Raw genomic sequence first — 55,645 nt, 5'->3', positions numbered from 1 at the left:
CCTTCTTCGTTGGGTGGAAGGGCCCGCCGCAAGGGCACCCCGCGTACACCCCCTGTGCACCCCCTGTACAGACATTCTATGACATAGGGTGCTTCGTTAACCGCTCCGGCGTTTCCTGCCCGCCGACGCATCCGACCCCGAGAGGACCCCCTCCATGCCCCTCCGCATCACAGACGGGATCGAGATCCAGGACTGGGAGATGATCGAGACGTTCACCCGCGCCTCGGGACCCGGCGGGCAGAACGTCAACAAGGTCTCCTCGGCGGTCGAGCTGCGCTTCGAGGCCGAACGCTCCCCCTCCCTGCCCGGCCCGGTCAAGGCGCGGCTTCGGCGGCTGGCGGGGCGGCGGTGGACGAAGGAGGGGGCGGTGGTGATCCAGGTCTCGGAGGAACGGTCGCAGGCCCGCAACCGGGCGGTCGCGCGGGACCGGCTGGCGGAGCTGGTGCGGGCGGCCTGCGTGAAGTCGAAACCTCGGGTGAAGACGCGGGTGAGCGCGAACCAAAAGCGGAAGCGGGTGGAAGCGAAGAAGCGGCGGGGGGAGGTCAAAGCGTTGCGGGGCGGGGTGGAGGAGTAGGTTTGAGTGTAGTGGGACCAGTCATGGGAGGGACATTGGATGCGTTGGGCATGTGATGTCCACCCTACTGCTTCTGTGATTTACGGATTGGCAAAGATGATATCTTTCAGCTATCGGTATAGCGAAACACCTCTTATCTAAGGAAATTTTCTCTTGGAGATTATCGGATTTGATCCCGACAGACGGCCAATCATCGCTGTTCCTATCTACTACGACGTTCCCTCAAATCGACTTCGCTTAAGCACATTTATAGGTGCGGCCCGTAAGTATGAGGCTTTAGTAGCAGAATTGTTCGATGAAGTTTTTCAAATCGATGCTGCATTTCAGATATATGTATTCCCCCCAGAACCAGGGTCCTTTCGTCAAAAGCTGGGCGTAGTTGTAATTGCAGGCCTCGGAGGAATACTGGGGACAGGCGGGTGGGATATGATGGACGGCTTTTTAGAAGGTCTATCTGGACTCCCCCCTCGGGAGTGGTCTCAGGAACTTGGCAAAAACCTGAGAGAGATGTATAAGTCGGAATATGGAGAAGATTCCGAAGTTGATGCGGAGACGTTGGAAGCCGCGGAAACTACAGCAGTCCTGGTGGAAGTGACCCGTCAGATAGCTGGCAATTCAAATGAAAGACTCATCCGATCGGGCTTTCGGCCAGAAGATCTTCCAAGAGTTTTTTCTGCGAAAACCGATTTATTTTATGAGATCGAGAGTGATCCTCAAGTGAAGGGGGTAGGCTTCGGCGAAGAAGATGAGGCTCCAATACGGCGGGAAGAGTTTTCTCGTTATCAAGTCCGCGTTGGAAAAGCAGAAGATGAGAAAGATTGGAGATTTGAGCTTGCACGATACTTTGTGAGTTCCCCCAATTGGAATCGTTACGATACGCGTCGCAAATGGAAAGGTCGTGAAGACGGCGGAAGCACAGTCTACTTTAGCATCATCGATGAAGTATTCTGGGAAATGGCGGCCGAGGGCACTCTAGAATCCCATATTATTGACGAACTCATCGCCCAAGTGGCTGTTCGCTACGTCGACGGCAGGAAGGTAGATCGAGTCGCAGTAAATATCATCAGGTTCAACGACATGCCGATATCAAAAGAACTGCGACAAGCTGATTTAGAATCGATTTTGTCGGAACAGACTGGCAAAGGCGAAACGGGATCGGGCGATTTATTCGAAGAATAATCAAACCACAACCTCCATCCCCACCTGCTCCCCCACCCCGAACACCCGCTTGTACCGGGCCACCTCCGCCTCCGGTCCCATCGCCTTGCGGGGGTTGTCCGAGAGCTTGACCGTGGGGCGTCCGTCCGCAGACACGGCCTTGCAGACCAGCGAGAACGGGGCCAGGGCGTCGTCTTCGACCAGCCCGCGGAAATCGTTGGTCAGGAGCGTCCCCCAGCCGAAGCTGACCCGCACCCGGCCGGCGAACCGCGCGTGGAGGTGTTCGATCTTCTCGACGTCCAGCCCGTCGGAGAAGATGACGAGTTTGGTGGTCGGGTCCTCGCCGCGGCTCTTCCACCAGCGGATGGCCGTTTCGGCACCGGTCGCGGGGTCGCCCGAGTCGATGCGGATGCCGGTCCAGCCGGCGAGCCAGTCGGGGGCGTTCTCCAGGAAGCCGGGCGTGCCGTAGGTGTCAGGCAGGATGACGCGGAGGTTGCCGTCATGCTCCTCGTGCCAATCGGCGAGCACGTCGTAGGGGGCGCGGGCCAGCGCGTCGTCGCCGTCGGCCAGCGCGGAATAGACCATGGGGAGTTCGTGGGCGTTGGTGCCGATAGCCTCGACATCGCGGTTCTTGGCGATCAGGCAGTTGGAGGTGCCGGCGAAGGCGTCGCCCAACCCTTCCTGCAGGGCCTGGACGCACCAATCCTGCCACAGGAAGGAATGGCGGCGCCGCGTGCCGAAATCGGCGAGGCGCAGACCGTCGAGGGGGCGGAGGCGTTCGACCTTTTCCCACACGCGGGTCATGGCGCGGGCATAGAGGACCTGGAGTTCGAAGCGGCCCATATCGCGTAGAACGGCGCGGGAGCGGAGTTCCATCAGGATGGCGAGGGCAGGAATTTCCCACAGCATGACCTCGGGCCAGGCGCCTTCGAAGGTGAGCTCGTACTGGTCGCCGTGGCGGGTCAGGTCGTAGGGCGGCAGGCGCAGGGTCTCGAACCATTCCATGAAGTCGGAGCGAAACATCTGGCGCTTGCCGTAGAAGGTGTTGCCGCGCAGCCAGGTGGATTCGCCGCGGGTCAGCGAGAGGGAGCGGACGTGGTCGAGTTGCTCGCGCAGCTCGCCTTCGTCGATGAGGTCGGCGAGGGGGATGTGGGCGGAACGGTTGATGAGGCTGAACGTGACCTGCGTGTCGGGGCGATTGCGGAACACGGACTGGCACATCAGGAGTTTGTAGAAATCGGTGTCGATGAGGGAACGGACGATCGGGTCGATCTTCCACTTGTGGTTCCAGACGCGGGTGGCGATGTCGATCATTGGTGTCCTTTGACCATCGGGGGTTGGCGTGCGCCGAAGGGCGTCATTCGGTCAGGGTGATACCAGCCGCACGCATCCCATCCTCGGCCGCCGCGCGGGAGCCATCGAGGTCGATGGCGCGGGTCAGGTCACGCCGGACGGTAACGGCATAGCCCAGGCGCGCGGCGTCGAGGGCGGAGAAGTTGACGCAGAAATCGAGCGCGAGGCCCACCATCGTCAGCTCGGTGGCGCCCAGGGCGCGCAACAGGCCGTCGAGACCCGTAGGCGTCGCCCGGTCGTTCTCGAAAAAGGCGGAGTAGCTGTCGATGGCCGGGTTCATTCCCTTGCGGATGACCGCACGGGCGCGGTCGCTGTCGAGCTCCGCATGAAAGGCCGCGTCGTCCGTGCCCTGGATGCAGTGGTCGGGCCAGAGGACCTGCGGGCCGTAAGGCATCTCGACCGCGTCATAGGGCGCGCGGCCGGGGTGGTTGCTGGCGAAGGAGGAGTGGTCGGCGGGATGCCAATCCTGCGTCAGGACAACGTGGGCGAAATCGCCCATGAGCGCATTGATGCCCGGCACCACCGCGTCGCCGCCGGGCACGGCCAGGTTGCCGCCCGGACAGAAGCCGTTCTGGACATCGATCACGATCAGGGCTGCGGTCATGCGGGTCTCTCCGGGGTGTGCGGGGGCAGCCTACGGCTTGAGGGCGCGGGCGCAACGCCTTATCGGGCGGGCATGTTCGCCATCGCCGCCCTTTACCGGTTCACGCCGTTCCCCGATCCGGCCGCCCTGCGCGACTCGCTTTTGGCGGTTTGTCGCGGCCACGGCGTGACCGGCACGCTGCTGCTGGCGCAGGAGGGGATCAACGGCACAATCGCGGGCCCGCCCGCGGGGGTGGAGGCGGTGTTGTCGCATGTGCGCGCCCTGCCCGGCTGCGGCGGGATCGAGGTCAAACGGTCGGAGGCCGACGCCGCCCCCTTCGGTCGCATGAAGGTGCGCGTGAAGCGCGAGATCGTGACCATGGGCCAGCCGCATGTGGATCCGCGCGCCGGTACGGGCCGACATGTCGCGCCGGCCGACTGGAATGATGTGATCCGGGATCCGGGCACGGTCGTGATCGACACGCGCAACGCCTATGAGGTCGCGATCGGCAGTTTCGCGGGTGCGCTGGACCCCGAGACGGAGGCCTTTGGCGACTTCCCGGACTGGTGGCGGAAAAACGCCGATCGGATGGCCGGAAAGCGGATCGCGATGTTCTGCACCGGGGGAATCAGGTGCGAAAAGTCGACGGCCTTCCTGCGCGGCGAAGGGGTGGAGGACGTCGTCCACCTGCAGGGCGGGATCCTGAAATACCTCGAGGCGGTGCCCGAGACCGACAGCCTGTGGCACGGGGAATGTTTCGTCTTTGATGACCGCGTCAGTGTCGGACATGAGCTGAGGCCGGGCGATCACCTATTGTGTCACGCCTGTCGCAAACCGCTGTCGCGCGCGGATACGAAACGCCCCGAATATGAGCCTGGCGTGCAGTGTCACAGGTGTCTGGACGCATTCGACGCGGCGGATCGGGCACGTTTTCGGGAACGGACGCGACAGATCGCGCTGGCCCGCGCACGGGGCACAAGACACTTGGGCGGCTAGTTTCCCTGGGTCTCTTCGGACTCGTCCTGCGGCGCCCAGTCGACGATCAGGAGCCGGACCACCACGAGCGCGGCGAAAACCGCGACGGCGAGAATGAAGAAGTCGGTCATCGCTATGCCTCCCGATCACGAAAACCCGTAAATGAGGGTATCACGGGTTGTCGCACCCGCCTAGCGCGTGTTCCCTCGGGCCCATGGAACGGGTCGTCGTCATCGGATCGGGGGTCATCGGCAGCGCGGTCGCGTTGGCACTGGCGCGCGCCGGGCATCCGGTCGTGACGGTCGACCGAAACGCGGTCGCGGGACACGGATCGACCTCGGCCTCCTCGGGGGTGGTGCGGATGCACTATTCCAGCCGCGAGGGCACCGCACTGGCCTGGGAGGGGCAGCATCACTGGGCCGATTGGGACACGTTCCTGGCCCTGCCGGCGGATGGTCCCCGGGCGCGGTTCCGCAGGACCGGGTGCCTCGTGATGAAGCATGCCACCAACGGCGGGCTGGTCCGGGCGATGGGCCACAGCCGCGATCTGGGCATCCCCTTCGAGGAATGGGATGCAGACCGGATCCGTGACGCCTTACCCGATCCGGACCTATCATGCTTCTGGCCGCCGAAAGCGCCCGACGACGCGGGGTTCGCGGAGCCCACAGGCGGCGCAATCGCGGGCGGCGTGTTCTGGCCCGACGCCGGATATGTCGACGACCCGGCCCTGGCCGCGCAGAACCTGGCCCAATCTGCCGCACTGGCCGGGGCGGAGCGCGTGCAGGGCGAGGTCGCGGCCATCCTGCGCGGGACGCGGGTCGAGGGCGTGCAGCTGGCTGACGGGCGGCGCATCGCGGCCAGGATCGTGGTCAACGCCGCCGGTCCCGGATCGCGGGCGATCAACGCGATGGCGGGCGTGACGGCGGACATGGTGCGCGGCATCCGGCCGCAACAGGTCGAGACGGCATCGGTCCCCGCCCCGCGGGGCTTCGACATGGCCGGAAGGGGCATCATCGTGTCGGACGCCGATATCGGCTGCTACTCCAAGCCCGACAGCGGCGGGCGGATCGCGATCGGGACAGAAGGGGCGGCCTGCGATCCGGAAATCTGGCTGCCCTCGGACCTGCCGGCGGCCGATGCCGTGGGCGCGCAGGCCGAAAGGCAGGCATTGCGCCAGGCGCAGCGGCTGCCCGGTCTGCCGATCCCGTCGCGCATACCGGGGGCGGTGGGCGTCTATGACGTCAGCGACGATTGGGTTCCGATCTACGATCGCAGCACGCTTCCGGGGTTCTACATGGCCTGCGGGACCAGCGGGAACCAGTTCAAGACCGCGCCGGTCATTGGCCGCCTGATGGCGGCGCTGGTCGCCTATTGCGAGGGTGGCGGCGACCACGATGCGTCGCCCTTGCGCCTGCGCCTGCCGATGACGGGACACGAGATCGGAACGGCCCTGTTCTCGCGCCTGCGCCCGGCGGCCGCTTCGGCCAGCACCTCGGTGCTGGGATGACGCCGCTGGTCCTGCTGCCGGGGATGATGTGCGATGCGCGCCTGTTCGCACCGCAACTGGTCGCGATTCACGACCGCGCCGTCATGGTGGCGCCGATCACCGGGCACGATACGACGGCCGCCTTGGCCCGTGCCGTTCTGGCGGACGCGCCGCCCCGCTTCGCGCTTGGCGGGCTCAGCATGGGCGGGATCGTCGCGATGGAGATGCTGGCGCAGGCCCCGGACAGGATTGCCGGGCTGTGCCTGATGGACACCAATCCCAAGGCCGAACACCCCGAGGTGGCCGGGCGGCGCGAACCGCAGATCGCGCGGGTGCGTGGCGGCGCGCTGCGCGCGGTGATGCGGCACGAGATGAAGCCCAATTACCTGGCCGACACGCCCAACCGGGGCGCCATCCTGGATACCTGCATGGCCATGGCCGAGGCGCTGGGCCCCGATGTCTTCGTCCGCCAGTCACGGGCGTTGCAGACGCGGGACGACAGACAGGAAGCACTGCGCGCGGCCTCGGTGCCGACGTTGATCCTGTGCGGACGCCAGGATGCGCTCTGCCCCGTTCACCGCCATGAGTTGATGGCATCACTCGTGGCCGGTTCGCGGCTGGAGGTGCTGGATGGCGCCGGCCACCTGCCCACGTTGGAGCAGCCGGAAACGGTCGACACCCACTTGCGCGCGTGGCTGGCCGAGGTCGATGCCGCGGAGGGACGCAGGTGACGTACCAGGCGCTGACCATGCTGGCCGCGGGCATCGGCATTCCGGTCCTGGCGGCGCTGAATGCACGGCTGGGCGCGAATGTCGGCGCGCCTGCGGCCGCGGCGGTCGTCCTGTTCGCGATCGCGCTGGCCGTGGCCGGCGTGGCGGTCGCGATCACGGGGCCGGCCGCGATCCTGCGGGTTGCGGGGCAGCCGTGGCACCTGTTCCTGGCGGGCGTGCTGATCGCGTTCTACGTGCTTTCGGTCACCTATATCGCGCCCTCCTTCGGGGTCGGGAACGCGGTGTTCTTCGTATTGCTGGGCCAGATCCTTTCGGCGGCGGCAATCGACCATTTCGGCCTGTTCGGCGCTCGCGCCGTCCCGCTGTCGCCCCTGCGCGCGGGTGGCCTGATCGTGATGGCGGCCGGGTTGGCGGTGACGCAACTGGCGGGGCGCGGTTAGCCCGGAGGAATGACCTTGCCGGGGTTCATCCGGTCCTCGGGATCCAGTGCCGCCTTGATCGCGCGCATCACATCCAACGCCACCGGGTCCTTGCGCCGCGTCATAGTGGCCAGCTTGGAGAGGCCCACGCCATGCTCGGCGCTGATCGAGCCGCCCAGTTCGACGGTCACGTCCTCCACCATCGTGCGGATCGCGTCGAGATGGGGGGCATCGTCGCGGGTCGGATAGACAGTCAGGTGCACGTTGCCGTCGCCCAGATGGGCCACGATCAGGGTATCGGCCCGCGCATCCAGCCGGGCCAGGCGGTCATGCATCCGTTCGATGAAGGGCGCGACGCCGTCCAATGGCAAAGCCACGTCGTTGTCGACGATGGGCAGGCGGGTGAAGGTGACCTCGGCGGCGGTCTCGCGCATTTCCCAGATGTGGCGACGTTGGGCCTCGTTCTGGGCGATCATCGCGTCGAGCACCTCGCCTGCCTCGGCGGCTTCGCCAAGGGCCGCCTCCAGCGCGTCGCCCAATGGGCGCGACAGGCCGCCGAGGTCGACCATCACGCAATGGTCGTGGATCGCGAAGGGCTGGCGCAGGTCGGGGCGGTGCCGCGCCAGCGCCTCCATATAGGTTCGGGGCATGTATTCGAATGCCTCGACCGCGCCGTCGGTCGCTTCCTGCAGACGCCGCAGCAGGTTCAGGGACGCCGGAAGATCGCGGATCGCCACCAGCGCGGCGGCATGATGGCGCGGGGCGGGCGTCAGGCGCAGGACCGCGGCGGTGACGATGCCCAGCGTCCCTTCGGCCCCGATGAACAGGTCGCGCAGGTCATAGCCCGAATTGTCCTTCCGCAACTGGCCCATCAGGTCGAGGACGCGCCCGTCGGCCAGCACGACCTCCAACCCCAGGACCAATCCGCGCGTGGGCCCGTAGCGCACCACGTTGGACCCGCCCGCGTTGGTCGACAGGAACCCGCCCACACGCGCCGATCCGCGCGCCCCGAAGGTCAGCGGAAAGATCAGCCCGTGTTCGGCAACCGCATCGTGGATGTCCGACAGGATCGCGCCGGCGCCGACGGTGACGGTGCCCGCGTCCGCGTTGACCGGCCCGATCGCCGACATCCGCTCCAGCGAAACCATAACCGCGCCTTCGTTCGCGGTGCCCCCGACCAGCCCGGTATTGCCGCCGACGGGAACAAGGGCCAGGTCGTGACGCGCCGCCAGCCGGACCACCTCGGCCACTTGGGCCGTGTCGGCGGGGCGGACCACGGCCAGCGGATCGGCTCGCCACTTGCCCGTCCAGTCGCGGGCGAACCTTTCGGTCGCGTCCCCGGTCAGGACATGGGCGTCGCCCAGCACCGCGCGCAGGTCGGACAGGGGATCGGACCGGTCTTTCATCGCATACCTCCGCACCGGACGGTGACATGGGCCGGCGGCGATGAAAAGCGGGCGTGCCGGTCTTGACGCCCCCGCGATCGGGCCGTATCCCGCGCGCCAGAGGCGGTGTAGCTCAGTTGGTTAGAGCAGCGGAATCATAATCCGCGTGTCCGGGGTTCAAGTCCCTGCACCGCCACCATTGCCCACACATCCCTCATCGTGTTTTCCGTCCGGCCGGACGTGCATGTGGAACGCGACCACATGCCGCGGCGTTACCTCCTCACCAGAGGGGCGATTTCCGCCCCTTTCCGCACAGGAGAACCCGGAATGCGTAATATCTTCTACATCATCGGTGTCGTCGTGGTGGTCGTGGTGATCGTGAGCTTCGTGCTCTGATCCCGGCCGAAATGACGGCGACGGGCGGCCCGCCGCGGCCGCCCTTCGCATGTCCGCGCCACCCTCGCGGCAACCTTCCCAACCCGGGCCACGCAGTCTAGTTCTGGCGGCGACATCGGCACGAGGGGGAACACCATGTCCGCAGACGCACGCATCGGCCTGATTGGCCTGGGGACCATGGGCGCGGCGCTCGCCTCCAACATCGCCGAGAAGGGCTTCGACATCGCGGTGTTCAACCGCACGACGCAGGTGACGCGCGACTTCGCGGCGGAGGCGGGCGAGCTGGCTCCGCGCATCCATCCGACCGAGACGCTTGAGGCGTTCGTCGCCGCCATCGCCAAACCCCGCGCGATCATCCTGATGGTGCCCGCCGGGGCGCCGGTGGACGACCAGATCGCGGCCTTGCGGCCCTTGCTGGACGCGGACGACCTGATCGTCGATTGCGGCAACGCGAACTTCCACGACACCAACCGCCGCGTGGCCGAGGCGACGGGGCCCTTCCTGGGCGTCGGCGTGTCGGGCGGCGAGGAGGGCGCGCGCCATGGCCCGTCGATCATGGGCGGCGGGGCGCCGGAGCTTTGGGCGCAGGTCGAGGACATCATGCTGGCGATCTCGGCCAAGCACGAAGGGGTGCCTTGCGCCGCGCTGATGGGGCCGGCGGGGGCCGGCCATTTCGTCAAGATGGTCCATAACGGCATCGAATATGCCGACATGCAGATGATCGCCGAGATCTACGGCATCCTGCGCGACGGGCACGGGATGGACCCCGACGCGATCGGCGCCGTGTTCGAGGGGTGGAACGCGGGCGCGCTGCAATCCTACCTGATCGAGATCACGGGCAAGGTGGCGCGCGCGCGCGACGTCGCCACGGGCGATCCGCTCCTGTCGGTGATCGTGGACGCGGCGGGACAGAAGGGCACCGGCCGCTGGACCGCGATCGAGAGCCAGCACCTGCTGACGCCCATCCCGGCGATCGAGGCGGCGGTGGTTGCGCGCAATGTCTCCGCCCGGCGGGAGGAGCGCGCGCGGGGCGAAGACGTGTTCGGCGCGGCGCCGCAGGCCTTCGACACGCTGGACCTCGACACGCTGGAGGCGGCGCTGATCGCGGGCAAGATCCTCTGCTACGCGCAGGGCTTCGTGATGATCGCGGCGACCTGCGACGTGCATGGCTGGGATGTCGACCTGCCGCAGGTGGCGCGCATCTGGCGCGAGGGCTGCATCATCCGGTCGTCGATGCTGGACGACATGGCCGCCGCCCTGGCCGATCACCCGGGCGAGAACCTGATGCGGACGCCGCATTTCGCGGACCTTCTGAAGGCGCATCACGGCGCGCTGCGGCAGGTGGTGGCGGCGGCCGCACTGAACGGGCATCCGTTGCCGGCGCTGTCTTCGGGGCTTGCGTATTTCGACGCGATGCGCACGGCGCGCGGCACGGCCGACATGATCCAGGCGCAGCGGGATTTCTTCGGCCTGCATGGGTTCGAGCACGTGAACGGCACGTCGGATCAGCACGGGCCATGGGCGGGCGCGCAGACCGCGTCGCCCAAGCATTAGCGCGGCCCTAGCTCCGCCAGTCGAAGAACCCTTCCGGCGCGCGGTCGAGCAGTTCCAGCCCCAGACGTTCGCCCAGGGCGGCCCCGTCCCCGGCGGGGCAGTCGCCCGACACGGTCAGCACGTCCGACCCGTCCGGGCGCAGGATCTCGCCCCGGAATTTCAGCGTGTCGCCATCGAGTTCGGCGAGCCCGGCGATCGGCGTCTCGCAGGACCCGTCGAGCGTCTTCAGGAACGTGCGTTCGCAGGCGAGGCGCAGCCCCGTGTCGCGGTCGTGGATCGCCGCCAGCATCCGTCCCATCCGGGCATCGCCCGCGCGCCGCTCGATCCCGATGGCGCCCTGCGCGATGGCCGGCAGCATGTCGGACGGATCCATCGCGCGGCGCGGCACGTCCGCCATGCCCAGCCGGTTCAGCCCGGCCATGGCGAGGAACGTCGCGTCCGCCACCCCATCGCGCAGCTTGGCCATACGGGTCTGGAGGTTGCCGCGGAACTCGACCAGCTTCAGGTCGGGGCGGCGATGCGCCAACTGCGCCCGGCGGCGCAGCGACGAGGTGCCGACGACCGCCCCCTGCCCCAGCCCGTCGATGCCGCGCCCGTCCAGCGTGATGAAGGCGTCGCGCATGTCCTCGCGCGGCAGGAACGTGTCGATCGACAGGCCACCCGGTTGCAGCGTCGGCATGTCCTTCATGGAATGGACCGCCATGTCGATCTCGCCGGCCAGCAGTGCCTCCTCGATCTCGCGGGTAAAAAGGCCCTTGCCGCCGATTTCCGACAGGGGGCGGTCCTGCACGCGGTCGCCGGTTGTCTTGATGACGTCGATGGCGAACGCATCCTCGGGCAGGTCCCAGGCCGCCATCAGCCGGTCGCGCGTCTCGTGCGCCTGCGCCAGCGCCAGCGGCGAGCCGCGCGTGCCGATGCGCAGCGGATGATCGGCGGTGGGCATATCGGACATGGGGCCTCCGGGGTCGTGTTGACACCACCTGCCCATCCGGGACAGGTCCTGTCCAGACCCCGGAGGTGACCGATGACGAAACCCCTGCTCCGATCGCTGGCCGGCGAGACCCTGCCCGTGCCGCCGATCTGGATGATGCGGCAGGCGGGGCGCTACCTGCCGGAATACAAGGCGACGCGGGCCGAGGCGGGCGATTTCCTGTCGCTGTGCTACAACCCCGACCTCGCGACCGAGGTGACGTTGCAGCCGATCCGCCGCTTCGGGTTCGACGCGGCCATCCTGTTCGCCGACATCCTCCTGGTGCCGCAGGCGCTGGGCGCCGATCTGTGGTTCGTGACCGGCGAGGGGCCGCGCCTGTCGACGGTGACGTCGCGCGCGGATTTCGACCGCCTGAAGCCCGCCGCGGACGTGCACGAGACCTTGGCCCCGGTCTATCAGACGGTGCGCAACCTGGCCGGCGCATTGCCGCCCGAGGTCGCGCTGATCGGGTTCGCGGGCGCGCCCTGGACGGTGGCGACCTACATGATCGCGGGGCAGGGCACGCCCGACCAGGGCCCGGCGCATGCGCTGAAGGCCGAGGACCGCGCGACGTTCGAGGCGCTGATAGACCGCCTGACCGAGGCGACGATCGAATACCTCTCGGCGCAGATCGAGGCGGGGGCGGAGGTTGTGAAGCTGTTCGATAGCTGGGCCGGATCGCTCCGTGGCGAGGATTTCGCGCGCTATGCGGTGGCGCCCGCCAAGGCGATCGTCGCGGCGCTGAAGGCACGCCATCCGGACGTCCCGGTCGTCACCTTCCCGCGCGAGGCGGGGGAAGGCTATATCGGGTTTCATGCGGCGACGGGCGCGGATTGCGTGGCGGTCGACGATTCCGTCGATGCCGAATGGGTCGCGGACCACGTCCAGCCGGCGGGCTGCGTGCAGGGCAACCTCGCCTCGCGCCACATGGTCAGCGGGGGCGAGGCGCTCGTGTCGGAGGTGCGGCGCATCCGCGATGCGCTGTCGGGCGGCCCGCATATCTTCAACCTGGGCCACGGGATCACGCCGGATGCCGATCCGGGCAACGTCGCGCTGATGATCGAGACGCTGCGCGAGGCGAGCTGACGGACCGGGGCGCACCGGACCCCAAGGTATTTCCGGCAAGATGAGGGTGGGATGCAGGGCTTCGATTTCATCGTCATCGGCGGCGGGATGATGGGGGCACCCTGCGCGCGCCACTTGGCCAAGGCGGGGCATTCGGTGGCATTGATCGCGGCCCCCGAACCGGCGGTGAAGGCCGATTGGGGCGGGCCGTTCGGCAGTCATTTCGACGCCGCGCGGATCACGCGGCGGGTGGCGGCGGATGCGGACTGGTCGCTGCTGTCGCGGCGGTCCATCGACCGGTATCGCGACCTGGAGGCCCGGTCGGGACGCACGATCTTTCACGAGGTGGGCGCATTGATGGCAGGTCCGGAGGACGGGCCGCTGGCGGGGTTTACCGAAGGGTTCCGACGCGTGGCCGAGGGTCTGAGCGACGCGCCCGAGATATTGGGCACCTGCGAAGTCTGGGAGCGGACGGGTCTGGCCCTGCCCGAGGGATCGGTCGCGAGTTTCGAGGCGCGGCACGGTGGCTGGATGGACCCGCGCGCGATGCGCGAGGCGCAGCAGGCGCTGGCCGTTCGGGCGGGGGCCGCGCTTTCCGCGCAGGCGGCCGTGGCGCGCGAAGATCGCGTCGTGACGCTGGCGGACGGGACGCGCGTCGCGGGAGAGCACATGGTTGTGGCGACCGGACCGCATGCCGCGTCCGACGGGTTGCTGCCGCGCCGGCCGGCGATGAAGGTCTGGGCCCGCACCATCGCCTTCGCCCGCCTGTCGGAGGCGGAGGGCGCAAGGCTGGCCGACATGCCCAGCGTGATCTGGGTGCCGGAGGGGTGGGACCACGACCTCTATATGCTGCCGCCGGTGCGCTACCCGGACGGGCACCTCTACCTCAAGATCGGCGGTCAGGTGGACAGCCCGCGCATCCGGTCGGATGCCGGGATGCGCGACTGGTTCCACGGGGCGGGCGAGGCACATGTCGGCGAACGCCTGCTGGCGGAGATGCGCGCGCTGATGCCCGGCCTCGTCGTCGAGGCGACGCATACCGAACCCTGCGCCGTCGTCTGGACGGAGACGGGTTTCCCCTACATCGACGGGGCCGGCGAAGGCGTGACGGTCCTGTGCGGCGGCAACGGCGCGGCGGCGAAATGTGGGGACGAGCTCGGTCGCCTCGGCGCGTTGGTCGCGACCGGCGCGGGGCTGGCGGACGAGGGCTATGCCGCCGATTTCCGCGCCGTCTGGGATGCAGACGCGTCGTGACCGACCCGCGTGCGGTCCACGCGGCGAAGAACAACGCGGACCTTTGCGCGGCGGTCTTCGCGGCGCGCGGTCTGGCCTTCGCGCGACGGGCGGCGGGCTTCGTCGCGATCAACCCGCCGCCGCCCTTCTATCCGCATGTCAGCGTGACTTCGGTCGACGATGCCGCCGTCGCGGACCTGATCGCGGAGGCGCGAAATCGGTTCGGTGACGGGATCGTCGTGAAGGACAGCTTCTGCCGGATCGACGCCGCGGCGCAGGGGTTTCGCGTGCGGTTCGGCGCGTTCTGGATCCGGCGCGAGGCCGCGCGGTCCGGGATGCCCGATGGCTGGATGCAGGTGGATACGTCGGCGCGGCTAACGGCGTGGGAGGCGGGTTGGTCGGGCGACACCGCGGCAGACGCCGCAATGTTCCCGCCGGCCTTCCTGAAGGCGCCGGGGGTTTTCGTCATCGGGCGCGCAGGCGGTGCGGCATTCGATGCCGGATGCCTCGTCAACCTGTCGGACGGGGTCGCGGGCCTGTCGAACGTGTTCGGACCGGCCGGCGCCTTCGCGGATGCCGCGTGCGCCGCGCAATCAGTTGCGCCCGGCCGGCCATTGGTCGGCTATGAAAGCGGTTCCACGCTGCGGGACGCGCGGGCCTGCGGGTTCGCGGCCTGCGGCGAGCTGCGCGTCCTGACGTCGGGGGCGTAGCGCCGCGACAGGGTCAGGGCCACTTTGCCTCGGGCGGCAGCGACATCAGAACGGCGTCGGCGTCGTGCCCCGTCTCCAGCCCGAACTTGGTGCCCCGGTCATAGACGAGGTTGTATTCCGCATAGAGCCCGCGATGCACCAGCTGGGCATGCTTGTCGGCATCGGTCCAGCCGTGGTCGCGGCGTCGCTCCACCAGCGGTTGGAAGGCGGGCAGGAAATGCGCCCCGACGTCGCGGGTGAAGGCGAAATCGGCTTCCCAATCGCCGGTGTTGAGGTCGTCATAGAAGATACCGCCCACGCCCCGCGCGCGCTTGCGGTGCGGGATGTAGAAATACTCGTCGGCCCAGGCCTTCAGCCGCTCGTAGCGTCCGACCTCGTGCGCGTCGCAGGCCGCCTGCATGCAGGCATGGAAATGCGCCGTATCCTCTTCGTATTCGATGCACGGGTTCAGGTCCGCACCGCCGCCGAACCACCAGGCATGGGGCGTCCAGAACATCCGCGTGTTCATGTGGACGGCCGGCACATGCGGGTTGCGCATATGCGCGACCAAGCTGATCCCCGAAGCCCAGAAACGGGGATCCTCCTCCATCCCCGGCACGCCGCGGGCAGCCATGGCGGCCTGGGCGCGCGGGGCGAGGGTGCCGTGGACCTCCGACCAGTTGACCCCGACCTTTTCGAACACGCGGCCGCCGCGCATCACCGACATCAGCCCGCCGCCCGCGTCCGAACCGTCGTCGGAGGCCCGTCGGGTCGGCGTCACCTCGAACCGACCGGGGACCAGATCGGCGAAGGGGCCTGGCGCGCCGTCATCCTCCAACGCCTCGAAGGCGGTGACGATGCGGTCGCGCAACTCGCGGAACCAGGCGGCGGCGCGGGGGCGGGCATCGTCGTCGGTCTGGTTCATGGTTGTGCAACCCCTTCTGCTCAAAGGCGCCACGGCACCCGCCTTCGGGCGCCGACCGCCCCATTTCCGCCATGATTGGCGGGCGCAGTTGTAGGCCACGCGTCCCGGATGCACCAGATGTTGCAACCCGGGTCCGGCGATCTGGGTAATTTCGGGGCAGGCCATTGCGCGGTGGATTCACGCCCTCCGAAAGGCTAACCTGATCCCACAATTCACACGGGCGACCACCGACGTCAGATCGGGGCGCCCAAGGCAGTAGAGCAGTCGCGTGAACACAGTTTTGATAAAGCGGGCCCTCGCGGCCCTGTTGCCCCTTGGCGTCATGTTGATGCTGGCCCTTCCGGGCCGCGCCGCACCCTATGCCGAACTGGTCATGGATGCCCGAACGGGCGAGATCCTGCGCTCGTCTAATGCCGAGACCCGCCTGCACCCGGCCTCGCTGACCAAGATGCTCACGCTCTACATCGCGTTCGAAGCCGTGCGACGCGGCGAGATCACCCTGGACACCGAGGTCCGCATCTCGCGCAACGCCGCCGCCGAACCGCCGTCGAAGCTGGGCCTGCGATCGGGGCAGAAGATCGCCTTCCGCTATCTGATCCGCGCGGCCGCCGTGAAATCGGCCAATGACGCGGCCACCGCCATCGGCGAGGCGATCTCCGGCTCGGAAGCCGCTTTCGCGGAACGGATGAACCGCACGGCGCGCGCGCTGGGCATGACCGACTCGACCTTTCGCAACGCGCATGGCCTGACCGCGTCGGGCCATCTGAGCACCGCACGCGACATGAGTGTCATGGGCCGGCGGCTGTTCTACGACTATCCCGAATACTACAACCTGTTCTCTCGCCGCACGACCGATGCCAGCGTCACGCAGGTCCGCAACACCAACCGTCGTCTGCTGAACGCCTATCGCGGCGCCGACGGCATCAAGACGGGCTATACCAATGCGGCGGGTTTCAACCTGGTGGCCTCGGCCGAGCGCGGGGGCGTGCGCATCATCGCGACCGTCTTCGGCGGCCGGTCCACGGCCACGCGGAACGCGCGCATCGCCGAATTGCTGGACATCGGCTTTCAGAAGGCCCCGCGCCACGTGACCGAGCGGCGCCCCTCCCCCCCGGTCTATGGCGGCGGCACCTTGCCTGGCCCCAGCGCGCCGGTTCATTCGATGCGCCCCGTCATGCGCGGCTTGGGTGCCGGCGGTGCGGCGCTCTATGCCTCCGCCTCGACGCCCACCGCGCAGCCCGCGCCCCGCCCCGCGGCGACCGAGGCGCCGCGCGTGATCGTCACGCGCGCGTCCACCGCGGGCCGGGATTTCGGCATTCAGCTCAACCGCCAAGGCACCCGTTCGGCGGCCGACAAGCTGCTGCTGCGCACCGCCTTGCAGGAGCTCGACACGCTCGACGACGCATTGCGTCGCGTGGACCGGGTCCGCGGCGGCTTCGCCCCCAGCTTCGTGGGGCTGAGCGAGCGTGATGCACAACGCGCCTGCACCCGCCTGCGCGCCCGCGCCGTCGATTGCAGCGTGACTTTCGGCAGCTAGCGTTCCCTAGTCGGCGCGGCCGGTGATGGCACCAATGCGCCGCCCCATGGCGACGGCATGAGGTGTGGTCGAACGGATCGGACGCCGATCCATTCCGGCGGGGGTCGGGCAAAGTCGACGGTCGCGAAATTACACCGCGGCGGCAGCATCCGCCCGCAGATCGAACGCCGCCGCCATCAGGGCGCGGGTATAGGGGTCGGTCGGCGCGTCGAAGACCTGCGCGGCGTCGCCCGCCTCGACCACGTCGCCGCGCTTCATCACGATCACCTTGTGGGACAGCGCGCGCACCACCTTAAGGTCGTGGCTGATGAACAGGTAGGCCAGCCCGTGCCGCCGCTGCAGGTCGCGCAGAAGCTCGACGATCTGCACCTGCACCGTCTGGTCGAGCGCGCTCGTCGGCTCGTCCAGAACGACCAACTTCGGCCGCAGGATCATCGCGCGGGCGATGGCGATCCGCTGGCGCTGCCCCCCGGAGAATTCGTGCGGATACCGATCCATCGAGGCGGGGTCGATCCCCGTCTCGGTCAGGATCTCGGCCACCTGTTCGCGGTGCGGCCGGGCATCGCCGGTGTCATGCAGCTTGAGGCCCTCGGCCACGATCTCGGCCACGGTCATGCGGGGGCTCAGACTGCCATACGGGTCCTGGAACACGATCTGCATGTCCTGGCGCAGCGGGCGCAGCGCCTTCGATTGCAGCCCGTCGATGCGCTTGCCCTGAAGCGTGATCGGCCCCTCGGACGCAATCAAGCGCATGATGGCGAGCGCCAGCGTGGTCTTGCCCGATCCGCTTTCGCCGACGATGCCGACCGTCTCGCCCGCGCGCACGTGGAGCGTGGCGTCGTTGACGGCCTTAACATGCCCGGTCGTGCGCTTAAGAAGGCCGGTCTGGATCGGGAACCATACCTTCAGATGCTCGGCCGCCGCGATTCCGGGCGCCGCATCGGGCACCGGATCGGGGCGTCCGGCCGGTTCCGCCGCCAGCAGCATCTGCGTGTAGGGATGCTGCGGCGCGTCGAAGATCTCGGCCACCGGGCCAGCCTCGACGATCTCGCCCGCCTTCATGACGCAGACCCGGTCGGCGAAGCGCCGCACGATGCCGAGGTCGTGCGTGATGAACAGCATCGACATGCCCTCGTCGCGCTGCAACGCGGCCAGCAGTTCCAGAATCTGCGCCTGGATCGTCACGTCGAGCGCGGTCGTCGGTTCGTCCGCGATCAGCAGGTCCGGCCCGTTGGCCAGCGCCATCGCGATCATAACCCGCTGCCGTTGGCCGCCCGAAAGTTGATGCGGATAGGCGCCGAGACGGCTCTCGGCATCCTGGATTCCGACCTTCTCCATCAGGTCGAGGATCCGGGTGCGCGCGGCGGCACCCTTCAACCCCTGGTGCAGTGCCAAGCTCTCGGCCAGTTGCTTCTCGATCGTGTGGAGCGGATTGAGGGAGGTCATCGGCTCCTGGAAGATGAAGCTGATATCGTTTCCCCGCACGCGGCGCAGGTCCCGCTCGGGCGCGTCTACCATGGACGTGCCTTCGTAGTCGATATGGCCCGTCACGGTGGCGCTGTCGGGCAGGAGCGACACCGTCGACAAAGCCGTCACCGACTTGCCGGATCCGGATTCGCCGACCAGGGCCACCGTCTCGCTGCGGTCGACATGGAAGCTGACGCCGCGCACGGCCTCCAACGTCTCGCCGTCCTGGCGGAACGCGATGCGCAGGTTCCGCACGTCTAGGACGCGATCGGTCATGAGAACGTCTTTCGCGGGTCGAACGCGTCGCGGATGCCCTCGAAGATGAAGACCAGAAGCGAGAGCATCACCGCGAAGGTGATGAAGGCCGTGAAGCCCAGCCACGGGGCCTGCAGGTTCTGCTTGGCCTGCAACGTCAACTCTCCCAGCGACGGCGCCGAGGAGGGCAGGCCGAAGCCCAGAAAGTCGAGCGTGGCCAGCGACCCGATGGCACCGGTGACGAGGAAGGGCAGGAAGGTCAGCGTCGCAACCATCGCGTTCGGCAGCACGTGGCGGAACATGATCGTCCGATCGCCTACGCCCAGCGCCTTGGCCGCGCGGACGTACTCGAAATTGCGCGCGCGCAGGAACTCGGCCCGCACGACGCCCACCAGTCCGATCCAGCCGAAGAGCACGGTCAGGCCGACCAGCAGCCAGAAGTTCACCGGGATGATCGCGACCACGATGATGATGACGTAGAGCGATGGGGTCGAGCTCCAGATCTCGACCAGGCGTTGCAGCAGAAGGTCGGTCCAGCCGCCGAAATAGCCCTGCACGGCGCCGGCGGCGATGCCGATGATGCTGGCGAAGAACGTGGTGATCAGGGCGAAGGCCACCGACAGGCGGAAGCCGTAGATTACGCGGGCCAGCACGTCGCGCGCGGTGTCGTCGGTGCCCAGCCAGTGATCGGCATCGGGGGCCGAGGGCGCCGCGCCGTCGATGTTGTTCACCGTGTTGTAGCTGTAGGGGATGGGCGGCCAGAGGATCCAGCCATCCTCCACCGGTTCGCCCGCGAAGGCACCGGTTTCGCGCACTTCGGCAATGACGCCGCCCGGGTCGTCGAAGCAATCCTCCAGCCCGCCCGACACGATCAGGCACCGCACTTCGGCATCGCGATAGACGGCTTCGGTCTGGAAATCGCCGCCGAACGCGGTTTCGGGGTAGAAGGACGTGATCGGCGTGAACCACTCGCCCCGATAGCTGACCAAGAGCGGCTTGTCGTTGGCCAGAAGCTCCGCGAAGAGCGACAGCCCAAACAGGATCGCGAAGATCCACAGCGACCAAAGCGCGCGGCGGTTGCGCTTGAAGTTCGTCCAGCGGCGGGCGTTTAGGGGCGACAGCTTCACCGCATCACCTCCGCTCGAAGTCGATGCGCGGATCGATCCAGATATAGGTGAGGTCAGTGATGAGCCCCATGACCAGCCCGATCAGCGAGAAGGTGAAAAGCGTGCCGAACACCACCGGATAATCGCGCGTCACCACTGCCTCCAGCCCCAGCCGGCCGAGGCCGTCGAGCGAGAAGATCGTCTCGATGATGAGGCTGCCGCCGAAGAACACGCTCACGAACAGGGCCGGAAAGCCCGAGATGACGATCAGCATCGCGTTGCGGAACACGTGGCCGTAGAGAACGCGGCTCTCGGTCAGGCCCTTGGCGCGCGCGGTGGTCACGTATTGCTTGCGGATCTCGTCGAGGAAGGAATTCTTGGTCAGCAGCGTCAGCCCCGCGAAAGCCGCCAGCGTCGAGGCCGCGACCGGCAGGGTAATGTGCCAGAAATAGTCGCCGATCTGCTGTAGTGTCGACATGTCCTCCCACCCGGGCGACGTGAGACCGCGCAGCGGGAAGATCTTGAAGTACGACCCGCCGGCGAACAGCACCAGCAGCAGAATCGCGAAAAGGAAGCCCGGGATGGCATAGGCCACGATCACGATGCCGGAGGTCCAGGTGTCGAACTTGGTGCCGTCGCGCATCGCCTTGCGAATGCCGAGCGGGATCGAGATCAGATAGGCCAGCAGCGTCGACCAGAGCCCCAGCGTGATCGAGACCGGCATCTTCTCCAGCACGAGGTCGACAACCGAGATGGAGCGGAAATAGCTCTCGCCGAAATCGAAGCGGATGTAGTCCCACATCATGTTCAGGAACCGCTCCAGCGGTGGCTTGTCGAAGCCGAACTGGCGCTCCAGCTCCTCGATAAACTCGGGCGGCAGGCCCCGCGCACCGAGATAACCGGATTCGTCGCCGACCTGTTCGGCCCCCGCGCCGTCGCCCCCGCCCGCGATGTTGGCGAAGGCATCGCCGTCACCCTCCAACTGGGCCAGGACCTGCTCGATGGGTCCACCAGGCACGAACTGGATCAATACGAAATTGATCACCATGATCCCCAGCAGGGTCGGGATCATCAGCAGCAGACGTCGGAGAATGTAGGCGCCCAAGGGTTTACAGCGCCCCTTCGGCCTTCAGCGCCGCATAAGCCTCCTGATCGGCCCACCAGAAGGCCAAGTGACCCAGCGCATAGGGCGGCAGCGGCTCGGGATAGCGCAGGTAGTCGTAATAGGCGACGGTGTGGACCGGCTTGAACCATTGCGGCACCCAAAAGCGTTCCGCCCGCAGGACGCGGTCGAGCGCGGCGATGCCGGCCTCCAGATCTTCCTGCGTGGTGGCGTTCTCGACGATTTCGATCACGGCATCGACGGCCGGGCTCTGCAGGCCCATAAGGTTGAACACGTCGTCCGCGCTTTCGGAACCGAAATACTGTCGCGGCGTGGAGCCGGGGACGTATCCCATCGGCATCTGGTGGGTGATGACATCGAAATCGTAGCTGCGTTCGCGGTTGGTCATCTGGGCGTTGTCGACGCGGACCAGGCTGGCATCCACGCCCAGACGGCGCAGGTTCTCGACATAGGGGTTCAGGATGCGGTCGAAAGTCTGGCTGTCGTTCAGGAACTCGACCGCCAGGGTCTCGCCGTCCTTGCGGCGCATCCCGTCGGCACCGACGATCCAGCCGGCCTCGTCCAGAAGGGTGCTGGCACGGCGCAGGTTGCCCCGGTCGAGCTGACGCATCCCCGATTCCGGCGGCAGGACCGCATCGTCGGTCAGGATCGCGGCGTCCAGCAGCCCCTCCTCGACCAGCGGACGCAGAATCTCGACCTCCGCCGTCGAAGGCGGGCCGTCGGCTTTCAGGTCGGTGTTCTCCCAGAAGGACGTCATCCGGTCGTAGATGCCGTAGAACAGCGTCTCGTCGGACCACTCGAAGTTGAACATCAACCCGATCGCTTCGCGGACGCGGATGTCCTGGAACCTCGGCTCGCGCAGGTTGAAGATGAAGCTCTGCGCGGTGGAAATCGTGCCGTCGGGCAGCTCGGCCTTGACGACATGCCCCTCCTCGACGGCGGGGAAGTCATAGCCGGTGGCCCAGCTCTTGGAGGAGGCCTCGTTTCGGAAGGTGTAGTTGCCGGCCTTGAACCCCTCGAATGCGGCGGCGTAGTCGGCGTAGTATTCGATCCGGATCGTCCCGAAATTGTTCTGGCCTACGTTCAGCGGATGATCGGTGCCCCAATAATCGTCGCGCAGGCGATAGACGATGGATCGCCCGACATCCATCTGGTCCATGACATACGGACCCGATCCGATCATCGGGGTCAGCGTGCTCTCCTCGAAATCAACGTCGCGCGCCTCGAAATCGGCCTTGGAGAAGATCGGCAGGCTGCCGACCCGGGCCGGCAGGTCGCGCGTCGGAATGCCTTCCTTGAACCTATAGCGGATCGTCAGCGGATCGATGACCTCGACATCCTCGATATCGCGCGCGAGCACGGCGCGGAAGCTGGGCAGCCCCTTGTCGCGCAGGATGCCGAAGCTGAAGGCGACATCCTCGGCCGTCAGCGGCGTCCCGTCGCTGAAGGTGACGTCGTCGCGCAGCGTGAACGTCACCTCGGATCGGTCGGCGGGATAGTCCATCGTCTCGCAGATGAAGCAATAGGCGCTTCCGATCTCGTCCGCGGTCCCTTGCAGCATCGCCTCATAGGGGGCCGACGAAAGGCCCGCCGCGCGGCCCTTGGGCGTATAGGGATTCAGGCTGTCGAAGGAGCCGAAGGCCCACACGCTGATCTCGCCGCCCTTCGGCGCATCGGGGTTCACGTAGTCCAGGTGCGCGAAATCGGGGGCATATTTCAGCTCTCCGCCCGGAAAGGTCGAAATGCCATGGTCGGGCGTGTCCGGCGTCGTATCCTGCGCCCAGACGGGCGTGGTGACCAGAACGGCTGCGATTGCGAACCTGGCTAGCATCGGCATGGACCTCCCCTTTGGGTTCGTCACAGGTAAATAACCATGCCCGGCAAGCGCAAGAGCCGGGCATTCACCGACCGGTGAACGGCCCCGCCCGATATGCAAAGGCCCGCCGGACGGGGCGGGCCATCGTATCGGTGCGGGCGCGGTGCGGCCGGGGTCAACCGCCCTGCGCCGCCAGGTAGGCGATCAGGTTCGCCCGGTCTTCGACATCGTCCATGCCGCGATAGGCCATCTTGGTGCCCGGCGCATATTCCTTGGGGTTGTGCAGGAAGCCCGACAGGTTCTCGGGCGACCAGTCGCCCTCCATCGTGGCCAGCGTCTCGGAATAGCCGAACCCGGCCACGCCGCCCTTGTCGCGCCCGACGACACCGTCGAGATGCGGCCCGGTCCCGTCGGTGCCGTCCAGCTTGTGGCAGGCCGCGCACTGGCGCCAGAGCTTCTCGCCCTCCTCGGCCGAGGCATTGACGAACACCTCCTCGAACGGGATCTCGGGTTCGGCATCCGCCGCTTCCCCGCCGCCCTCGGCTCCGGCCACCTCGATGTAGTAGCCCTGCGCGTGTTCCTCGTCGCCATGCGCTTCGGATCCGACGTGATACAGCCCCTCCGCCGCCCAGGATCCCAGCAGGAACACCAGGAGCGCGCCGCAACCGGCGCCCAGAACCTTCGTGGCCGTCATCGTATCCATGTGTGGCACCCTTTCATCGGCGGGGGATCGTCTCAGGTCGGGGTCATGTATGTGGTTTCATGCCACCGGCGCAAGGGATAGGAACTGCGACCGAACGAAACACGTGACGCGGATCGCACCATGGCCACGATCGCCTTCCAGGGAGAGCTGGGCGCCTATTCCCACGAGGCCTGCCGCGACGCGCGGCCGGACCACGCCCCCCTGCCCTGCGCCACGTTCGAGGACTGCATCGGGGCGATGCGCGACGGGCGGGCCGACCTGGCCATGCTGCCGGTCGAGAATTCGACCTATGGCCGGGTGGCCGACATCCACCGCCTGCTGCCGGATTCTGGTCTGCACATCGTGGCCGAATCCTTCCTGCGCGTGCGCATCGCGCTGTTGGGTTTGCCGGGGACACGCCTGTCGGACATCGCGCGGGTGCGGGCGCACCTTGTTCTGATCCCGCAATGCCGCGATTTCCTGGCCGCTCATGGCATCCGGGCCGAGGCCGCCGCCGACAGCGCGGGCGCCGCGGCCGATCTGGTGCGGAGGGGCGACCGGTCGGACGGGGCGCTGGCCTCCGTTCTCGCGGCCGAGACCTACGGCCTCGACGTGCTGGCCCGCGACATCGAGGATCATGGCCACAACACCACGCGCTTCGTGGTCATGGCGCGCGAACCCCTGCGTCCCGCGGCGGGGGCCGGCCCGGTCAAGACAACCTTCGTCTTCCGCGTCCGCAACATCCCGGCCGCGCTCTACAAGGCGATGGGCGGCTTCGCGACCAATGGCGTGAACATGACCAAGCTGGAATCCTACATGGTCGACGGGCGCTTCTCTGCCACGCAGTTCTATGCCGATATCGAGGGCCACCCAAAGGATCCCCCCGTGGCACGCGCGCTGGAGGAGCTGTCCTACTTTACCTCGAAACTGGACATCCTCGGCGTCTATCCCGCCGATCCGGACCATTTCGAGGGCGGGCTCACGCCCGCCTAGAGGCGTCCTCGACGCTGGCCGCGAAATTGGCGACCCGCCCCTTGTAGCGCTTGGCCAGCGTCTGCCGCGCCAGCTTGGCCGATTGCAGCATCAGCCGGGCAGCCAGGCTGCGCGCCTTGGCCTCGGAGGTGACCGTCATCCGCGTCAGCCGCGGCCCCTGCCGTGACAGGACCACGCCGATATCGACATCCATCCCGTCGGTCACCGCGGTCATCGCCATCGTCTCGGGCGCCGCCACCTCCGCCAGGGTCACCGTCACGTCGCGCCGCTTACCCATGACCTCGGCCGTGCCCGACCAGGTCGTGCCCTTTCCCGCCGGGCCTGGGGGACGCCGTTCGATCGTGCCGACCCGCTTGCGCGCCCGCCGCTCGAACGTCTCCAGGTCCGAGATGCGGGACCAGACGAACTCGATGGGGGCGGCGATATCCTCGGTGGCGACGAATTTCATTGGGCGTCCCTCTGCTCTGGTGGCGCATCACATGCCGTCCGGCGTCGCCGGCGTCAATCCAGCCGATCCGCCAGCCAGTTCCACAATAGGAAACGCGCGATCGCGCCCGGGCGGGCGGCGCGGACACGGGGATGGCGGCCCTCGAACACTTCGGCCAGGTCTTCGCGGCTCAGCCAGATGGCCTCCTCGATCTCCTCGGGGTCGATCTCGATCGTCTCGCTGACGGCCGATCCGTGCGCGCCCAGCATCAGGCTGCCGGGAAACGGCCAGGGCTGGCTGGACAGATAGCGGACCGCGCCCACGCGGATGCCCGTCTCCTCCCAGACTTCGCGGCGGACGGCGGATTCCAGCGTCTCGCCCGGCTCCATGAATCCGGCAAGACAACTGAACATCCCCTCGGGCCAGGCGGGTGACCGGCCCAGAAGCACATGATCACCCCGTGTCACCAGCATGATGACCACCGGGTCGGTGCGCGGGAAATGCATCCGCACGCATCCCGCGCAGGCCCGCATCCAGCCCGCCTTGCCGGGTTGGGTCGGCAGGCCGCAATTGGCACAGAACCCGTGCGTGCGATGCCATTCCAGCACGCCCTTCGCGGTGGCCGCGATCTCGGCGTCGCGGGGCGACAGCCCGGTCATCACCGCCCGCAGCTCGGCGAAGGCACACCCCTCGGGCAGATCGGGATGGGTCTGCTCGCTGGGATCCAGGAACGCGCCGACCCCCTCGCGCGCGCCGACCACGTCAAGGGCCGAGACGTCGCGCGCAAACAGCGCATGGTCCCCGTCGCGTCCCAGAAGGATCGGGTGGCCCATCCCTGCCCACGCGTGACCGTCCAGCCAGGCCAGACAGTCGCGCCCGGGCCCCAGCAGCGGCTTGCCGCGCCACAGCGGCAGCGTGCGCGCGGGCATCGCGGCCAGCATGTCCGGGTGCCGGCGCAGGTCCTCGGCCCGGTCGAGGCCACCGCCCCCGAAGGTGACGGTCTCGGCGATCTTCATGGCGCAGTCCCCCGGGGCATCCTCATCTTGCCATAAATACCTTGGGGTCCGGGGCAAAGCCCCGGCGGTCCGATCCGCATGCCGATCTTGCATCCCGCGCGCGCCCGTCCTATCTGCCATTCCGAGAGGTTGGCGCGGGCAAGCGCCTCGCCAACCTGGTCAGGACCGGAAGGTAGCAGCCACAACGAGTCCCGCTTGGGTCGTCGTCCAGCCTCTCACCTCCGGGGACTTTTGCCCCGTAAATGTCTCCCGTCGGATCATCCGCACCGCGCGACAGGGCACGTTCCTCAGGCGAGTATCCCGAAAGCGTGTTCTCGGAACGCCCCGACGCCAAGGCCGACGACATCAACCGTCTAACCCGTCCCCCACCACCTCCGCCCAGGCCGCGTGCCCCCGGGCCCCCAACACATGCAGGTGGCCCAACCGGGCCAGGCCGAACGCCTCGGGGCGCAGCAGGACGCGCGTCTGACGGGCCGCCGGATAGGACGCGCCCAGGCGCCAGACCGACACCGGCGGGCAGAGCGCGTCATCCGCGACGGCGACGATCCGCATCGGACAGTTCAGGGCGGTCGCGTCGGGGTCCGGCAGATCCGGGTCGGCGGCATGAAACCCGTGCGTCGTGCACCATCTGCGCCACTGCAGATAGACGCCCCGCGGCAGGTCATGCCCCAGCCGCAGGCGGTGCAGCGGCACGTATCCCGCGCGTCGCGCGAGCCAGGGCAGAACCGGCGACCAGAAGGCCCGGGCGACCGCCTGATAGGGCCAGGGGTGGTCCCCGACATGAACGGCGCCGGCCGCGACGCAGATCACGCGCGCGATGCCGCCCAGATCACGCTGGAACGGCAACATCATCCCGCCCAGCGAATGCCCGATCACCCAGAGCGGCACATCCGGGCATGCGCGGGTCAGCCAATCGCGTGCCGCCTGGCTGTCCGCGATGCCCCAGTCGTTCATCGTGGCGGGGCTGTCGCGCGCGTCCCCCGACCAGCCGAAATCGCGATAATCCCAGATCAGGCAGGCAATGCCCCTTTCGCGCGCCAGCCATTCGGCGAAGGCGGCGTAGAAGCGCGCCGGGACACCCGTTGCGCCATTCAGGACAGCCGCCGCGCGCACAGCCCCGCCGGGCCGGTAAAGCCGCCCACAGAGGCGCGTATCGCCGAGTTCGATGGTGACCGCCTCGGACATGTCGCGCGCCTTCCGCATGAACCGTTCGGTCAGAGTGAACGGCGCACGGGCGACCTGCCAACCGTGACGCAGCGGCATCTCCGGCCACCACCCACGCGATTCGACTATGCGCGGGCGCGCGACGCGCTAGGGTGCGGGGCATGAAGAACGGCGACGACAATCAGGACAAGAAGACCGATTGGGCCGAGGACCGGACCGACTGGGCCGAGGATCGAACCGTCCTGGCCAATGAGCGTACCTTCGCGGGCTGGATGCGTACGGGCATGGCGGCCATCGCCATCGCGGTCGGCCTGCGTGCCGTCTTCGGTGCGGCCGAGCCGACCTGGGTGCCCAAGGCCGTCGCCACGATCTTCATCGGTGCGGCGCTCGTCATCTTCTGGTCGGCCTGGCGCAACACCAAGACGGGGCACAAGCGCCTCGACACCCACGACACCGAACGCCAGGACAGCCGCGTCTTCGCGATCCTGTCGGCCGTCTTCTCGGTCGGCGCCGTCGCGACCTGCATCGTGCTCTGGACGCTGTGACTGTGGTGGACCCCCGCGCGCGGGATGCCTAGATTGGCGCCCTGATGCCGACCGCCCGGAGGCCCGCATGACATCGACCGAATACCAGGTGCTCGCGCGCAAGTACCGCCCCGCCACCTTCGCCGACCTGAAGGGCCAGGACGCGATGGTCCGCACGCTTCGCAACGCCTTCGCGGCCGACCGCATCGCGCAGGCCTTCATCCTGACCGGCATCCGCGGCACCGGCAAGACGACGACGGCGCGCATCGTGGCCAAGGGCCTGAACTGCGTGGGCCCCGACGGAACGGGCGGGCCCACCACCGATCCCTGCGGCGTGTGCGAGCCCTGCTTGGCCATCGCCGAGGGCCGCCATGTCGACGTGCTGGAAATGGATGCCGCGTCCAATACCGGCGTCGGCGACATGCGGGAGATCATCGATTCGGTGCATTACCGGGCGGCCTCGGCCCGCTACAAGATCTACATCATCGACGAGGTCCACATGCTGTCGAACAGCGCGTTCAACGCGCTTTTGAAGACGCTGGAGGAACCGCCCGCCCATGTGAAGTTCATCTTCGCCACGACCGAGATCCGCAAGGTCCCCGTCACCGTGCTCAGCCGCTGCCAGCGGTTCGACCTGCGCCGGATCGAGCCCGAGGTGATGATCGACCACCTGCGCGGCATCGCGGTCAGCGAGGACGCGCAGATCGCCGACGATGCGCTGGCCCTGATCGCCCGCGCCTCCGAAGGCTCCGCCCGCGACGCGATGTCCCTCCTCGACCAGGCGATCAGCCACGGCGCGGGCGAGACGACGGCCGATCAGGTCCGCGCCATGCTGGGCCTCGCCGACCGGGGCCGGGTCATGGACCTGTTCGACCTTGTCATGAAGGGCGAGGCCGCCGCCGCGCTGGAGGAGCTGGGGTCGCAATATTCCGACGGCGCCGACCCCATGGCCGTGCTGCGCGACCTGGCCGAGCTGACACATTGGGTCAGCGTCATCCAGATCACTCCCGACGCGGCCGAGGATCCGACCGTCGGCCCGGACGAGCGCGCCCGCGGCCAGGCCTTCGCCGCCGGCCTGCCGATGCGGTCGCTGACCCGGATGTGGCAGATGCTGCTGAAGGCGCTGGAGGAAGTGGGCAACGCCCCGAACGCGATGATGGCCGCCGAGATGGCGATCATCCGACTGACCCATGTCGCCGACCTGCCCAGCCCCGACGAACTCCTGCGCAAGCTGCGCGACAATCCCGCGCCTACCGGCGCGGCCCCCGCCCCGCGCCCCGCGCCACAAGGCGGCGGAGGGGGCGGCCCCGTGGCGCGCGGTTCGGCCCAGCCCGCCATCGCGCCCGACGCCCATCCTGCCCTCGCCCGGTTCCAGACCTTCGGCCAGGTGGTCGACCTGATCCGTGCCAATCGCGACGTGAAACTCCTCGTGGAGGTCGAGACCGGGGTCCGCCTCGTCTCCTATGCCCCCGGCCGGATCGCGTTCGAAGCGGCGCCCGGCGCCGCCCCCGACCTCGCCGCGCGGCTGGCCGGAAGGCTGCAGGGTTGGACCGGCACGCGCTGGGTTACCAGCGTCGCGGGCCAGGGCGGCCGCCCGACGATTGCCGAAACCCGCGACGCCGACCTGCGCCGTGCCGAAACCGAGGCGATGGCCCACCCACTGACGCAGGCGATCCTGGCCAGCTTTCCGGGCGCCGAACTGGTCGAGATCCGCAGCAGGGAGGCACTGGCCCGGGACGCGGCGGAGGAGGCACTGGCCGAGGTCGACGAAGAATGGGACCCCTTCGACGAGGGCTGACCCACCCCGCCTGCAGCGCGTGCACGGCATGAAACCGAATCCCCTCCGCGGCCGTTGGGACGCAGCACAACGCGAAGGAGATCATTCATGCCTGAGAGCTTCGTCACAGGGATCGACCAGCAGACCCAAGAACAGATGGTGGAGGTACTGAACGCGCGTCTGGCCGATGGCATCGACCTGCGCCTCGCCATCAAGGAAGCGCATTGGAACCTGCGGGGCCGCGGCTATATCGGCGTGCACGAGTTGCTGGACGAAGTGGCCGACCGCATGGACGAGAACACCGACATGATGGCCGAACGTGTCGCCATGATGGGCGGGTTCGCGCGCGGCACGACGCAGGTGGTCGCCAAGAAGACCGAGTTGAAGCCCTATCCCGTCGAGATGACCGAGATCCAGGACCACATCGCCGCCCTGGTCGAGCGGTTCAAGGCCTATGGCAAATCGCTGCGTGAGGCGATCGAGGCCGCCGACGAGGCGGGCGACGAGGACAGCGCCGACCTGTTCACCGAGGTCAGTCGCGCCGTCGAGAAGGACACCTGGTTCATCGGCGCCAACGCCGCGAACTGAGCCGCCCGACATGCTTGGAAACGGGGTCGCCTTCCGGGGCGGCCCCGTTCGGTTTTCACAGGTCGGGCCATGCATCGGGGTCGATCTTGCCGAGAACCTCGACCGTTTCCCCGTCGATGCGAAGGACATACGCCGCGCCCTGGGGTTCGGGGTAGATCCCCGTGACCGCCTCGAACGGATCGTCATGCGCGACGATCACCCGATTTCCCGAAGCCGGAAGGTCCTGCGTCAACAGCGGCGTGACGCGATCCTGCATCTGCCGTACCTGCGCATCATCATAGTCCTCGAACGGCAGGAAGTTCAGCGCCTCGACCTCCTCGGTGCCGCCAAACGCCAGGTCGGCGGTCTGCCAGGCGCGGCAATACTGACTGCTCAGCACCTCGGCCACGGGTATTTCCAACCTCTCGAACCCCGCCCCGATATCGCGCGCCTGCTGCCAGCCCGTCCGGCTCAGCACCCGCTGCGTCGCGCAGTTCTGCGGATCGGCATTTACCTGATCCGCATAGTCGCTCTCGGTTTGTGCGTGCCGGATGTAGACGACGTGACCGCCCTCCCGGAGTGCTGCAATCAGATCCTCCGGGGTTGCATCCTGCGCATGCGCCACGGCCGGCAGTGTCAGGAAGGCAAAGATTAATCGGGCCAGGCCACGGCGGTGTTTCTGTTCGGACATCGGAACCTCCTCGTTCGTTCACGACCTCAATCCAAAGTATCCGACAAAAAGAGTCAACAAATATCTGACAGTTTTAGTCAGACGTTTGTCCGGTTGCCGATCGAAGCCCCGCCGCCTAGTTGCAGGACGGCGATGACAGCAAAGGACGGCATACGATGTTCAAGGGACTGGGCGGGCTCGGCGACATGGCCGGGATGATGAAGAAGGCGCAGGAAATGCAGGCCAAGATGGGCGAGGCGCAGGAGAACCTCTCCTCGATCACCGTGACCGGCGAGTCCGGCGCGGGCCTCGTGAAGGCCACGGCGACCGCCAGGGGCGACCTGGTGGGACTGGATATCGACCCCTCGATCTTCCAGCCTGACGAAAAGGAGATGGTCGAGGACCTGATCCTGGCCGCCATCAAGGATGCCCAGGCACGCGCGGCCGAACGCTCGCAGCAGGAGATGGGCAGGATCGCGGAATCCATGGGTCTGCCCGCCGGGATGAAGCTGCCCTTCTGAGCATGGAGGCGCATCGCGATATCGAGACGCTGATCGGCATGATGGCCCGTCTGCCGGGCCTCGGCCCCCGATCGGCGCGACGCGCGGTGCTGCATCTGGTCAAGAAGCGCGACACCCAGCTCCTGCCTTTGGCCCGCCTTCTGGAGGAGGTGGGCCGGACGATCCGCACCTGCCTGAACTGCGGCAACCTGTCGACCGGCGACATCTGCGGTATCTGCGATGCGCCCAAGCGGGCGAACGGGCAGGTCTGCGTGGTCGAGGACGTGGCCGACCTCTGGGCGATGGAACGGGCGCATGTCTTCGAAGGGCGCTATCACGTGCTGGGCGGCACCCTGTCGCCCCTGGACGATGTCGGGCCCGACGACCTCGCCATCCCCAAGCTGCGCGACCGTATCGCCGCCGAGGATATCCGCGAGGTGATCCTGGCCCTGAATGCGACTGTGGACGGGCAGACCACGGCGCACTACGTCGCCAAGGAGCTTTCCTCGACTGGCGTCTCAATAAGCGGACTAGCGCAGGGTGTCCCGATCGGCGGAGAACTGGACTATCTGGACGATGGCACGCTGCGTGCCGCGCTATCGTCGCGCAAACCGTTTTAGTTTCTAACCCGCCGTCCGACCGGGGCGGAGGGTGCGTCGGGCCGTTGCCCTGGTCGACCCCGCACCGCAGACGGAGACATCATTGCCCGATATCGCCGCCACACTCCTGCTTACGGGCATCGCCGCGCTTGGCGGGTGGCTGATCGGACGGGGCAAGATGGTCGTCCGATCGGCCCGCCCGCCGGAATTGCGCCCGGTCGCGCCGCCGACCGGCGGCGAGGGCACGCTGGCCCTTCTGGATGTGGACGACCTCAAGGGGGTGAACAGCGCGCGCGATTTCGATACCGGCGATCGGCTCCTGAACGCCGTGGGCGACGTGCTCCGGCGCACGCTGCCCGCCGGCGGCGGAATGGAACGGCTGGAAAGCGGGCGGTTCCTGATCTGGCTTCCCGAGACGGATCTGACCCGGGCCTGCGAAACCGTGGAACGTATGCGGGCCCTCGCCTCGGTCGCGGTGGTCGAGAGCATGTCGGGAACCGTCTCCCGCAGCCTGTCGGCCGGGGTCGTGACCGCCGTGCCGGACGAGGGTCGGTCGCGGGCGATCCTGCGGGCGGACGCCACGCTTGCCCGGGCAAAGGCCCTCGGCGGCAACCGCATGGAGGTCACGCGGGCCCTGCCGGTGCCGTCGCTGGCCCCGCCCCGTGCCGAGATCGAGGCGGCGATCGCCGCGCGCGCGCTCGAATTTCACGTCCAGCCGATCTTCGACCTGCGCGATGGCCGGGCGGCCGGGGTCGAGGCGCTGCTGCGCTGGAACCGGCCAGACGGCGCGATCTTGGGTCCGGCGGGATTTCTCGACACGCTCAAACGCATCCCCGAAGCGGGCGCCGACCTGTTCCCGGACCTCGCGGTCGAAGCCGCGGCCCCCTTCGTCACGGGAACCGCCCCGATCTATGCCACCTTCAACGTCACCGGCACGATGCTCGACGGGCGGGGCAGCGCCGGATACCGGTGGCTTTCCCAGATCCTGGACCGGCTCCCGCCGGATCGGTTGGTGCTGGAGATCGTCGAGACCGCGGTGATCGTGCGATCCGACCGCGCCATCGAACGGATCGAGAAATTGCGGGCGCAGGGCGTACGGATCGCGCTGGACGATTTCGGCACCGGCCTGTCCAACCTGGAACGCCTGCGGCGGCTGCCCGTGGATATCGTCAAGGTCGACCGCGTCTTCGTCGACGGGCTGGGGCGTGGCGGGCGGGAGGAGGCGATCCTGTCCAGCCTGGTGGCACTGGCGCAGGGGCTGAACATCGACCTGGTCGCCGAAGGGGTGGAAACGCAACTCCAGGCCGACACGCTGCGCGGTCTCGGCATCCATTTCGGACAGGGCTTTCACCTGGGTCGCCCCGCCCCGGCCGCCGACTGGGCCAGCCGCATTGCGGCACCCCCTAGCGCATAGGCGACAGGATCGCGTCCACCTGCGCGCAATCACGCGCCACATCGAACCCGCAGCGCCGCGGCGCCAGTTCGCGAGTCAGGCAGATGCGCACTTCCTGAATGCGGCCGGCGCGGCAGGTCACGGTGACGCCATCCGGATGAAAATCGGGATTGGCCTCCAGGAATGCCTCCTCGACCACGCGGGCGGGCAACGCCACCTCGCGCCCCAGGTCCCGCAGGATCGCGGGCCGGCGCACCGCCGCGTAGGCCGCGCGGGACGTCCGAAAATAGGTGTCCGCGTCGAGACCCGAACAGGTGCCGTGCTTGCGCCATTGATGGAACGCCAGGCCGGACGACCCCATGATGTCGACCATCGCCCGCGTCTGCGCCCGGGTGGCGGGCCGCGCGGCGGTTCGGCAATAGTCGGGCCAGCCCCGCTCGTATTGCGGCCACAGGCCATGCAGCGTGAAGCCGTATCCCCGTCCGGCATCGCATTGCGGCGACCCGCGTCCATCGCCTTCGAGGGCGCACCAGGTCGGCGTCCAACTCAGCGACAGCACGTAGTAGTCGAACTCGCCCGGCGCCTCGCCCTCGGCGGAAACGGGCGCGGTCCAGAGCATCAGGAGAATGAGAAGCAGGCGGTTCATTCAGGGTCTTTCCCATTGCGACGGCGCGGCCTATATAGCGCCCCAAGTTCCCCGAAAGCGAGAACAAGCGACCCCGGTCGCAGCCCCTGATCCGGGCGACGCCACAGTCATGTCTGAAGGAAGCGATCCGATGAACAAACCGATCATGGCCAAAGCCACCGCCGTCTGGCTGGTCGACAACACCACGCTCAGCTTCAAGCAGATCGGCGATTTCTGCGACCTGCACGAACTGGAGGTTCAGGGCATCGCCGATGGCGACGTGGCCGTGGGCGTCAAGGGGTTCGACCCGATCGCCAACAAGCAGCTGACCGCGGACGAGATCGCGGCCGCCGAAAAGGACCCGACCCGCAAGCTGCGCCTGCTGCACAACCCCGCCTCCGAAGGCGAGGAGAAGCGCCGCGGGCCGCGCTATACGCCGCTGTCCAAGCGCCAGGACCGGCCCGCCTCGATCCTGTGGCTGGTCAAGTTCCACCCCGAGCTGACGGATGCGCAGATCTCCAAGCTGATCGGCACGACCAAGCCCACGATCCAGGCGATCCGCGAGCGGACGCATTGGAACATCCAGAACATCCAGCCGATCGATCCCGTGGCTCTGGGCCTGTGCAAGCAATCCGAACTGGATGCCATCGTCCAGAAAGCGGCCGCCAAGAAGGCCGCCGAGGGCGAAGTGATGTCCGACGACGAGCGCCGGAAGCTCGTCTCGACGGAGCAGAGCCTGGGCATGGATGGCGACGAGCCGCGCATGCCGTCGAACATGTCCGGGCTGGAAACGTTCAGCCTGTCGGGCAACGAAGATGACGAGAAGCCCGACAACCGCGACGTCCGTGATGCGGACAGCTTCTTCAACATCCCCGAAGGCGGCGATGACGAGGAGGAGGACGGCGACAAGGACCGGTAAGGCCTCGCGCCGCCCCCGCGATGCCGGGCCCGGCGGGCGCGGCTGGGACGGTTCCGCCCGTTCCGGTGCTCCGGCGCCCGTGTCAGGGTCGCCAGGGGGCTGGCGGCGGGCTTGATCTTCCGCGCCGCGGAAGCTTCCGCGACTTATGCCGCCCCTCGGTTCTCGGCCGACATCGGAAGGATCAGGCCCCAGCGCGTTTCCCGGGGTCGTCCGAACGGCGCGAACCCCAGTTTTCGGTAGACGGCGATCGCCCGCGCATTGTCCGGGTGCGGATCGGTCGCGATCACCGGTGCCCCCTCGTCGAAGAGCGCCTGCATTCGCGCGCGGACAAAGGCCGACCCGTGCCCGAGATCGACCATCCCGGGGTCGCCGATATACTGATCGATCCCCCGCGACCCCCTGGGGAGATCGGCGAAATGGTGTTCGTCCCACCCGTGAACCGTGTAATCCTGCATGAATGCGAAGGGCCGTCCGACGACCGAGACGATCCAACGCGCGACACGGGGGTCGGCGAGGTCGGCGGCGTCATATCGCGCGTCCGAATCCCACCATTCACGGACATGCGGGTTCGACTGCCACGCCGCGAGCAGATCGAGGTCATCCGGCGTCACCTTGCGAAAGCCATACCGATCGGGGGTCTTCATTCGGCCTGTCTAGCAGATCGCCAACCAGGACCGAACTCGTTCGACAGCTGGCGCCACATCGATCCCACGTCAGCGGAACGCATTCGCCGCGATACGCTGCCGATCGCCCGGCGCGCCCCGGGCTCAGGCGTTCAACGACTCGATATAGCCGCGAAGTTCGGACGCTTCCTGCCGGGCCTCGCGCAGGCCTTCCATAGTCGCGCGCAGTTCGGCCTCGGTGCCCGAGAGCTTCGACTGCAACTCCTGCTCGCGATACTGCAGATAGGTGATGGCCTCGTCGCGCTGTTCTTCGGCGTCGTGCAGCGACTTCGCCATCTCCTCCAGCTCGGCCACGTCCGAGGTCGTGACGCGGCTGAAGCGATAGACCAGCCAGGAGGCGAACCACCCCAGCACGAATGCCACGAACAGGATGACCGCGATCGCGATGACGAATTCGGTACGGTTCATTCGCCGTCTCCTTCACGGGCGTCCGGCGTGGACGTTTCGGTATCGCCGGCAGGCGCGGCCTCGGCTCCCTCGGCGGGGGCATCCTCGACCGGCGTGTCGGGGGCCGCCTCGACGACCTCCCCGTCGGCCGGCAAGTCCTCGCCCGGTGACGCCAGCATGTCCAGTGGCGACGGCTCGACTTCGCGCCGGCCCAGCAGCGTGAAGGTGATCCGGCGATTGGTCTCGCGCCCCTCCTCGCTGTCATTGTCGGCGATCGGCTGCGTCTCGCCGTAACCTTCCGACACGAGCTGGCGCGGAGAAACCCCGCGCGAGATCAGGGCCGCGCGCACCGCGTCCGCGCGCTGCTGGCTCAGTGACAGGTTCATCTCCTCGCGCCCCTGGCTGTCGGTATGGCCGCCGATCTCGAACACGGCGCGGACGCATTCGTCCAGCTTCTCCTTCAGGCGGCCGAGCTGACCGTCGCCGGCCTCCTCGATCACGGCCTCGCCGGGCGCGAATGTCAGTTTCTGCTCCACCAGGATCGCGTTGAGCTGCGTCTCGCATTCCTCCGGCGTGGGAATGTTCAGAAGCGGGTCCAACTCCTCGTCGTAGCGCACGTCGATCCGGAAATCGGCCTCGGCGCCCAGCTTGTCCGACAGCAGGCCCGAGATGCGCGCCTCGGCCTGCTTGTCGCCCGTCAGGCCGCGCAGGACCACCAGTTCGGGCTGGACGACGACGCTCCCGCTCTCCAGTCGCGACAGCGCCTCCATTCCCGCCAGCACACGCGCCGGCCAGCCCTGCGGCAGCGACGCATCCTCGCGCGTGGCGATATAGGTGTTGGACACGCCGAACAGGGCACGCCCATAGCTCACGACCGCGGCCTCCTGCGTCTCGTCGTACAGGCGGCCGCGCAACTGCACCTGCCCCTCCGGCGACAGGGTGGCGACGAATTCCGGCGTGCCGGTGTCCCCCTCGCCGGTGCCGTCGATCTGCGTGGGCTCCGGCAGGACGGCGGACAGCACGAACAGGTCCGGCAGCGCGGTCTCCAACTCCGACACCACGGTGTCGAACAGCGCCCGATCGGTGCCCTCGCGCGCGACGAGCGAGACGTCGGCATCCGACAGCGTCAGCGCGCCGCCACCAATCTCGGCCAATGCGGCGATCCCCTCGGCGGCCGCGACGCCCCAGGACGCCGACGGCACGCCCAGCGCGACCACGCAATTCGCCCGGCCGTCGAAGCCCGCGTCGCGCGCCGCCGAGAGGATACGCGCCTCGGCCGCCGCCGTGTCGACCGCGCAGGCATCGAAGCGCGGCGCCCCCTGAGACGGGATGATGAAACGCAGCGTGAAAGGCGTGATGACCGGCCGGGGTGCGGCGATGTCCAGCGTGAGGACCAGATCGTCCGGCTTGGCGCGGTTCAGGTCGCGCTCCAGCCGCAGCTTCTCGTCGTCGCTGTCGGCCACGGCAGTGACGGTCACCCGCCCGGGCGCGACGGACACCTTGGAGCGGGGCAGATCCTCGAGCGTGGCCAGGGCAAAACGCAGGGTTTCCTCCCAGGACGGCGGGACGGGATAGTCCGCCGTCTCGACCATGTTCGTGACTTCGAGCGCGGTGCCGCCGCCGGCGTCGGCCAGCGCGTCGTCCAGCACTTCGGCCCCCCCTTCGGCGGGAACGAGGCCGATGACCGACACCCCGCGGTCGTTGCGCAGTATCTCCAGCGAGAAGCGCGGCGCAAGCGTTGTCCGCCGCTCGGCCACCTCCATCGCATCGATGATGCGGCCGGGGTCGACGACCGCACCGGCACTGGTGATGGCGCGAAACCGCGCGGGTTCGTCGGGGGCGGTTCCCAGCAGGACCAGCTGGAGGCCGTCGGTCTCGACCTCGGCCCAGCCCAGGTCGTTGCGGGCCAGGATCTGACGGACGGCCTCGTGCGAGGAGGTCTCCACATAGGCGGCCCCGTACCAGGCCGCGCCAGAGGAAGCCACGACGGCCAGCCCGAAGGCGGCGATGGTGGCGAATGTGCGTTTACGGCTCATGGGTATCCGGCGGTTCTCTCGCGTCTGACTAACGGTCCGGTCCGGCAGGGGCAATCACAGCAGCGCCGCGATGGCGAAAAACGGCAGGGGGATCAGGCCCGCCGTCCGGTTCGACCGGAACAGTCGCAGGCAGGTGTCTGCATCGTCGATGTCCAGCCGCGCCAGTTGCCAGGCCAGATGCCATCCCATCGCCCATACGCCGCAAAGCGCCACCATCGCCGGAAGCACGGGCAGCGCCACCAGGGTCGCGGCCCCCATAAGCAGTACCGTCCCCGCCGCGAAGGCGCGCAGCCAGGGCGTCGGCCGGTCGCCGAACCGCCGTGCCGTCGACTTGACGCCGATCAGCGCGTCGTCCTCGACGTCCTGATAGGCGTAGATCGTGTCGTAGAAGAGGGTCCAGGCGATCCCGCCCAGATAAAGGAAGACCGGTGGCCACGTCAGCGCCCCGGTATGCGCGGCCCAGGCCAGCAATGCGCCCCAGTTGAAGGCGATGCCGAGAAAGAGCTGCGGCCACCAGGTGAACCGCTTGGCGAAGGGGTAGATCGCCACCGGACCCAACGCGACAAGTCCCAGGGCGATGGCGGCCGGCGCGAAGGTGAACAGGATCAGCGCCGCCAGCGCGACCTGCGCGACCATCCAGGCCAACGCACCCCGTAGCGTCACCTGGCCCGACGGGATCGGCCGCGACCGGGTCCGGGCAACGGCCCCGTCGATGTCCCGGTCGGTGAAATCGTTCCACGTGCAGCCCGCGCCGCGCATCAGGAACGCCCCGATCGCGCAGCCAAGCGCGATCCAGATGTCGAACGGACGGAACCCCGTCGCCGCGACCGCCAGCGTCAGCCCCCACCAGCAGGGCAGAAGCAGCAGCCAAGTGCCGATCGGGCGGTCGGCCCGAGAAAGACGCAGATAGGGCCGCAGCGCGGTCGGCGCGTGCGTATCGACCCAGTTGCCCTTGACGGCGTCGGCCACCTGCCCTTGATCGGAAGTGTCGCTCATCGAGAAGGGGCCCCATGGACAGCAAGGTCAGGCTGCACATAACCGGTCCGCTGGGGGCGGGACAACCGGCCGCGCTCACGCGCGATCAGGCGCACTACCTGTCGGGCGTCATGCGCCTGTCGCCGGGTGACACTCTGACGGTGTTCGACGGCGCGTCGGGCGCCTGGCGGGCGCGGATCGACACCGCCTCCAAGCGCGGCGGCACGCTGACGGTGGAGGAACGGGTCGCCGCACAGCGCGATCCGCCCGACATCTGGCTGGTCTTTGCCCCGATCAAGAAGGCGCGGACCGATTTCATCGTCGAGAAGGCGACCGAACTGGGGGCCGCGCGCATCCTGCCGGTGGCGACGCGGTTCACCAATTCGGAGCGCATCCGCCGCGACCGGCTGCAGGCCCATGCGGTCGAGGCGGCGGAGCAGTGCGGTGGCACCTACGTGCCCGAGGTGGCCGAGATCGCAACGCTGGGCCGGTTGCTGGATGGCTGGCCCGACGACCGCACCCTCATCTTCGCCGACGAGGCACTGTCGGACGACCCGGCTTGGTCGGACGGCGCGGGGGCGGACGGTCCCTTGCCCCCTGCCCCCGCCGCGATCCTGATCGGTCCCGAAGGCGGCTTCGCCACCGAGGAACGCAAACGCCTGCGTGGCATGGACCGGGCGGTGGCCATCTCGCTGGGCCCCCGGATCCTGCGCGCCGACACCGCCGCCGTCGCGGCGCTGACCCTGTGGCAGGCCGCAAAGGGTGACTGGCCGTGATCCGCCCCGAGGTAATTGCCGCGCTGACCCGCTGGCGCGAGGCATTGATCGGGGCGAGCGCGGTCGCGGGCGGAGGGTGGCTCTGGCTCGCGTCCTACGGGTTGCCCGCGCTTCTGGGCGCGGTCGCGGCCGGCGTGGGCAGCGTCCTGCTCTTGTCGGGCATCCGGCTGGCGCGGTTCCGCCACGATATCGACTCGCCCGGCGTGGTCGAACTGGACGAGGGACGGATCACCTATCTCGGTCCCGTCATCGGCGGCAGTGCCGATCTCGACGACATCGCCCAGGTCGCGTTCCGGCGGACCGCCACCGGCGAGGCATTCTGGCGGCTCGAACATGTCGGCGGACGTCCGCTCCTGATCCCCGAAGGCGCCGCCGGCGCCGAACGTCTGCTGGACGGCCTGGCCCCGCTTCCGGGGCTCGACACCGGGGCGATGGTGCGCGCCGCTCAGGGCCGCACGCCCGGCACCGTCATCGTCTGGCAGCGCGCGGGGCACCGCGCCTTGACTTGAGGCGGCCCCGCCCGCAGTCACGATCCAACACGCGCATGGAGGCCGCAGATGTCCATTCCCCAATCCGGCGGCGGCCCGATTGAGTCCCACGACCAGCTGGCCGGCTACCTCGCGTCGGGCTGCAAGCCCCGCAGCGAATGGCGGATCGGCACCGAGCACGAGAAGTTCGGCTACTGCAAGGACACGCTGCGCCCCCTGCCCTACGAGGGCGCGCGCTCCATCCACGCTGTCCTGTCGGGCCTGCGCGATCGCTACGGCTGGGCGCCGGTGGAGGAGGGCGGCAAGCTAATCGGCCTGGAGAAGGGCGGCGCCAACGTCTCGCTGGAGCCAGGCGGGGCGCTGGAACTGTCGGGCGCGCAGGTGGAGACGATCCACCAGACCTGTGACGAGGTGAACGACCACCTGCGCGAGGTCAAATCGATTGCCGACGAAATCGGCGCGGGCTTCATCGGTCTCGGCGCCGCACCGATCTGGCGGCATGAGGACATGCCGTTGATGCCAAAGGGCCGCTACAAGCTGATGGACGCCTATATGGGCCGCGTCGGCACGATGGGCCGGGTCATGATGCGGCGCACGACGACGGTGCAGGTCAACCTCGACTTCGCATCCGAGTCCGACATGGTCCAGAAGCTGCGCGTGGCGCTGTCGCTGCAATCGGTGGCGACCGCGCTGTTCGCCAACTCGCCGTTTTTCGAAGGCAAGCCGAACGGGCACAAGTCCTGGCGCAGCCGCGTCTGGCGAGACCTGGATGCCGACCGCACGGGCATCCCATCCTTCGTCTTCGACGACGGGTTCGGGTTTGAGGCCTGGGTCCAGTACGCCCTCGATACGCCGATGTATTTCGTCTATCGCAATGGGGAATACGTGGATGCGCTGGGCATGTCCTTTCGCGATTTCCTGAAGGGCGAACTGCCGGCCCTGCCGGGCGAGAAACCGACGCTTTCGGATTGGGCGGACCACCTGACGACGCTGTTCCCCGAGGCGCGGATCAAGAAATACATGGAGATGCGCGGCGCCGACGGCGGACCTTGGCGGCGGCTCTGCGCCCTGCCGGCGTTCTGGGTGGGCTTGCTCTACGATCAATCCTCGCTCGACGCAGCCTGGGATCTGGCAAAGAACTGGGACCAGGAGACGCGGCTGGCGCTTCGCGTCGCGGCCAGCGAGGCAGGCCTGCAGGCCGAGGCCGGCGGCGTCCGGATGCACGATCTGGCGCGCGAATGCCTCGACATCGCCGAGGCCGGGCTGAAGGCCCGCGCGATGCCGGGCGCGGGCGGCCTCGTCCCGGACGAGACCCATTTCCTGAACGCGCTGCGAGAATCGGTCGAGACGGGCAAGGTCCCGGCGGACGAACTTCTGGATGACTATCATGGCCCCTGGGACGGCGACCTGACACGGATCTACGCCGAACGCAGCTATTGACGAGGCTTTGCCACGAGCGCCGCCGTCCATGGCGGAGGGGTTCCAGAAGAGTTTGCGGTCTCCGCGGTGACCCGAACCGCCGAACCCGCGGACGCATCGTCGGGATGCGGTGCGAAGGCCTTCGTTCTTCCACGAGCCTGCCATTCGATTGCACCAAAACCATCCGAAGAACCGGGGCGACCTGCACGATAACACTTAGGACCGGACCCGTTTCATGCGCGACTTCTTCATCAACGCCTTCGACATGCTCGTCGGCATCATCGTGATCCTCGGCGCCATCGGCGTCGTCATCGCGGCCCTCATCGCGGCGCTGACCGACAACGGCGGCGGATTTCTCGCAGCGATCGGCATCCTGATCGGCGGATCGCTCTACTTGGTCCTGATCGGGGGCGGTATGTATCTGGGCCTCGGGATCTATCACAACACGCGCCGGATGGCGGACGCGGTGGAGCGCGCGCCGCGCTGACGGGTCAGGTCTGCGGCACGAGGTCCAGCACGAAGCCGGCCACCTTCTCGGCCGGCATCTCGCAGGGCTTCAGCCGCGGACCGGCCTGCAGGCGATAGAGGTTCAGGCTGACGTAATCCGACCCGTCCAGGGCCCGCGCCACCAGCTTCTCGGACGCGCCGCCGGCGAACAGGCTGCGCGTGACCAGCCAGTCCCTACCCTGCGAACGCCCCCGGAAGGTGCCCAGCGGCAAATCCGTCAACGCGCGGGCCACGGCCGCGGCGCGGGTCATTTCCGGCCGATCCGCGGCTCCGTCCCGGCGCGCAGGCGGGCGATGTTGTGGCGATGGAAGACCACGATCATCACCGCGAAGACCACGCCCAGCCCCACGGCGTCCGGCCGCAGCCACAGCGCCCAGAGCGGCGTCGCCACGGCGGCCGCGATTGCCCCGAGCGACGAGATGCGCGTGATCGCCGCCGCCGCCAGCCACGTCGCGCAGGCCGCCAGGCCCAGCGGAAACGCCAGCATCAGGACCGTGCCCAGGAACGTGGCCACCCCCTTGCCGCCGCGAAAGCCCAGCCAGACGGGCCACGCATGGCCCACGAAGGCCGCCAGACCGGCCAGCTGGGCCGCGTCCTCGCCAAGGGTCAGGCGCGCGCACAGGACGGCCAGCCCCCCTTTGCCGGCGTCGCCCAGAAGGGTCAGGAACGCGGCGAGCTTGTTGCCCGTCCGCATGACGTTGGTCGCGCCGATGTTCCCGGACCCGATCCGTCGCAGGTCGCCCAGCCCGAACAGCCGCGCCATGACGATCCCGAAGGGAACCGCGCCGATCAGGTAGGACAGGATCGCCGCGATCAGCATCCAAGCGCCCGGTGTCGTCAGTTCAGGCATCGGCGCGCGCCCTCTCGAAAACGGGCACGCCGCCGACCCAGGTTCCCAGCACGCGCCCCTCCATCCGGGCGCCGTCGAAAGGCGTGTTCTTCGACTTCGATGCAAGGCACCAGCGATCCAGGACGAAGGGCGCGTCGGGATCGAACAGCACCAGATCGGCCGGCGCCCCGACATCGAGCGTGCCGCCCTCGAGACCAAGCCGCCGGGCCGGGTTCAGCGACAGCGCGCGCCACAGGCGGGCCAGGTCGATATGGCCGGCATGGACGAGGCGCATCGCCGCGGGCAGCAGCGTCTCCAACCCGACGGCGCCAGGCGCGGCCTCCTCGAACGGAAGCCGCTTCGATTCCTCGTCCTGCGGCGTGTGCATCGAGGAGATGACGTCGATCGTGCCCTCGGCCAGGGCTTCGACGATCGCCAGCCGATCGGCCTCCTCGCGCAGCGGCGGCGTCACCTTGAAGAAGGTCCGATAGGCGGCCACGTCCAGCACGTTCAGCGTCAGATGATGGATCGACGTCCCCGCCGTCACGTCCAGCCCAGCGGCGCGGGCGCAGCGGAGCGCCGGCAGCGCGGCGGCGGTCGTCACCTGGTCCAGATGATAGGCGACCCCCGTCGCCTCGGCCAGGGCGAGGTCCCGCTCGACGCCCAGACGCTCGGCCAGCGGCGAGACGCCGGGCAGGCCACGCAGGGCCGCGAACTTGCCGTTCGTGACGCAGGCACCGTCGCTCAGCCCCGCGTCCTGCGGGTGGCCGACGACAACGGCGCCCAGGCTGGCGGCATAGGTCAGGCAGCGCGAGAGGACCTTGGTATCCACGACCACATGCGTGCCGTCGCCGAAGGCCACCGCGCCCGCGTCGCGCAGAAAGCCGATCTCCACCATCTCGCGGCCTGTGCGGCCCCGTGTCAGCGCCGCCATGTGGCGGACACGGACGACCGCGTCGCGCGCCCGGTCACGCACATATTCCAGCGCCTCGGGGGCGTCGATCACGGGAATGGTATCGGGGCGGCAGACCATCGTGGTGACCCCGCCGCGCGCGGCCGCCAGACCGGCGGTGCGAAAGCTCTCCTTGTGGCGCTCCCCCGGCTCGCCGACCTTGACGCCCCAATCCACGATGCCGGGCGCCAGACAGCGGCCGCGACAGTCAATCACCCGATCGGCCGGGCCCGGCCCTGCGATCCGGCCATCGGCCACGCGCAGGTCGCCCCGGCGTTCCGCCCCGGCGACGGGGTCGATCAGGCGGGCATCGGTGAAAAGGGTCGTGGTCATGGCCCCGGACCTATCGCCGGGACCACGCCAAGTCCATCGCGCAGGCGGAGGTCAGAAAAGGAAGACCAGCCCCGCCAGGACCAGCGCGGCGAGGACGATACCCACGATCATGCGGTTCGACATCGGACGGCCCGTCGACGCGGCCGGGGTCGCCAGGCGCGGCTCCTTCGCGGCGGGGGGCAGGTCGCGGGGGGCATTGTCGGCCTCGGCCGGCGCGTAGCTGCCGATAAGCGTCAACTCGGGGCGGGGGTCGAGCGTCTCCACCCCCTCCACCGCGCGGGGCGCCAGCACCAGCACGTCGCCCGACAACGCGTCGAGCCGCGCCGCGTCAGTCTCCAGAACCGGCGCGGGAATGTCATGCGCCTGGGCCAGATAGGCCCGCAGCCCCATGGGTGCGACATCCCGCACCGCGAACACCTCGGCGTAGGTCGGGTCGATGGGCGCACCCAGCGCCTCGGCCAGCGGGGTGGTCTGCGGCACCTCCTTGGTCAGGCGCGAGAGATAGGTCTGATGCGCCAGCTTCAGCGGCCCGTCCGAGACCGAGAAGACATGGATGCGGGGGTCGCGGGGCGGGATACTGATGCTCATGTGCGGCAGACCTCTGCTGGTTGCGGTCGCGTGTCAACGCACGGCGGCCCGCGCGGTTCGATCGGTTTGGCCCCGGGGCCGACCCGGCCGGATAATCCCGGAGTCGGCGAACCTTCTCGCGGGCCGGGCGACAGACCGCCCCGGGCTGGTCGATCGCGCCGAAGGTGCAGCTTCCGCCATCGCCTGTCCAGACACCAAGGGCCCGGCCGACCGCCGAACGCGCCGCTGCTTCGTCGAAGGTCACCCGCCCCTCGCGCGATCCCGAAAAAGATACGAGCGGCGAAGACGTCAGCGCCCGCTCTCTCCGATTGCGATTGGGACGCGTGTGCGGGATCGACGCGCGGCCATCCGTCGGAACATAAGTCGTACCCCGACGGATCCGGGCGTCCCGGGCGATCCGACCCGCCGTCGGATACAGGCCGACAATCAGGAAGACCGTCAACAGGCAGGATGCGGGGAAGGTTGCGGGACCGGGGGATCCGCCAGCCACTCAAACCCGACAAATGCCGTCCACACGGCGGAAATGAGAACGAGCAGGATGTCAGCCGCTCGGAACACGAACAGCCGACGGGAAGGCCTGTCCCGCCCGGAGGACTCTCTCGCCCGGATCGAGTGGGAAATCCGCGTTCAGTCCACTCTCCGTGCCCGCGCCAGCAGGTCCATCGCCGCCATTCGGACGGCGACGCCCATCTCCACCTGTTCCTGGATAACGCTGCGGTTGATATCGTCGGCCAGCGTCCCGTCGATCTCCACCCCGCGGTTCATGGGGCCGGGATGCATGACGATGGCATCGGGGGCCGCATGGGCCAGCTTGGCCGCGTCGAGGCCGAAACGATGATAGTATTCGCGCTCGGACGGGATGAACGCGCCGTCCATCCGCTCCTTCTGCAGGCGCAGCATCATGACGACATCGGCACCCTTCAGGCCCTCTTCCATGTCGTCGGTGACCTCGACGCCCAACTCGCCGACCTGCGGCGGCATCAGGGTGGGCGGGCCGATCAGGCGCACCCGGTTCTCCATCTTGCCCAGCAGGATCAGGTTCGACCGCGCCACGCGGCTATGCGCGATGTCGCCGCAGATCGCGACGGTCAGGCGGTGCAGCCGGCCCTTGGCACGGCGGATCGTCAGCGCGTCGAGCAATGCCTGCGTCGGGTGTTCGTGCCGCCCGTCGCCCGCGTTGATGACCGCGCAGTTGACCTTCTCGGCCAACAGGTTGACCGCGCCTGAGTGCGGATGGCGCACCACCAGCAGGTCGGGCCGCATCGCGTTCAGCGTCAGCGCCGTGTCGATCAGCGTTTCGCCCTTCTTCAGGCTGGACGCCTGCATCGCCATGTTCATGACATCCGCGCCCAGCCGCTTGCCCGCGATCTCGAAACTGGCCTGCGTGCGGGTCGAGTTCTCGAAGAACATGTTGACCTGCGTCAGGCCCGACAGCACGGCGTCATGCTTCCCGCCCGACCGGGTCTGATCGGCATAGCGATCGGCCAGATCCAGCAGGGCCGTGATCTCGACGGGGTGCAGGGGCTCGATCCCCAGCAGGTGGCGTTGCGTGAAGGTCATGGCGTCCTCATGCGGCGCGGCGGGACGGCGATCAAGCCCCGCGTCACGCCGCTCGCTACCACCGCCACCCGCGAAACCCGACATCGAGGCGCAGGCCGGAAGAGTCGAACCCCTCGATCGTGGAGCGGCGGCGCGTCCAGCGAAGGCCGGTGCGAAAGTGCTTGCCGACCGGCCGGGTGACGCCGGCGGTAAGGACGCGATCTTTGCGGCGTTCACCCAGCAGCGGCGTGCCCGTCTGGCGCAAATGCCCGACCGAAAAACGTGTGGGCGCGCCCGCCACGCGGCGCGACAGCGCCGCTGTCCCACCCAGGACATCGCTGCCCGCGGTCGCCGTCAGCGAAACCAGTCCGACCCGGTCGTTCGCGGTCAGGAACGTCCCCTGAACGCCACGGCGCACCGTCTCGCCATCGGTGTTCCACCAGATCCCCGCGCGCCATTCGTGATCGCCCAGGCCCGAGGAGAACAGGCCGATCCGCTCGATCTCGGCGCTGCGGACGGCGCTTGAGGACAGTGCCCGTTCGCGCCCCGAAACCCCGACGCAGCCACGCCATGCGCTCCAGTCGAGGTTGCCGCGCTCGGCGCAGGCCCGCAGGCCGCCCCTCGCATCGTTCAGGTCAAGCTCGGGCGCGTGTCGCAGCGACAGATGCGCGTCGAATGACAGCCGCACCCGGCTTGCCACGGCGAAGGCGATCCCGGCGCCCGCGTCGATGCCCGCCACGAAGCCGGCGCGGGCACGCGACCCATCGTCGACGGTGAACCGCAGGCCCGAAAGTGTCAGGGTGTCGGCCGCGGTGCCGCCATTGACGTTCTCGTCCCAGTCGAGCGCCGGCGTCAGGTCGAAGCTGCGTTGCGCCACGAAGGCCGGTCGCCCCCCCTTCTTGGACAGGGCGAGGCGCCGGACCAGGCGCAGCGCCTCGGGTCGGTATCCGGCCGGCCGGTCGCGCAGCAGCGAATACAGGAACAGCCGATCCGAACCGGACAGCACGGCCGCTTCCCAGGCCGCTTCGGCACGGCCGGCCAGCCCCACCGAAAGCACGGCCGCGGCCAGCGTCAGGACCCATCTCGTCATTTCGATACCCTCCGGCGGCAGGACAGCGGCACCCGCGCGGGCGCCGCTGTCGGGACCGTCTAGTCCTTTTCGCCCGCGATCAGGATGGCAAGATCCGATGTGCCTGCGGAGTTTCCAATAGTGGCGTCGCCGCCACCGCGCAGGGCCGCGGCATCATCGCCCCGGAATTCGCCACCGATCCGGCCGTCGATCTGCTCCAACTCGTCCTCGACGCGAATGGTGCCCTCGGCGGCGACCAGGAACTCGGTATCGTTGATGCGACCGTCGCGCAGAGCGATGCTGCCGTCGATCTCGCCCAGATCGCGGTCACGGAGATCGTCGATCCGGCCCCGGATCGTGCCTCCGTCGAAATCGGCGGTCATCTGCAGATCGCCGAACGCGGTGATCGCATCGTCGTCCAGATTTGCATCGCCGGTCCGGCTGTCGACCACATCGTCGAGCGTCCTGTCGACGGCGAAGGCTGCACCACCGCTGTAGGTCGCGGTTCCCGTAACCGGCATGTCAGCCCGGGTCGTCAGCGGCAGTGACGAGACGCGGTCGGCCAGCGCCACGGAATCGTCGCGCAGATCGGTGAAGCCGGCCGCATCACCGCCTCCACCACCGCCGCCACAAGCCGAAAGACCGGCCACCGCAAGAATTGCAACTGCCGATTTTACATGAATTTTCATAGCGTTCCTTCTTTTCTTCAATCGCGGATATGCCCCGCGACCGGGCTTATTGGCGGAAAGTTGCCGGCCATGCAGATCGCCATCTTCGGCGCCATCCCGATCTGTGTCTTGCGGAACACGGCAGGGCGAGAGTTGACGCCGCGACGCAAGGCGTCGGGGGCCGGTCGGCAGCATCCGTGAGAAATTTTTCCTCGTGTTTACGATCCGTTAGGGTTCGATTCTACGCGATCTCTGAAACGGCCCCATCGGGACGCGGGACGGCGCGCGACCGCTGGCCTTTCCCGGGCATGGGGGACTAATGTGCGCGAATGGATAGCCTCGACCTCGATCCCTTCACCGCGCGCGCGACGCTGGAATGGCTGGTCGAACTGGGCTGCGACGAGGCCATCGGCCCGACCCCCGTGAACCGTTTCGACCTGCCCGACCGGCAGCCCGAACCCGCCCGTCCGGCACCGGCCGCGACCCCGTCCGCCGCCCCCCCCGCACCGACCGGCGACGACCCCCTGCGCGAGGCGGAGCGCCGCGCCGCCGCCGCCGCGACGATCGCCGAGCTGCGCGACGCCGTGGCCGCGTTTCCCTATTGCGAACTGAGGCTGGGCGCGCGCGCGACGGTGTTCGCCGACGGCAACCCCAAGGCGCGGGTGATGATCCTGGGCGACGCCCCCGACCGCGACGCCGATCGCTCGGGCGTGCCGTTCTCGGGGGATGAGGGCGCGTTGTTGGACAGGATGCTGGCCGCGATCGGCCTGGCCCGCGGCCACGCCGATGGGGACCGCGCGGCCTATCTGTCCTGCCTTCTGCCCTGGCGACCGCCCTCGGGTCGCGAGCCGGAGCCCGAGGAGATCGCCGTGATGATGCCGTTTCTGGAAAGGCACGTCGAACTGGCCGATCCGAAGGTCCTCGTCCTGATGGGCAATCAGATCTGCGGCGCGGTTCTGGGCCGGCGCGGCGTCACGGGACTGCGCGGCACTTGGACCGAAGGGTTCGGCCGTCCCGCCTTGCCGATGCTGCCGCCGGCCTATCTGATGCGGCATCCGGCGGCCAAGCGCGATGCCTGGGCCGATCTGCTCGAACTGTCCGCGAACCTGGCCCGGAAGGATGCCGAATGACCTACACGCCTCCCGATGTCTGGACCTGGGACGCTGAATCCGGTGGGACCTTCGCCAAGACGAACCGCCCCGTCGCCGGCGCCACCCACGACGCGCCCCTGCCGCGGGGCGACCACCCCTATCAATTACACAGTCTGGCCACGCCCAACGGCGTGAAGGTCACCGTGCTGTTCGAGGAGCTGCTGGAGGCCGGCCATGACGCCGAATACGACGCCTGGCCCATCGATATCGGGGAGGGCGCGCAGTTCGGATCGGGCTTCGTCGAGATCAACCCGAACTCCAAGATCCCCGCGCTGCTGGACCTGACCGGCCCAGAGCCTGTGCGCGTGTTCGAAAGCGCGGCAATCATGCTGCACCTGGCTGAACGCCATGACGCGTTCCTGGGCGGGCCGCGCCCCGAGATGCTGTCCTGGCTGTTCTGGCAAATGGGCAGCGCGCCGTTCCTGGGCGGCGGGTTCGGGCATTTCTACGCCTATGCGCCCGAGAAATACGAATACCCCATCAACCGCTACGCGATGGAAACCAAGCGGCAGTTGGACGTGCTGAACCGGCACCTCGCCGATCACGAATGGATGGCCGGCAGCTATTCCATCGCCGACATGGCGATCTGGGCATGGTACGGCCAATTGTGCCTGGGGCGGCTCTACGACGCTGCGGAGTTCCTGTCGGTCCAGGAGTACGAACATGTCGTGGAATGGGCCAAACGCATCGACGCGCGGCCGGCGGTGCTGCGCGGGCGCAAGGTCAACCGCATTTCCGGCGACGACGAGACGATGAAACTGCCGGAGCGCCATTCGGCCGCCGATTTCGACTGAAGGATCGGACCGCCCGCGCGGTCCGACCCGCCGGGGGCTCGCCCCCGGACCCCCAAGGTACTTTTCGCCAGAGGAAGAGGAGGCCCGATGTCCGAGCGCGCGTTCGTTCCCTGCCGGATCGCCGTCCTGACGGTGTCGGACACGCGGCAGGCGTCCGACGACCGCTCCGGCGATACGCTGGTCGCGCGGCTGGAGGCGGCGGGCCACGTGCTGGCGGCGCGTGGTCTTCTGCAGGACGAGCGGGACATGATCGCCGGCAAGCTGCGCGAATGGTCCGAGAACCCCGACATCGACGTCATCCTGACCACGGGCGGCACCGGCCTGACCGGCCGGGACGTGACCGTCGAGGCGCATCGCGACGTCTATGACAAGGAGATCGACGCCTTCGGCACGATGTTCACGATCGTCAGCATGGAGAAGATCGGCACGTCGGCCGTGCAGTCCCGCGCCTGCGCGGGCGTGGCGCGAGGGACGTATCTCTTCGCCTTGCCCGGTTCGCCTTCGGCCTGTCGCGATGCCTGGGACGCGATCCTGGCGCCGCAGCTCGACTATCGCCACAAGCCCTGCAATTTCGTCGAGATCATGCCGCGCCTTGACGAACACCTGCGACGGAAATGACTGCGACGAACGTGTGAGTTGGCAGACCGTGCCAATCCCTTAAGATCGGCATGTCGCTGTCGTCGGAGCCCGGATGCGTTTTCTTTCCCGAAGCCTGGTCGGATTGTTCCTCGCCGCCCTGACGGCGGGTCTGCTGGTCTGGGCCGGGCAGATCGTCCTGTCGGCCCTTCGCGACCGCCAGGCAGACTCCGGCGGCGGCGGCCCGGTCCGCGAACGCGTGCTGGCGGCCAACGTGGTGACGGCCACGCCCGCGACGGTCACGCCGGTCATGACCGCCTTCGGCGAGATCCGCGCGCGCCGCGTGCTGGAGCTTCGCGTGCCGGTGGGCGGACGGATCGTCGACCTCGCACCCGGGTTCGAGGAAGGCGGCCGCGTCGAGGCGGGACAGACCCTGCTGCGGCTGGACCCCGCGGGGGCGGAGGCGGCGCTGGCGGTCGCGCGCACCGATCTGGCCGGCGCCGAGGCGGAACTGCGCGACGCGGAACGCGGACTGGAGCTGTCGCGTGCGGAGTTGTCGGGGGCCGAGGCGCAGCGCGATCTGCAGGAACAGGCCCTGCAGCGCCAGAGGGACCTGTCCGAACGGGGCGTCGGCGCCGCCGCCGCGATCGAGGGCGCGGCCCTGGCCCTGTCAACGGCGGAACAGACGATCCTGTCGCGGCGCGGCGCCGTCGCCCAGGCTGAAACCCGCGTCGATGCCGCGCGGCTGGCCATCGACCGGGCGCGCATCGCGGTCGACAATGCCCGGCGCGACCTTGATGACCGAACGCTGACGGCAGGCTTTGCCGGCCAGCTGACCGACGTGTCCGTTCTGCGGGGCGGCATCCTGGCGGCGAACGAACGTATCGCGACCCTGATCGATCCGTCCGCGCTGGAGGTGGCCTTCCGTCTGTCGGCGGCCCAGCACGCGCGCCTGCTGGACGAAAGCGATGGGCTGATCGGCGCCCCGGTGCGCGCAATCCTCGATGTGGACGGCCTGGCCATCGCCGCGCGCGGGACGATCACGCGCGAGGCCGCGCAGGTCGGGGACGGCCAGACCGGGCGGCTGGTCTTCGCCATGCTCGACGATCCGCGTGGCTTCCGACCCGGCGACTTCGTTCGCGTCGAGGTCGAGGAACCCGCGATCGCCGCCGCCATGCGCCTGCCGGCGACGGCCCTGTCGGCGCAAGGCAGCGTCCTCGTTCTCGACGCGGAAGACCGCCTGCGCGAGGCACCGGTCGTGCTGCTGCGCCGTCAGGGGGACGACGTTCTGGTTGTAGGCGACATCGCCGGGTCGGAGGTCGTGACCGAACGCACCGCCGCGCTGGGCGCGGGCATCCGTGTGCGACCGCTGAGGGCGGGCGCGGCGCCGGCGCCGGCCCTCGTCGCGCTCGACCCGGAACGGCGCGCACGGATTGTCGCCTTCGTCGAGAGCAACACCCGCATCCCCGCCGAGGTACGGAGCCGGATGCTGACGCAGCTGGAGGCCGAGGAGGTCCCGGCCGCGATGGTCGAACGCCTGGAATCCCGGATGGGCGGCTGAATGGGCATCCTGGGCTACTTCACCCGCCACCGGACGGCCGCCAACCTGCTGCTGCTGGCGATGCTGGCCGCGGGGCTGCTGAGCCTGCCCAACATGCGCGCGCAGTTCCTGCCCGACATCATCGTCGAGGACATCGCCGTCACCGTCGCATGGGACGGCGCCGGGGCCGAGGACGTGGATCGCGGGATCGTGCAGCTTCTGGAGCCGGCACTGTTGACGGTGGATGGCGTGACCGAGACCTCCGCCACATCGCGCGAGGGGCGCGCCACGATCACGCTGGAGTTCGAACCGGGGATCGACGTCGCGGCCGCCAAGGACGACGTGCAGGCCGCCGTTGACGGCGTGACGGGATTGCCCGACGGCATCGAAGAGCCCGAAATCCGCCAGGGCCGCTGGCGCGACCGCGTGACGGACGTGATCGTGACCGGCCCGCTGGGCGTGGATCAGCTGGCGCGGATCACCGACGAGTTCGTCGCCCGGCTGTTCGCCGCCGGCGTCACCCGCACCACGATCCGCGGCGTGGCCGCGCCCGAGGTGGTCGTCGAGATCCCGACCGCGAGCTTGCTGCGGCATGAGCTGACGATGGCCGAGGTCGCGGCCGCCCTTGCGCAGCAGGCGCAGGCCGATCCGGCCGGGGACGTCACCGGCGCGAATGCCCGCGTGCGCACCGGCGAGGCCCGCCGCGACATCGCCGAGATCGAGGCGATCGTCCTGCGGCGCGATGCCAGCGGCGCCGCGCTCACCGTGGGGGACATCGCGCGCGTCACCGCCGAGGGAGTGGACCGGGAGCGGGCCTATTTCGTGGGCGACGACCCCGCGATCAGCCTGCGCGTGGACCGCTCGGCCGAGGGCGATGCGATCGGCCTGCAACGCACCGTCGAGGCGGTGGCCGCCGAAATCATCGCCGACGCCCCCGAGGGCACGTCGATCGAGCTGATCCGAACCCGAACCGAGGCCATCACCGGGCGGATCGCGACGTTGCTGGACAACGCGGCGCTGGGCCTTGGGCTGGTCCTGATCCTGTTGTTTCTGTTTCTGAACGCGCGCACGGCCTTCTGGGTGGCGGCGGGCATTCCGGTCGCCCTCTTCTCGGCCATCGCGTTGATGTGGGTGGCAGGCATCACGATAAACATGGTCTCGCTCTTTGCGTTGATCATCACGTTGGGGATCGTGGTCGACGACGCCATCGTCGTGGGCGAGCACGCGGATTTCCGCGCCCGCCGCCTGGGCGAGGCACCCGCCGTGGCCGCCGAGAACGCCGCGCGCCGCATGTTCACGCCCGTCTTCTCGGCGACGCTGACCACGGTGATCGCGTTCTTCGGCCTGGTTACGATCGGCGGGCGGTTCGGCGACCTGATCATCGACATCCCGTTCACCGTTATCGTCGTGCTGATGGCCTCACTGGTCGAGTGCTTCCTGATCCTGCCGCATCACATGGCCGGCGCACTGCGCCACACAGCGCGCGCGCATTGGTACGACTGGCCATCGCGGCAGGTGAATGCCGGCCTGCGCCTCGTGCGCGAACGTCTGTTCCGGCCAGCCATCGGCCTGGCGTTGCGGCTGCGCTATCCGATCCTCGGCGTCGCATTCGTCCTTCTGGCATCACAGGTCGCGCTGGTGATGCGGGGGGACGTGCAGTGGCGGTTCTTCAACGCGCCCGAACGCGGGTCGGTCACCGGCAATTTCGCCATGGCCGACGGTGCCACCCGGGCGGATGCCCTGGCGCAGATGCGCGAGTTGCAGCGCGCCACCGAGGCGCTGGGCGTGAGCTACGAGGACGAGTACGGGACCAATCCGTTGGCCTATGTGCTGGCCGAGATCGGCGGCAATACCGGACGTCCCCTGCCCTCGGCCGATGACAAGGACGCCGACCAGCTGGGTGCCATCTCGATCGAGTTGATCGACGCCGACCTGCGGCCCTATTCCAGTTTCGAATTCGTGGCGGCGTTGCAGGACAGCGTGACCCAGCTTCCCCTGACCGAGGAAATCAGCTTTCGCGGATGGCGTTCGGGCCCCGGAGGCGACGCCCTGGCGGTGGAGTTCTTCGGCAACGACGCGGCGACCCTGAAGGCGGCGGCCGGGGCGCTGAAGGCGGCCGTAATCCCCATCCCCGAAGTGTCGGGCGTCGAGGACAGCCTGCCCTACGACAAGGACGAGCTGATCCTGAACCTGACCCCGCAGGGCGAGGCGCTGGGCTTCGACGTCGGATCGCTGGGCCGGACGCTGCGCGACCGACTGAACGGGATCGAGGCGGCGACCTTCCCCGCAGGGCCCCGCACCGGTGCGATCCGGGTGGAGCTGCCGCGCGGCGAGGTCCGCGCGGACTTCCTGGACACGCTGCGCCTGTCGGCCCCCGGCGGCGGCACCGTCGCGCTGTCAGATATCGTGACGGTCCAGCTGCAATCCGGCTTCGCCACGATCGCCCGGCAGAACGGCGTCCAGATCGTCTCGGTCACGGGCGACATCGCGCAGGACGATGCCGCCCGCGCCAACGAGATCCGCGCGGAGGTCTCGGACCGGATCCTGCCCGAGATCGCCGCCATCCATCAGGTCGGCTACAGGCTGGGTGGCCTGGCCGAGCAGGAGCGCGCGTTCCTGACCGACGCGACGCTCGGCTTCCTGGCCTGCCTGCTGGGCATCTACCTGGTGCTGGCTTGGATCTTCTCCTCCTGGACGCGGCCGGGGGTGATCATGGCGGTGATCCCCTTCGGTCTGATCGGCGCGGTTTGGGGGCATTGGTGGTGGGACGTTCCCCTGTCGATGTTCTCGGTCGTGGGCCTGATCGGGATGACGGGGATCATCATCAACGATTCCATCGTGCTGGTGACGACGGTCGACGAATACGGCGAGGACCGCGCCTTGATGCCCGCAATCGTCGACGCGGTCTGCGACCGGCTGCGGCCAATCCTGCTGACGACGCTGACCACGGTGTTGGGCCTGACCCCCCTCCTCTACGAAACGTCGACGGATGCGCAGTTCCTGCGCCCTACGGTCATCACGCTCAGCTACGGTCTGGGCTTCGGGATGCTGCTGGTGCTGATCCTGGTGCCCGCGGTCCTGGCCATGGGGCACGACCTGTCACGGATCGCCACCGCGTTCCGCCGCATGGCCCGCCTGCCGCTGCGCCCGCGCGGGCGGGGCGTGGGCTTGGCCGGTCTGATCGCCGGAACGAGCGTCGTCGTCTGGGGATTTGCGACGGTGGGCTGGGCGCTCGCCACCGGGGCGCCCTGGCCGGGCCTGCGGCTGCCGGTCGACGGCATGGCGGCCAGTCTCGCGGTGTTCCTGGGTGGGACGGCGGTGTTGCTGCTGGCGGTGTGGATCGCAAGCGGAATCGCGATCGGACGCCGCCGCGCGACCTAGAGCGCGCCGGGCCGGGCCTCGCGCGCCATATGATCCAGCACGCCGTTCACGAAGCCGGCTTCCTTGCCGTCGGGGAAGAACGCGCGCGCCACCTCGACGAATTCATTGATGACGACCTTGGGTGGTGTCCGGGCCGCGATCAACTCGCCGCCCGCCGCGCGAAACAGCGCCCGCAAGGTCGGGTCGATCCGGCCCAAGGGCCATTTCGCGACCAGGGCGCGGTCGGTCATCCGGTCGATCTGCACCTGGTTGTCCACCGCCGCCTCCAGCAGCGCGCGGAACACGTCGATATCGCCTT

Annotated in this window: 55 protein-coding genes, 1 tRNA gene, 1 other RNA gene and 1 pseudogene (1 of these 58 only partly in view); 31 read left to right on the top strand and 27 right to left on the bottom strand. The window is 68.4% G+C overall.

Annotated features, from left to right (window positions below; translation table 11 throughout):
• Positions 1-154 precede the first annotated feature (154 nt).
• Both arfB and MWU52_RS16630 read left to right on the top strand, forming a co-directional pair.
• Positions 155-574 carry an alternative ribosome rescue aminoacyl-tRNA hydrolase ArfB gene (arfB, locus tag MWU52_RS16635; protein WP_246954194.1) on the top strand — a complete coding sequence of 140 codons (420 nt, stop codon included), beginning with the start codon at positions 155-157 and terminating at the stop codon, positions 572-574.
• 153 nt (positions 575-727) lie between these two features.
• Positions 728-1,753 carry a hypothetical protein gene (locus tag MWU52_RS16630; RefSeq protein WP_246954193.1) on the top strand — a complete coding sequence of 342 codons (1,026 nt, stop codon included), beginning with the start codon at positions 728-730 and terminating at the stop codon, positions 1,751-1,753.
• On the opposite strand, the gene pncB is transcribed toward MWU52_RS16630, so the two are convergent.
• Together pncB and pncA are read right to left on the bottom strand one after the other, a co-directional pair.
• Positions 1,754-3,046 (bottom strand): nicotinate phosphoribosyltransferase, encoded by a 1,293-nt coding sequence (pncB, locus tag MWU52_RS16625; RefSeq protein ID WP_246954191.1) that lies wholly within the window; start codon positions 3,044-3,046, stop codon positions 1,754-1,756.
• A gap of 43 nt (positions 3,047-3,089) precedes the next feature.
• On the bottom strand, positions 3,090-3,689 hold the full coding sequence (gene pncA, locus MWU52_RS16620) for a bifunctional nicotinamidase/pyrazinamidase (RefSeq protein ID WP_246954190.1): 600 nt from the start codon (positions 3,687-3,689) through the stop codon (positions 3,090-3,092).
• A 72-nt stretch (positions 3,690-3,761) separates the two neighbouring features.
• Here pncA and MWU52_RS16615 point away from each other — a divergent pair, with 72 nt between their 5' ends.
• The 4 genes from MWU52_RS16615 to MWU52_RS16600 all read left to right on the top strand — a co-directional run bounded on the left by MWU52_RS16615 (position 3,762) and on the right by MWU52_RS16600 (position 7,300).
• Positions 3,762-4,664 carry a rhodanese-related sulfurtransferase gene (locus tag MWU52_RS16615; RefSeq protein WP_246954189.1) on the top strand — a complete coding sequence of 301 codons (903 nt, stop codon included), beginning with the start codon at positions 3,762-3,764 and terminating at the stop codon, positions 4,662-4,664.
• 193 nt (positions 4,665-4,857) lie between these two features.
• Positions 4,858-6,150, top strand: coding sequence for an FAD-dependent oxidoreductase (locus MWU52_RS16610; protein WP_246954188.1), 1,293 nt, complete (start codon positions 4,858-4,860; stop codon positions 6,148-6,150).
• Entirely contained in the window at positions 6,147-6,860 is a 714-nt protein-coding gene (locus MWU52_RS16605) for an alpha/beta fold hydrolase (protein ID WP_246954187.1), read from the top strand. The genes MWU52_RS16610 and MWU52_RS16605 overlap by 4 nt, the downstream gene beginning before the upstream one ends.
• A complete protein-coding gene (locus MWU52_RS16600; RefSeq protein ID WP_246954186.1) occupies positions 6,857-7,300 on the top strand; it encodes a DMT family transporter in 444 nt (147 codons plus the stop codon). Before MWU52_RS16605 ends, MWU52_RS16600 begins: the two co-directional genes overlap by 4 nt.
• On the opposite strand, the gene MWU52_RS16595 is transcribed toward MWU52_RS16600, so the two are convergent.
• Positions 7,297-8,685, bottom strand: a complete 1,389-nt coding sequence (locus MWU52_RS16595) for an FAD-binding oxidoreductase (protein WP_246954185.1) — start codon at positions 8,683-8,685, stop codon at positions 7,297-7,299. The two genes, MWU52_RS16600 and MWU52_RS16595, sit on opposite strands and share 4 nt — an antisense overlap.
• A gap of 101 nt (positions 8,686-8,786) precedes the next feature.
• Here MWU52_RS16595 and MWU52_RS16590 point away from each other — a divergent pair.
• The 3 genes from MWU52_RS16590 (at position 8,787) to gndA (ending at position 10,614) form a co-directional block, all read left to right on the top strand.
• Positions 8,787-8,863, top strand: a tRNA-Met gene (locus MWU52_RS16590).
• Between the two features lie 47 nt (positions 8,864-8,910).
• Positions 8,911-9,060: a hypothetical protein gene (locus tag MWU52_RS16585; RefSeq protein WP_246954184.1), complete on the top strand. Its 150-nt coding sequence runs from the start codon at positions 8,911-8,913 to the stop codon at positions 9,058-9,060.
• 135 nt (positions 9,061-9,195) lie between these two features.
• Positions 9,196-10,614, top strand: coding sequence for an NADP-dependent phosphogluconate dehydrogenase (gene gndA, locus MWU52_RS16580; protein WP_246954183.1), 1,419 nt, complete (start codon positions 9,196-9,198; stop codon positions 10,612-10,614).
• Positions 10,615-10,621: 7 nt separating this feature from the next.
• Here gndA and hemC read toward each other — a convergent pair whose 3' ends face one another.
• Complete coding sequence (hemC, locus tag MWU52_RS16575) at positions 10,622-11,566, bottom strand: hydroxymethylbilane synthase (RefSeq protein WP_246954182.1); 945 nt, start codon at positions 11,564-11,566, stop codon at positions 10,622-10,624.
• A gap of 72 nt (positions 11,567-11,638) precedes the next feature.
• Between hemC and hemE the strand changes: the two genes are divergently transcribed.
• The 3 genes from hemE to MWU52_RS16560 are packed head-to-tail and all read left to right on the top strand — an operon-like array spanning position 11,639 to position 14,592.
• Entirely contained in the window at positions 11,639-12,670 is a 1,032-nt protein-coding gene (gene hemE, locus MWU52_RS16570) for a uroporphyrinogen decarboxylase (RefSeq protein WP_246954181.1), read from the top strand.
• Between the two features lie 51 nt (positions 12,671-12,721).
• Positions 12,722-13,903, top strand: coding sequence for an FAD-dependent oxidoreductase (locus MWU52_RS16565; protein WP_246954180.1), 1,182 nt, complete (start codon positions 12,722-12,724; stop codon positions 13,901-13,903).
• Positions 13,900-14,592: a hypothetical protein gene (locus MWU52_RS16560; protein WP_246954179.1), complete on the top strand. Its 693-nt coding sequence runs from the start codon at positions 13,900-13,902 to the stop codon at positions 14,590-14,592. The genes MWU52_RS16565 and MWU52_RS16560 overlap by 4 nt, the downstream gene beginning before the upstream one ends.
• 13 nt (positions 14,593-14,605) lie before the next feature.
• Here MWU52_RS16560 and hemF read toward each other — a convergent pair whose 3' ends face one another.
• Positions 14,606-15,496, bottom strand: a complete 891-nt coding sequence (gene hemF / locus MWU52_RS16555; protein ID WP_246954178.1) for an oxygen-dependent coproporphyrinogen oxidase — start codon at positions 15,494-15,496, stop codon at positions 14,606-14,608.
• A 328-nt stretch (positions 15,497-15,824) separates the two neighbouring features.
• On the opposite strand from hemF, the gene MWU52_RS16550 reads away from it, so the two are divergent.
• Complete coding sequence (locus MWU52_RS16550; protein WP_246954176.1) at positions 15,825-17,033, top strand: D-alanyl-D-alanine carboxypeptidase family protein; 1,209 nt, start codon at positions 15,825-15,827, stop codon at positions 17,031-17,033.
• A gap of 129 nt (positions 17,034-17,162) precedes the next feature.
• Here the strand turns inward: MWU52_RS16550 and MWU52_RS16545 are convergent, their stop codons facing one another.
• From MWU52_RS16545 to MWU52_RS16525, 5 genes are all read right to left on the bottom strand, one after another.
• Positions 17,163-18,776, bottom strand: a complete 1,614-nt coding sequence (locus MWU52_RS16545) for an ABC transporter ATP-binding protein (RefSeq protein WP_246954175.1) — start codon at positions 18,774-18,776, stop codon at positions 17,163-17,165.
• Positions 18,773-19,882, bottom strand: a complete 1,110-nt coding sequence (locus tag MWU52_RS16540) for an ABC transporter permease (protein ID WP_246954174.1) — start codon at positions 19,880-19,882, stop codon at positions 18,773-18,775. The genes MWU52_RS16545 and MWU52_RS16540 overlap by 4 nt, the downstream gene beginning before the upstream one ends.
• A 4-nt stretch (positions 19,883-19,886) precedes the next feature.
• A complete protein-coding gene (locus MWU52_RS16535; protein WP_246954173.1) occupies positions 19,887-20,966 on the bottom strand; it encodes a microcin C ABC transporter permease YejB in 1,080 nt (359 codons plus the stop codon).
• Between the two features lie 4 nt (positions 20,967-20,970).
• Positions 20,971-22,815: an extracellular solute-binding protein gene (locus MWU52_RS16530; protein WP_246954172.1), complete on the bottom strand. Its 1,845-nt coding sequence runs from the start codon at positions 22,813-22,815 to the stop codon at positions 20,971-20,973.
• Positions 22,816-22,975: 160 nt separating this feature from the next.
• Entirely contained in the window at positions 22,976-23,503 is a 528-nt protein-coding gene (locus MWU52_RS16525) for a c-type cytochrome (RefSeq protein ID WP_246954171.1), read from the bottom strand.
• A gap of 120 nt (positions 23,504-23,623) precedes the next feature.
• On the opposite strand from MWU52_RS16525, the gene MWU52_RS16520 reads away from it, so the two are divergent.
• A complete protein-coding gene (locus MWU52_RS16520) occupies positions 23,624-24,475 on the top strand; it encodes a prephenate dehydratase (RefSeq protein WP_246954170.1) in 852 nt (283 codons plus the stop codon).
• Here the strand turns inward: MWU52_RS16520 and MWU52_RS16515 are convergent.
• On the bottom strand, positions 24,462-24,923 hold the full coding sequence (locus MWU52_RS16515) for an SRPBCC family protein (protein WP_246954169.1): 462 nt from the start codon (positions 24,921-24,923) through the stop codon (positions 24,462-24,464). The two genes, MWU52_RS16520 and MWU52_RS16515, sit on opposite strands and share 14 nt — an antisense overlap.
• A 53-nt stretch (positions 24,924-24,976) precedes the next feature.
• Positions 24,977-25,918: an NAD(+) diphosphatase gene (gene nudC, locus MWU52_RS16510; RefSeq protein WP_246954168.1), complete on the bottom strand. Its 942-nt coding sequence runs from the start codon at positions 25,916-25,918 to the stop codon at positions 24,977-24,979.
• A 122-nt stretch (positions 25,919-26,040) separates the two neighbouring features.
• On the opposite strand from nudC, the gene ffs reads away from it, so the two are divergent.
• Positions 26,041-26,139, top strand: an RNA gene (gene ffs / locus MWU52_RS16505) — signal recognition particle sRNA small type.
• Between the two features lie 124 nt (positions 26,140-26,263).
• On the opposite strand, the gene MWU52_RS16500 is transcribed toward ffs, so the two are convergent.
• The gene (locus tag MWU52_RS16500) at positions 26,264-27,181 is read right to left on the bottom strand and encodes an alpha/beta fold hydrolase (RefSeq protein ID WP_246954166.1); all 918 of its coding nucleotides are present in this window, start codon (positions 27,179-27,181) and stop codon (positions 26,264-26,266) included.
• A gap of 62 nt (positions 27,182-27,243) precedes the next feature.
• Here MWU52_RS16500 and MWU52_RS18120 point away from each other — a divergent pair.
• From MWU52_RS18120 to dps, 3 genes and pseudogenes are all read left to right on the top strand, one after another.
• Positions 27,244-27,486, top strand: a pseudogene (locus MWU52_RS18120) (DUF202 domain-containing protein); the annotation flags it as partial.
• The gene (locus MWU52_RS16490) at positions 27,398-29,404 is read left to right on the top strand and encodes a DNA polymerase III subunit gamma/tau (protein ID WP_348645529.1); all 2,007 of its coding nucleotides are present in this window, start codon (positions 27,398-27,400) and stop codon (positions 29,402-29,404) included. The pseudogene MWU52_RS18120 and the gene MWU52_RS16490, both read left to right, overlap by 89 nt.
• A gap of 87 nt (positions 29,405-29,491) precedes the next feature.
• Positions 29,492-29,971, top strand: a complete 480-nt coding sequence (gene dps / locus MWU52_RS16485) for a DNA starvation/stationary phase protection protein Dps (protein WP_246954163.1) — start codon at positions 29,492-29,494, stop codon at positions 29,969-29,971.
• A 55-nt stretch (positions 29,972-30,026) separates the two neighbouring features.
• Here dps and MWU52_RS16480 read toward each other — a convergent pair whose 3' ends face one another.
• Positions 30,027-30,641, bottom strand: coding sequence for a histidine phosphatase family protein (locus tag MWU52_RS16480; protein ID WP_246954162.1), 615 nt, complete (start codon positions 30,639-30,641; stop codon positions 30,027-30,029).
• 155 nt (positions 30,642-30,796) lie between these two features.
• On the opposite strand from MWU52_RS16480, the gene MWU52_RS16475 reads away from it, so the two are divergent.
• The 3 genes from MWU52_RS16475 to MWU52_RS16465 all read left to right on the top strand — a co-directional run bounded on the left by MWU52_RS16475 (position 30,797) and on the right by MWU52_RS16465 (position 33,133).
• Positions 30,797-31,141, top strand: coding sequence for a YbaB/EbfC family nucleoid-associated protein (locus MWU52_RS16475; RefSeq protein WP_246954161.1), 345 nt, complete (start codon positions 30,797-30,799; stop codon positions 31,139-31,141).
• Positions 31,142-31,143: 2 nt separating this feature from the next.
• Positions 31,144-31,740 carry a recombination mediator RecR gene (gene recR / locus MWU52_RS16470; protein WP_246954160.1) on the top strand — a complete coding sequence of 199 codons (597 nt, stop codon included), beginning with the start codon at positions 31,144-31,146 and terminating at the stop codon, positions 31,738-31,740.
• Between the two features lie 82 nt (positions 31,741-31,822).
• Positions 31,823-33,133 carry a GGDEF domain-containing phosphodiesterase gene (locus MWU52_RS16465; RefSeq protein ID WP_246954159.1) on the top strand — a complete coding sequence of 437 codons (1,311 nt, stop codon included), beginning with the start codon at positions 31,823-31,825 and terminating at the stop codon, positions 33,131-33,133.
• Here the strand turns inward: MWU52_RS16465 and MWU52_RS16460 are convergent.
• The gene (locus tag MWU52_RS16460) at positions 33,123-33,758 is read right to left on the bottom strand and encodes a ribonuclease T2 (protein ID WP_246954157.1); all 636 of its coding nucleotides are present in this window, start codon (positions 33,756-33,758) and stop codon (positions 33,123-33,125) included. The two genes, MWU52_RS16465 and MWU52_RS16460, sit on opposite strands and share 11 nt — an antisense overlap.
• 130 nt (positions 33,759-33,888) lie before the next feature.
• Here MWU52_RS16460 and MWU52_RS16455 point away from each other — a divergent pair, with 130 nt between their 5' ends.
• Entirely contained in the window at positions 33,889-34,656 is a 768-nt protein-coding gene (locus tag MWU52_RS16455; protein WP_246954155.1) for a cell cycle transcriptional regulator TrcR, read from the top strand.
• A 143-nt stretch (positions 34,657-34,799) separates the two neighbouring features.
• On the opposite strand, the gene MWU52_RS16450 is transcribed toward MWU52_RS16455, so the two are convergent.
• The 4 genes from MWU52_RS16450 to ubiA all read right to left on the bottom strand — a co-directional run bounded on the left by MWU52_RS16450 (position 34,800) and on the right by ubiA (position 38,758).
• Positions 34,800-35,300 carry a GNAT family N-acetyltransferase gene (locus MWU52_RS16450; protein ID WP_246954154.1) on the bottom strand — a complete coding sequence of 167 codons (501 nt, stop codon included), beginning with the start codon at positions 35,298-35,300 and terminating at the stop codon, positions 34,800-34,802.
• A 123-nt stretch (positions 35,301-35,423) separates the two neighbouring features.
• Complete coding sequence (locus MWU52_RS16445) at positions 35,424-35,747, bottom strand: hypothetical protein (RefSeq protein WP_246954153.1); 324 nt, start codon at positions 35,745-35,747, stop codon at positions 35,424-35,426.
• A complete protein-coding gene (locus MWU52_RS16440; protein ID WP_246954152.1) occupies positions 35,744-37,762 on the bottom strand; it encodes an OmpA family protein in 2,019 nt (672 codons plus the stop codon). Before MWU52_RS16440 ends, MWU52_RS16445 begins: the two co-directional genes overlap by 4 nt.
• A 54-nt stretch (positions 37,763-37,816) precedes the next feature.
• Positions 37,817-38,758 (bottom strand): 4-hydroxybenzoate octaprenyltransferase, encoded by a 942-nt coding sequence (gene ubiA, locus MWU52_RS16435; protein WP_246954151.1) that lies wholly within the window; start codon positions 38,756-38,758, stop codon positions 37,817-37,819.
• A 14-nt stretch (positions 38,759-38,772) separates the two neighbouring features.
• Here ubiA and MWU52_RS16430 point away from each other — a divergent pair, with 14 nt between their 5' ends.
• From MWU52_RS16430 to MWU52_RS16415, 4 genes are all read left to right on the top strand, one after another.
• Positions 38,773-39,513, top strand: a complete 741-nt coding sequence (locus tag MWU52_RS16430; RefSeq protein ID WP_246954150.1) for a 16S rRNA (uracil(1498)-N(3))-methyltransferase — start codon at positions 38,773-38,775, stop codon at positions 39,511-39,513.
• Entirely contained in the window at positions 39,510-40,022 is a 513-nt protein-coding gene (locus MWU52_RS16425) for a hypothetical protein (RefSeq protein ID WP_246954149.1), read from the top strand. Before MWU52_RS16430 ends, MWU52_RS16425 begins: the two co-directional genes overlap by 4 nt.
• Before the next feature lie 48 nt (positions 40,023-40,070).
• Entirely contained in the window at positions 40,071-41,441 is a 1,371-nt protein-coding gene (locus tag MWU52_RS16420; RefSeq protein ID WP_246954148.1) for a glutamate--cysteine ligase, read from the top strand.
• 214 nt (positions 41,442-41,655) lie between these two features.
• The gene (locus MWU52_RS16415; RefSeq protein WP_246954146.1) at positions 41,656-41,907 is read left to right on the top strand and encodes a hypothetical protein; all 252 of its coding nucleotides are present in this window, start codon (positions 41,656-41,658) and stop codon (positions 41,905-41,907) included.
• Between the two features lie 4 nt (positions 41,908-41,911).
• Here MWU52_RS16415 and MWU52_RS16410 read toward each other — a convergent pair whose 3' ends face one another.
• From MWU52_RS16410 to MWU52_RS16380, 7 genes are all read right to left on the bottom strand, one after another.
• Entirely contained in the window at positions 41,912-42,178 is a 267-nt protein-coding gene (locus MWU52_RS16410; RefSeq protein WP_246954144.1) for a hypothetical protein, read from the bottom strand.
• Positions 42,175-42,777 (bottom strand): glycerol-3-phosphate 1-O-acyltransferase PlsY, encoded by a 603-nt coding sequence (plsY, locus tag MWU52_RS16405; protein ID WP_246954142.1) that lies wholly within the window; start codon positions 42,775-42,777, stop codon positions 42,175-42,177. The genes MWU52_RS16410 and plsY overlap by 4 nt, the downstream gene beginning before the upstream one ends.
• Entirely contained in the window at positions 42,770-44,041 is a 1,272-nt protein-coding gene (pyrC, locus tag MWU52_RS16400) for a dihydroorotase (RefSeq protein ID WP_246954140.1), read from the bottom strand. Before pyrC ends, plsY begins: the two co-directional genes overlap by 8 nt.
• 51 nt (positions 44,042-44,092) lie before the next feature.
• A complete protein-coding gene (locus MWU52_RS16395; RefSeq protein WP_246954137.1) occupies positions 44,093-44,629 on the bottom strand; it encodes a hypothetical protein in 537 nt (178 codons plus the stop codon).
• A 627-nt stretch (positions 44,630-45,256) separates the two neighbouring features.
• Positions 45,257-46,189, bottom strand: coding sequence for an aspartate carbamoyltransferase catalytic subunit (locus MWU52_RS16390; protein ID WP_246954135.1), 933 nt, complete (start codon positions 46,187-46,189; stop codon positions 45,257-45,259).
• A gap of 55 nt (positions 46,190-46,244) precedes the next feature.
• Entirely contained in the window at positions 46,245-47,258 is a 1,014-nt protein-coding gene (locus MWU52_RS16385; RefSeq protein ID WP_246954133.1) for a hypothetical protein, read from the bottom strand.
• A 59-nt stretch (positions 47,259-47,317) separates the two neighbouring features.
• The gene (locus MWU52_RS16380; RefSeq protein ID WP_246954132.1) at positions 47,318-48,100 is read right to left on the bottom strand and encodes a transferrin-binding protein-like solute binding protein; all 783 of its coding nucleotides are present in this window, start codon (positions 48,098-48,100) and stop codon (positions 47,318-47,320) included.
• Between the two features lie 134 nt (positions 48,101-48,234).
• On the opposite strand from MWU52_RS16380, the gene MWU52_RS16375 reads away from it, so the two are divergent.
• From MWU52_RS16375 to MWU52_RS16355, 5 genes are all read left to right on the top strand, one after another.
• Positions 48,235-49,035 (top strand): uracil-DNA glycosylase, encoded by an 801-nt coding sequence (locus MWU52_RS16375; RefSeq protein WP_246954131.1) that lies wholly within the window; start codon positions 48,235-48,237, stop codon positions 49,033-49,035.
• On the top strand, positions 49,032-49,850 hold the full coding sequence (yghU, locus tag MWU52_RS16370; RefSeq protein WP_246954130.1) for a glutathione-dependent disulfide-bond oxidoreductase: 819 nt from the start codon (positions 49,032-49,034) through the stop codon (positions 49,848-49,850). The genes MWU52_RS16375 and yghU overlap by 4 nt, the downstream gene beginning before the upstream one ends.
• An 87-nt stretch (positions 49,851-49,937) precedes the next feature.
• On the top strand, positions 49,938-50,468 hold the full coding sequence (gene moaB, locus MWU52_RS16365) for a molybdenum cofactor biosynthesis protein B (RefSeq protein ID WP_246954129.1): 531 nt from the start codon (positions 49,938-49,940) through the stop codon (positions 50,466-50,468).
• Positions 50,469-50,541: 73 nt separating this feature from the next.
• Positions 50,542-51,987 carry an HlyD family efflux transporter periplasmic adaptor subunit gene (locus MWU52_RS16360; protein ID WP_246954128.1) on the top strand — a complete coding sequence of 482 codons (1,446 nt, stop codon included), beginning with the start codon at positions 50,542-50,544 and terminating at the stop codon, positions 51,985-51,987.
• Positions 51,988-55,347 (top strand): efflux RND transporter permease subunit, encoded by a 3,360-nt coding sequence (locus MWU52_RS16355; protein ID WP_246954127.1) that lies wholly within the window; start codon positions 51,988-51,990, stop codon positions 55,345-55,347.
• Here the strand turns inward: MWU52_RS16355 and nusB are convergent.
• On the bottom strand, positions 55,344-55,645 hold the 3' portion of the coding sequence (nusB, locus tag MWU52_RS16350; protein ID WP_246954126.1) for a transcription antitermination factor NusB. Its footprint extends 181 nt past the window's final position; the window shows 302 of its 483 coding nt (coding positions 182-483); its start codon lies beyond the right edge, outside the window; the stop codon is at positions 55,344-55,346. The genes MWU52_RS16355 and nusB overlap by 4 nt on opposite strands.

Source organism: Jannaschia sp. S6380 (assembly GCF_023015695.1).
Taxonomy (GTDB): Bacteria; Pseudomonadota; Alphaproteobacteria; order Rhodobacterales; family Rhodobacteraceae; genus Jannaschia.
Note: the sequence above shows the minus strand (reverse complement) of the source record. Positions and strands in the feature narration are given on the sequence as shown.

Coding starts and splice junctions, on each gene's coding strand:
- arfB (WP_246954194.1), top strand. CDS start 155: ATGCCCCTCCGCATCACAGACGGGATCGAGATCCAGGACTGGGAGATG.
- pncB (WP_246954191.1), bottom strand. CDS start 3,046: ATGATCGACATCGCCACCCGCGTCTGGAACCACAAGTGGAAGATCGAC.
- pncA (WP_246954190.1), bottom strand. CDS start 3,689: ATGACCGCAGCCCTGATCGTGATCGATGTCCAGAACGGCTTCTGTCCG.
- MWU52_RS16615 (WP_246954189.1), top strand. CDS start 3,762: ATGTTCGCCATCGCCGCCCTTTACCGGTTCACGCCGTTCCCCGATCCG.
- MWU52_RS16610 (WP_246954188.1), top strand. CDS start 4,858: ATGGAACGGGTCGTCGTCATCGGATCGGGGGTCATCGGCAGCGCGGTC.
- MWU52_RS16605 (WP_246954187.1), top strand. CDS start 6,147: ATGACGCCGCTGGTCCTGCTGCCGGGGATGATGTGCGATGCGCGCCTG.
- MWU52_RS16595 (WP_246954185.1), bottom strand. CDS start 8,685: ATGAAAGACCGGTCCGATCCCCTGTCCGACCTGCGCGCGGTGCTGGGC.
- gndA (WP_246954183.1), top strand. CDS start 9,196: ATGTCCGCAGACGCACGCATCGGCCTGATTGGCCTGGGGACCATGGGC.
- hemC (WP_246954182.1), bottom strand. CDS start 11,566: ATGTCCGATATGCCCACCGCCGATCATCCGCTGCGCATCGGCACGCGC.
- hemE (WP_246954181.1), top strand. CDS start 11,639: ATGACGAAACCCCTGCTCCGATCGCTGGCCGGCGAGACCCTGCCCGTG.
- MWU52_RS16565 (WP_246954180.1), top strand. CDS start 12,722: ATGCAGGGCTTCGATTTCATCGTCATCGGCGGCGGGATGATGGGGGCA.
- hemF (WP_246954178.1), bottom strand. CDS start 15,496: ATGAACCAGACCGACGACGATGCCCGCCCCCGCGCCGCCGCCTGGTTC.
- MWU52_RS16550 (WP_246954176.1), top strand. CDS start 15,825: ATGCTGGCCCTTCCGGGCCGCGCCGCACCCTATGCCGAACTGGTCATG.
- MWU52_RS16545 (WP_246954175.1), bottom strand. CDS start 18,776: ATGACCGATCGCGTCCTAGACGTGCGGAACCTGCGCATCGCGTTCCGC.
- MWU52_RS16530 (WP_246954172.1), bottom strand. CDS start 22,815: ATGCTAGCCAGGTTCGCAATCGCAGCCGTTCTGGTCACCACGCCCGTC.
- MWU52_RS16525 (WP_246954171.1), bottom strand. CDS start 23,503: ATGGATACGATGACGGCCACGAAGGTTCTGGGCGCCGGTTGCGGCGCG.
- MWU52_RS16520 (WP_246954170.1), top strand. CDS start 23,624: ATGGCCACGATCGCCTTCCAGGGAGAGCTGGGCGCCTATTCCCACGAG.
- MWU52_RS16515 (WP_246954169.1), bottom strand. CDS start 24,923: ATGAAATTCGTCGCCACCGAGGATATCGCCGCCCCCATCGAGTTCGTC.
- nudC (WP_246954168.1), bottom strand. CDS start 25,918: ATGAAGATCGCCGAGACCGTCACCTTCGGGGGCGGTGGCCTCGACCGG.
- MWU52_RS16500 (WP_246954166.1), bottom strand. CDS start 27,181: ATGCCGCTGCGTCACGGTTGGCAGGTCGCCCGTGCGCCGTTCACTCTG.
- dps (WP_246954163.1), top strand. CDS start 29,492: ATGCCTGAGAGCTTCGTCACAGGGATCGACCAGCAGACCCAAGAACAG.
- MWU52_RS16480 (WP_246954162.1), bottom strand. CDS start 30,641: ATGTCCGAACAGAAACACCGCCGTGGCCTGGCCCGATTAATCTTTGCC.
- MWU52_RS16475 (WP_246954161.1), top strand. CDS start 30,797: ATGTTCAAGGGACTGGGCGGGCTCGGCGACATGGCCGGGATGATGAAG.
- recR (WP_246954160.1), top strand. CDS start 31,144: ATGGAGGCGCATCGCGATATCGAGACGCTGATCGGCATGATGGCCCGT.
- MWU52_RS16460 (WP_246954157.1), bottom strand. CDS start 33,758: ATGAACCGCCTGCTTCTCATTCTCCTGATGCTCTGGACCGCGCCCGTT.
- MWU52_RS16455 (WP_246954155.1), top strand. CDS start 33,889: ATGAACAAACCGATCATGGCCAAAGCCACCGCCGTCTGGCTGGTCGAC.
- MWU52_RS16450 (WP_246954154.1), bottom strand. CDS start 35,300: ATGAAGACCCCCGATCGGTATGGCTTTCGCAAGGTGACGCCGGATGAC.
- MWU52_RS16445 (WP_246954153.1), bottom strand. CDS start 35,747: ATGAACCGTACCGAATTCGTCATCGCGATCGCGGTCATCCTGTTCGTG.
- MWU52_RS16440 (WP_246954152.1), bottom strand. CDS start 37,762: ATGAGCCGTAAACGCACATTCGCCACCATCGCCGCCTTCGGGCTGGCC.
- ubiA (WP_246954151.1), bottom strand. CDS start 38,758: ATGAGCGACACTTCCGATCAAGGGCAGGTGGCCGACGCCGTCAAGGGC.
- MWU52_RS16430 (WP_246954150.1), top strand. CDS start 38,773: ATGGACAGCAAGGTCAGGCTGCACATAACCGGTCCGCTGGGGGCGGGA.
- MWU52_RS16420 (WP_246954148.1), top strand. CDS start 40,071: ATGTCCATTCCCCAATCCGGCGGCGGCCCGATTGAGTCCCACGACCAG.
- MWU52_RS16415 (WP_246954146.1), top strand. CDS start 41,656: ATGCGCGACTTCTTCATCAACGCCTTCGACATGCTCGTCGGCATCATC.
- MWU52_RS16410 (WP_246954144.1), bottom strand. CDS start 42,178: ATGACCCGCGCCGCGGCCGTGGCCCGCGCGTTGACGGATTTGCCGCTG.
- plsY (WP_246954142.1), bottom strand. CDS start 42,777: ATGCCTGAACTGACGACACCGGGCGCTTGGATGCTGATCGCGGCGATC.
- pyrC (WP_246954140.1), bottom strand. CDS start 44,041: ATGACCACGACCCTTTTCACCGATGCCCGCCTGATCGACCCCGTCGCC.
- MWU52_RS16395 (WP_246954137.1), bottom strand. CDS start 44,629: ATGAGCATCAGTATCCCGCCCCGCGACCCCCGCATCCATGTCTTCTCG.
- MWU52_RS16390 (WP_246954135.1), bottom strand. CDS start 46,189: ATGACCTTCACGCAACGCCACCTGCTGGGGATCGAGCCCCTGCACCCC.
- MWU52_RS16385 (WP_246954133.1), bottom strand. CDS start 47,258: ATGACGAGATGGGTCCTGACGCTGGCCGCGGCCGTGCTTTCGGTGGGG.
- MWU52_RS16380 (WP_246954132.1), bottom strand. CDS start 48,100: ATGCTGCCGACCGGCCCCCGACGCCTTGCGTCGCGGCGTCAACTCTCG.
- MWU52_RS16375 (WP_246954131.1), top strand. CDS start 48,235: ATGGATAGCCTCGACCTCGATCCCTTCACCGCGCGCGCGACGCTGGAA.
- yghU (WP_246954130.1), top strand. CDS start 49,032: ATGACCTACACGCCTCCCGATGTCTGGACCTGGGACGCTGAATCCGGT.
- moaB (WP_246954129.1), top strand. CDS start 49,938: ATGTCCGAGCGCGCGTTCGTTCCCTGCCGGATCGCCGTCCTGACGGTG.
- MWU52_RS16360 (WP_246954128.1), top strand. CDS start 50,542: ATGCGTTTTCTTTCCCGAAGCCTGGTCGGATTGTTCCTCGCCGCCCTG.
- MWU52_RS16355 (WP_246954127.1), top strand. CDS start 51,988: ATGGGCATCCTGGGCTACTTCACCCGCCACCGGACGGCCGCCAACCTG.